Here is a 55,816-nt window from a genome sequence, read left to right as displayed (position 1 = left end):
CCTGCCCGAGGATTCGAGCTTTGATGAGCTGGAAATCGATCAAGTGTTTGCCGGCATGGGGCGCAAACGCATGTTGCTCAGCGGACGGCGGCTGATCCATGCCGCCGGCGAGAGCCCGTTGATCCTGCTGGCAATGGAGGATGTGACGGAACGCCCGTTAGCCTGATGGTTAAGAGAGCCGTCGTGACGGTACCCATCGACAAGAATCCAACCACCCCTGACACCGCCAATTCAAAACGGCGCGTGACACTCATTGGGGGCGTGATCAATCTGTTCCTGGGCCTGGGAAAGATCCTGGCGGGGGTGGTCGGACAATCCCAGGCGTTGATCGTCGACGGCATCCACTCGTTATCTGACTTGATCTCCGACGCGCTGGTGCTCGTGGCGTGTGCCTATGGCAGCCAGAGCGCGGATGGCGACCACCCTTACGGCCATGGCCGCATCGAGACCGTCGCGTCGGCGGGCATCGGCGCAATGCTGCTGCTGGTTGCGGGCGGTTTTATCTATGATGCGGTCCAGCGCCTGCTCATCCACCCGGAGGCGCTACTCGTCCCCGGGTGGCTCGCCCTGACCGCCGCTTGCGCGTCCATCGCCATCAAGGAAGGCTTGTATCACTACACCAAGGCGGTGGCACGCGAAGCCCGTTCGAACCTGCTTGAGGTCAACGCGTGGCATCACCGATCAGATGCCCTCTCCTCACTCGTGGTGGTCGGCGGCATCACCGGCGTGCTTGTCGGTCTGCCATGGCTCGATGCCGTCGCCGCCATCATTGTGGCCGCCATGCTCGCCCACGTGGGACTGCAATTCGCCTGGCGATCATTGCGGGAGCTGGTCGACACTGCGCTGACCCCGGACGAAATCGCCGCCATCGAGCAAGTGGTGCGGGACATTGAAGGCGTGCGCAACGTGCACGGCCTGAGGACACGGCGCATGGGCCAGGACGCCCTGGCGGATCTGCACGTCATTGTCGATCCGCGGCTGAGCGTCTCCGAGGGCCACCGCATCAGCGAAGAAGTCCACGAGCGGCTCATGCGGGACATCCAGGACATCAACGATGTTCTGGTCCACATCGAGCACGAAGACCCGGAATGGGACGCGGACACCGTTCAACTGCCTTTGCGGCGAGAGGTGGAGCGCGATTTGAGAAGGCAGTGGGGCGGACTGGCAGCGGCCGAGCGCATCGAGCGACTCGATCTCCACTACATGGAGGGCGCACTCGAGGTGGAGATCCATCTGCCGTGGCAACCCGCGAGAGACCTGGATGCCGTTCACAACGAACTCGAGCAGCTTGCTGAACGCGCCCAACGTCTCGATTACGTGACGGCCTGCCGGGTGCACTTCGTCGGGCGTTAGCCGGCGCGGACATGCACCGTGGCGCAATGAGCCGAAAAAGCACCCGGATGGGCTTGTTGCCTCCTGTCAGGGCACAAAAAACCGCCAGGCCCGGGGACCAGCGGTTTTTTGACAGCGCCACCCCGGCGGATTGCGTCCCACCGGGGTGTGCCACGTGCGCTTACTCAGCCTTGGGGGTCGCCTTGGCTGCAGCCTTCGTGCTCTCCTGCGTGAGCTGCTGGGCCTGCTCAGAGACCGCCTTCACGTTCTCCTGCGTGAGCTGCTGAGCTTCCTCGGAAGCAGCCTTAACCTTCTGCTGCGTCAACTTCTGGGCGTCCTCGGCAAACCGGCGGTTAAGAGCAACGACCTTCTCGGAGTCGCTCCTGACGCGCTCGGTCAACTCTTTCACGACTTCCTGCTGGCTCTGGAGGTAGCTCTGCAGGTCCTGCGGGGCCTTGACGTCAAGGGCCTTACGGATCTGCTTGATGCCCAGATCGGTGTAGACCTTGGAGGCCTCGACCTGGTTGTTCACCAGAGATTCCATGTGATCGATAGAGAGCTCGGCAAACGCACGCGCCGGGCCACCAAAGAACTTCTCAAACTGCTCGTTGACCTGATTGATACTTGGGTTTTTCATCAAAACACCTCGGTAATTGCGAGTTTTCGCAGGGCTTGGAGGCCTTCTCCAACCCTGATGGAACACATGCTAACAAAGAAATTGCTGCGCCGCAACATCTTCTTCAGGACAATCACAACCGCGGCTCGCCACTGCCGCGGCAGTCATCACGAGTACTCACCAACGCAGGATCGGTGCCAACACGCTGGCCTGCCTAAAATCCCGGACTTATGTTACATTTGCATGCGTTCGTCGTGTGTCGTTACGGCACATGTGCCACCGGGGAAACCTGCGTGCCTGCCTGGTAGGCTCGCAGGCGACGTCGCTTGCAGCCACTGGCACCGACCGACCTGAGGGGCCGATGCTCATTTGGCCGAGGGTGTTGCGAGCGCTGATTTGAGCCCAGACGGCAAGGCGCATCCTTGCAGCAAGCCCTAGCTCCCCGGCCCCCGTTACCAGGAGCATGGCCAGGCAACGCCGCCCGCACTAGCCTGTCCGCAGGCTACTCACTGCACCATCCTGAACCCAAGAAGAAGGACTTATGCCGAAGACACCACATAAACTCATCGACCTCGCGCTGCAGGGAGGCGGGTCGCACGGCGCACTCACCTGGGGGGTCCTGGATCGCATTCTCGAAGACGAGCGCCTGGAGATAGACGGCATCAGTGGCACCAGCGCGGGCGCCATGAACGCCGTTGTCGTTGCAGACGGCCTGCAGCGCGGCGGCCGCGGGGCGGCGCGCGAGGCGCTGCACACGTTCTGGCGCGCAGTGAGTGATGCGGCACGTTTTTCACCCATTCAGCGCAGCCCCTGGGACCAGTTGATCGGCAACTACAGCCTGGATTACTCGCCGAGCTATCTCTTCTACGAAAGCCTCACGCAGCTGATCCCGCCGGCCAAGCTCAATCCCTTGGGCCACAATCCGCTGCGCGATCTGGTGGCGAAGCAGGTGGACTTCGAGTGTGTCAACGCCTGCCGTAAAGTTAACGTCTTTGTCACGGCCACCAATGTTCGTACGGGGCGGCCGCACATCTTCACTCAGCCCCACCTGTCGGTGGACACGGTCATGGCGTCGGCTTGCCTGCCGTTTATGTTCGAAGCCGTGGAGATTGACGGCGAGGCCTACTGGGACGGTGGCTACAGTGGCAACCCGGCGCTCTACCCGCTGGTGGATAATCAGGGATGTCGCGACCTGGTGGTGGTGCAGATCAACCCGCTGCTGCGCCAGCAACTGCCGCGTACGTCCAGGGAGATTCTGAACCGGATCAACGAAATTACCTTTAACTCCAGCCTTATCAAGGAACTGCGCTCGATCCAGCTGCTGCATCAACTCATCGACGCCGAAGGCCTCGAGCTGGAGAGCTATCGCGCTATGCGGCTGCACTTGATCCATGCAGAGCGTGATGTCGAGGAACTCAGCGCCTCCAGCAAACTGAACGCCGATTGGGACTTTCTCACCTACCTACACGCCCGCGGGCGCGCATGGGCCAATGACTGGCTGGACAAACACTTCGACGCGATCGGAAAGCACGCCACCTTTGACCTAAACGAGCTGTTCCAAGATGCGATCCGTCCGGTCTTACCTCACGGTGAAGCGACGGCAGAGACAACGGAACGACAGAATCGGTGATCGCCATTGCCGCAGTCCGTGCCGCCGCGCTCCCGGCACCCCTATTTGGTCGTCCTGATCGACCACCGTGGCCAAGCTCATTAACCCGGGTTACAGGGCACTAGCCGTAGTTCGCCACCGTCGCGTTGTGCTCGCGAATGGCACGGTGGTAATCGCCCATAGTCGCGAGTCGGGTATCCCGGTGAAGCTCGTCCTCACCAAATCGACGGGCGTCGGCGCATGGCTTGCACACCAGCACCGTCACCTCCGGATCCGCGGCGAGCTCATCGAAGATCGGGCCAAGCGCGGGCGGGCCACAGGCGACAATCTCGTGGGCCAAATCCTGCTTGGCCAGGAGAACGGCATCGTGGAGCAGCATCAGGGTGACGCTATCACCCTGCTCCCGTGCCGCCCGGGCATGAAGAAAAGGCAGCGTGGCCCGGGTGGTATCCGTAGGGCCCCAGGTCGAGGCAATCGCGATATGCATGGCCGCACCTCCTAGTTCTCAATGGGTCAGTCCACGCGCCCTGGCAACGTTGACGCGCGCCGTGCCGGGGTCCGAACACTAAATCCTGGCTCGTAGTGTACAGGGCGTGTGCGCCACCTTGCGCAATTTCTCTATTTCCCCGGCATTTCAAACGGCTGAAAGTCTTCCTCATCCAGCATGTCCAGCGGCGTAATACTCTGCCGCGCGGCGAGAAACTCAGGGCGCGGCTCGTTGGCGGAGTAAGGGGCGCCCAGCGGATTATCAATGCTGTTGTAGACGAAAAAGAGGTTCGCACGGGGCCAGGGCGACATGTTTCTGTTGGAGGCGTGAAGCGTGTTGCACTCGAACAGCAGAAGAGAGCCCGCGGGGCCTTTGGGTGCCTGAATGCCGCCCCGATTGGCCAGCCATTCCAGGTCCTCCCGTTCGGGCACACCCAGCCGCTGGCTCTTCAGGGAGTCCTTCCAGTTCTGATCTGGCGTTTCTTTCACGGCTGGCACGAAGTACTGGTGCGAGCCTGGGATCAACATCACCGGGCCATTGAACTCGTTGTTGTCGCTGAGCATTAGCGAGGCGGAGACCGCACGCATCGCCGGCATCCCGTCTTCGGCATGCCAGGTCTCGAAGTCGGAATGCCACTCGAACCCGGCACCCTGGAACTGGAACTTGTCATTGATCCGCGACTGGTGGACGTATACATCACCGCCAAGCAGCTGGTGCACCATGCCGAGGATGCGCGGGTCACGTGTCAGCCTGGAAAAACGCTCGGAAAGCTCGTGCATGGCAAACACCGAACGCAATTCCCCGGACACAGGGTCCTGGATGACCTGCTCGGATTGCGTCAGTTCGGTGTCCTTGGCCATCTCTTTGAGTTCATCCTGGAACGGGTCGAGGCGCTCCTGGGAGTAAAAACCCTCAAACCATAGGAAGCCGTCGCGCTCATAGCGTGACAAGGCCTCTTCGTCCAGCGGGCCATCCCACCGTGCCCGGTGGCGTGAGTGCACAACGGGATCCAAACGAGGAAACATTTCCTGCTTGTAGCCAAGCCGAGTCTGATAACGATCCGCCATTTCAATCTCCTGTCATTTCAGGCTCGGCGCGATCGACCAGTACGCCCGTGCGCTCCTGTAAGGAGGCGCAGCACGTCCCTTGCGCTTCCAGACCACCACGCCAACGCCGCTAACCATGCGTAGCGGAATTACGCCACCGCAGCCGAATGAGTTCCCGTAACGGGGAGATTTCTCGCAGATGTCGATGTGCGGACCGGACAACGCCAAGGTCTACCGGTTGGGGTGACAGTGAGTTCGACGGCTTGCTCCCATACGCCGGCAATGGCCCCTTCGGTGTGATCGACCTTGCCCCGCTGCGGGCGCTAGTGCCCCGATGCCACAGCGCGCGGATTCTTGGGGTAGTAGCGCTCCGGCAATCGCTCGATGTGGGGGAAGTACTTGGTGTCCTTGTAGGGCATCTTCATGTACCCGGAGACCCCGAGCCCCTCGATGAGCTCGACGGCTGCAAGGATATCGTCCAGCCGACGGCGAAACTCCTCCTCCCGGCTCGGATCCAGCAGGCGGTAGTAACTGTGGATCTTCAAGTGGTTCGGCAAGGCCTCGAAGATAATCATGCCGGTGTGGTGAATGGTATTGAGGACCTCCAGCGAGGTAATGATTTGCTCCGGCAGGACCAGAAATTCCTCCGGGTCAGGACCATCTTCGAAGTAGGAATGCTCCCGGGTGCGGTCTTCGAGCTCGGGGGCGGCACTGACCTCATAGGGCAGGCGCATTCCCGGTTCGGGTACGAAGGGCTCCTCCGGCCTGTCGCGATCAATATGCAGCGTATCGCGCGCGTTGAACAGGCAGCTCTTGAAGATACCCTGGCGATAGATCGCCCGTGCCAGATTGACCATATTGTTGACCGCAGTCACGAAGGCCGTCTTCAGCGTGGCATCGTGGAGATTCAGCGACGTGTCGATATACACGCCATCCGCCTCCCAACGCACCGCCAGACCACCAACCACCGGGTAGCGGCCCAGCCGGCTGACCGCGGCGAGAAAGGCCTTCTCCGTCTCGCCCATGCCCTGCATGAAGTTCTTGTAGTAGCGATCGAGCTGGACATCGTTAACCTCGCTGAGTGTCTCCGGGGCACCCTCCTCGCGCAGGAAGGCCTTCCGCGAACTGTAGACCACGGTGTCCATCTCGCGGTCTGTGCGGCGTATCCATACCGGCGCCAGCGGTGACGGCGGCGGCTCGGGCAGGTCGATCATCACCGTGCGCCCGATCCGGGGCATCTCGCGCACGAAAAAATTCCCCGCGCGACAGCGCACCGCCGGGTCCGGGTCAAGCATGCCCGCGAGCATGCGCGCGAACTCCCTGGGCAGCCCCAGGGATGTGGGGGGAATTGCCCGATAGCCAAAGCGACACGACTGCCCCGAGGCGAGCGCATACAGGGTGCCCGCCGTACCCTGCTCGTCAAAGCGCGGCGACGAGAGACCGCCGTTTAACTGCTCCTCGCCGATGAAGTAGACATCCCCAAGGCGCGCATTCGTCTGCTGCAGGTTGTCCGACATCAGCTCCATGACATTGGGTGCGACGAACTGATGGTTCTCGTCGAGCTGCGCGAACACGGATGAGCCCCAGTCGATGAGCGCAATATTCTCGTGCTCGGCATCGAAGACCAGGTTTGACGGCTTGATGTCGCCATGCACGATGGGTCGCCCTGCCGGACCTGACTCGCTGCGCAGGGTCCGCAGGATGTCCGCCAGTTGCGTGGCGATACGCACCACAAGCCGCGGCGCCAGCCGCCCCTCGCGCAGCGAGACCTCTTCCAGGTTGTACCCGGGTGCCCGATCCATCATCAGCAGCGACTGATTGCGTACCCGCTGGTAGGCGATGAGCCGCGGGACACGGGGGTGATGAATCTGCTGGAGCATGAAGGCCTCTTCCTCAAGGCGATCCTGCAGGTGCTGCGGCAAGGTGATGCGGGTGAACTTGAAGACATACTCGACCTGCTGCCCTGCTTCGCGCACCAGAACCCCGGAGAACACAAAGCCGTAAGCACCCTTGCCGATCAACGCGATATCGCGGTAGCCAAGCTGCTCGAGCTGCTGGGTGCACAGCGCCACCCAGTCCTTGAGCTTCTTGGCATCATCATGACTGAGCAGATAGATCGACTGCTCTTCGGGAATATAGAACTGCTGCAGTGGTGCCTGGACCATGCTTTCACCGCTTGCGCGCCGTTACCCCAGGTGCAATAGCATCGACTGCGGCGACTCCAGAAGGCCCTTCCAGCGATTACAAAAGCGCGCGATCGTGCCGCCGTCGATGATCCGGTGGTCCCCTGCCCAGCTTACGGTCATGATCGCTCGCTCCACCACTTGCCCCTGGGCGTCAAAACGCGGCAAGCGCTGCGTCTTGCCCAGGGCCACAATGGCCACTTCCGGGGCATTAATGATCGGCGACGTGTACGTCCCTCCGAGCGCGCCGATGTTCGAGATGCTGATGGTACCGTCTTTAAGGTCCGCTTGTCCCACCCGGCCGTCCCGCGCTGCCGTGGTCAGGCGCGCCACTTCCGCAGCGATGTCGAGCAGGGTTCGGCGCTCCACCTGCTTGATATTGGGCACAATCAAGCCCACGCGGCTATCGACCGCCATGCCGATATTGCAGTGCGGCTGATAGTGGATCTCGGTCACCGCGTCGTTGACCCGGCTGTTGAGGATGGGGTATTCGGCCACAGCCAGTGCCATGGCCTTCATGATAAACGGCATCAGCGTCACGCGCGTGCCACGGGCTTCAGCCTCGGGCTTGAGGCGCTCGCGCAGGGCCAGCAGGTCGGTGACATCGATTTCATCGCCATAGGTAAAGTGCGGAATCGTGGAGGCCGCTTGCGCCATGCGTTTGGCCATGACCGCCTGCATGCCCTTGATCGGCTCGACGCGCACCTCCCCGGCGCCCTCGCGCGCGGGCGCCGGTGCCGGTTGCGGTGCCGCCTTCGGCTGAGCGGCCGCGGAGGCTCCCTCGACGTGCGCGAGCACATCGGCCTTGAGAACCCGACCGTTCTTTCCGGAACCGCGGATATCGGCAAGCCTTAGGCCATGTTCGCGCGCCAGGCGGCGGACGGCCGGTGTGGCGGGAACCCGCCGTTGGAACTCTTCCCCGGAGGCTTTCGCCACCGGCGCCACTGCGGGCTCGGAGGCCCGGGGTTGCGGGGTTGACGGCCCGGATGAGGCCGGCTTCGCCTCCTGCTCCCTGGGGATGAAAGCAAACAGCGGCGAATGTACCCGGGCGTTCTCCCCCTGCTGGTAGTAACGCTGCGTGACGCGACCGGCCTTTGGCGCGGTGATCTCGACCAGTGCCTTATCGGTCATTACATCGACCACGGGCTGGTCTTCCTCGATCTCGTCGCCTTCGGCGACGCGCCATTCCACCACTTCGCACTCGACAATCCCCTCGCCGATATCCGGCAGGATAAAGTCTTCGCTGGCCTCGTCCGCCGATGAAGCCGCCACCTCGGCGCGACTGGTGGCGTCGGTGGTCGCACTTGCCGCCGCAGCGGCGGGTGTGGCTGCCGGTTCACGGGATCGCGTCTCGTCGTCGCCTCCGGCATGCGCTTTGGCCCCTACCTCATCTTCCGCATTGTCCGCCACCAGGGCGAACAGCGGTTCGTGTACGCGGGCGATCTCGCCCTCGCGATAATAGAGCCGGGTGATGCGCCCCTTGTACGGCGCCGGGATCTCCACCAGTGCCTTGTCGGTCATTACCTCGGCCACCGGCTGGTCTTCCTCGATCTCGTCCCCTTCGCTGACCAGCCACTTGACCAGCTCGCATTCCACGATTCCTTCGCCAATATCGGGCAACATAAAATCGCTCATGGCTGCTCTCCTGCCCCTAGAATTCGACGCTGGCTTTGATGGCCTCGTAGACCTTCAGGTGATCGGGCATGTACTCCTTCTCAAGCGCAAGGGGAAAGGGCGTATCCAGCCCGGTCACCCGTGCGATGGGCGACTCAAGGTAGAGGAAGCAACGGGCCTGGATGGTGGCGGCAACCTCAGCGCCGAATCCCCCGGTCAGGGGCGCTTCATGGGAGACCAGCAGCCGGCCAGTCTTCAATACCGAGTTGGCGACGGTCTCCACATCCCAGGGAAGAATGGTCCGCAAGTCGATGACCTCGCAAGATACGCGTTCCTTCTCGGCCATCTCCACGGCCTGCTCCACCACTTCGATCTGCGCCCCCCAGGCCACCAGCGTGATGTCACTGCCTTCCTTGACGACCTCGGCCTCGCCCAGCGGGAGCTGGTAATCGCTCTCCGGCACATCGCCCACCGAGGCGCGATACAGACGCTTGGGCTCGAAGAACACCACCGGATTGTCGTCCCGAATCGCCCCGAGCAGCAGACCCTTGGCCTGGTGGGCATTGCGTGGTACCACGACCTTCAGCCCCGGGGTATGGGCGAAATAAGCCTCCGGCGACTGCGAGTGGTAATGCCCTCCGGCAATGCCGCCGCCATAGGGGGCGCGGATGGTCAGCCCACCGACATTGAAGAGGTTACCCGAGCGATAGCGGTACTTGGCCGACTCGTTAACGATCTGGTCGAAGGCGGGGAAGATGTAGTCAGCGAACTGGATCTCTGCCACCGGGATCGAGCCCTGCGCCGCGAGTCCATTGGCAAACCCGATAATGCCCTGCTCAACCAATGGGGTATTAAAACAGCGGGCCTTGCCGTATTTTTGCTGGAGATTGCTGGTCGCCCGGAATACCCCCCCGAAGACGCCAACATCCTCACCGAAGCACAGCACCCGCTCGTCCGCGGCCATTGCGGTATCGAGGGCGTGATTGATGGCCTGTAACATGTTCATTCTGGCCATATCAGTCCCCTCCTGTGACCTGGGAGGCGCTCTTGGGATAGGCATCCGGATACTTGCGGATATGGGCCTTGAGCTGGTCTAGCTGCTCGGCGAGCGCCGGGGTGACCTCATCGTAGACATCGGTGACCAAGCTCTCCAGCGGCGGCGGCGGCCGCTTCTCCGCGCGCTTCATGGTGTCCAGGACCTCGCGGCGCATGCTTTCCTGGAGACGCTTCTCGTCGTCCTCGCTCCACCACCCCTTGTCAGTTAGCCAGCGCTGCATGCGCAGGAGAGGGTCCTTCTCTCGCCAGGCCTCTTCTTCCTTCTTGCTGCGGTAGCTGGACGGATCGTCCGAGGACGAATGCCCCGCAAGACGGTAGGTCATCGCCTCGATCAGTACCGGGCGGTTGTCCTCCACCGCCATCCGACGGGCTACCCTCGTCGCCTCATAGACGGCCAGGATGTCATTGCCGTCGACGCGAATGACGTGCATGCGGTAGCCAAAGGCACGCGGCGCCACACCCTCCGCGGCAAACTGCTCAATGGTCGGCGTGGAAATGGCGTAGCCATTGTTGCGGCACAGAAAGATCACTGGAACCTTGTGCACGGCTGCCATATTGAGTGCAGCATGGAAATCCCCCTCTGACGCCGCCCCCTCACCGAAGTAGGTGATGGTGCAATGGCCGTCGCCTGCGAGCTTCTGGCCATAGGCATAGCCAACGGCCTGGGGAATCTGGGTTGCCAATGGCGAGGAAATGGTGACGTAGTTTAATCGGGTCGAGCCGTAATGGACTGGCATCTGGCGGCCCTTGCCGTAATCCAGTTCGTTGCCGAAGAGTTGGTTCATGAACTCGTCGGTGGTGAACCCTCGATACGCCAACGCCCCCTGCTCCCGGTACTGCGCCATGATCACGTCGGCATCATCCAGCGCGGCGGCGCTGCCAATGACCGCGGCCTCCTCGCCGGTGCACTGCATGTAGAAGCTCAGGCGGCCCTGGCGCTGTGCCGCGAGCATGCGCTCATCGAGCACCCGGGTGAACACCATCGCCTGGTACATACGCAGCGCCTTGTCCCGCTCCAGGTGTGGTGCTTCCGCCCCTTCGTACAGCGTGCCGTCCTGCTGCAGGAGCTTGTACGTGGGGATGCGGAACTCGTCCCCATCGGTGAGCATCGGCGTATGAACGTCTTCGGGTGATGGTGTTGTCATGGTCGCCTTCCTGGATATCGCGGTCTGCGGGAGATACACACTCCGGTTAGACAAAGACGGAGGCTACACCAAATGTAGGTCAGTTCCCGGGGGTTTTCGACGCGCGTCGCGCCAATCGTTAGTGTTGGTTCATGCTGCCTTAAACCATAAAAGCATCGAAACGCCGGCCCATGCCAACCTGCGTCAAGCAGCTGGAGATACGCGTGAAAACCGGGTGATCCGTAAGTTCTACGCCCGGTTCCATGGCGAACTCCGACGGCTGTGCTACGCTTTTGCGCGCCGGGGTAAAAACCAGCGGGCAACAGCGGCCCGGCGTGCTGGGGGCCCCGGTGGAGCTGTCACACCGCGAGCGCACGAGGACGGATAGCATGAGCGTGCTGAAATCGCGCGTCGACCCTCGCTCCGAGGAGTTTCAGGCCAATCGCGAGGCCATGGGGGCGCTGGTCACCGATTTGCGCGCCCGCGTCGAGCGGGCCAAGCGTGGTGGAGGTGAGACCGCGCAGCGGCGCCATACCGAGCGCGGCAAGCTGCTGCCGCGGGACCGCATCCGCGTGCTCCTGGACGTGGGCTCGCCGTTTCTCGAGCTCTCGCAACTCGCCGCCACCGGCATGTACGACGACGAGGTGCCCTCGGCGGGGATTATCACCGGTATCGGCCGGGTGAGCGGGCGCGAGTGCATGATCGTCGCCAACGACGCCACGGTCAAAGGCGGCACCTACTACCCCGAGACGGTGAAAAAGCATCTGCGCGCCCAGGAAATCGCCGCGGAGAACCACCTGGCATGCATTTATCTGGTGGACTCCGGCGGCGCCAACCTGCCCAACCAGGACAAGGTCTTTCCAGACAAGGAGCATTTTGGGCGCATTTTCTACAACCAGGCGCACATGTCGGCTGCCGGCATTCCGCAGATTGCCGTGGTCATGGGTTCGTGCACCGCGGGCGGGGCTTACGTGCCGGCGATGGCCGAGGAGAGCATCATCGTCAAGGAGCAGGGGACGATCTTCCTGGCCGGCCCGCCGCTGGTAAAAGCAGCCACCGGTGAGGTGGTCACCGCAGAGGACCTGGGTGGCGCCGACGTGCACTCGCGGGTCTCCGGGGTGACCGACCACTACGCCCTCAACGACGCCCACGCCCTGGGGCTGGTGCGCCGGAGCGTCGAGCACCTCAACACCACCAAACACGTGGCGCTGGAGCTCCGCGAGCCGCGGGAGCCGCTGTACGACCCCGATGAACTCCACGGCGCCGTGCCCGCCGATCTGCGCAAACCCTTTGACGTGCGCGAGGTCATCGCCCGCATTGTCGACGCCTCGGAGTTCGAGGAGTTCAAGGCGCTCTACGGCACCACGCTGATCTGCGGCTTCGCACACATCTTCGGCTACCCCGTGGGTATCATCGCCAACAATGGGGTGCTGTTCTCCGAGTCCGCGCTCAAGGGCGCCCACTTCGTGGAACTGTGCAGCCAACGCGGCATTCCGCTGGTGTTTTTGCAGAACATCACCGGCTTTATGGTCGGCAGCAAGTACGAGTCCGGTGGCATCGCCAAGGACGGCGCCAAGATGGTCACCTCCGTGGCCTGCGCGGCGGTGCCCAAGTTCACGGTGATCATCGGCGGCAGCTTCGGCGCTGGCAACTACGGCATGTGCGGCCGGGCCTACTCGCCGCGGTTGCTGTGGATGTGGCCCAACGCGCGCATCTCCGTGATGGGTGGCGAGCAGGCGGCGAACGTCATGGCGCAGGTCCGCCGGGACGGGTTTGAGCGCAAGGGCGAGCGCTGGAGCACGGAGGATGAAGAGGCGTTCAAGGCGCCCATCCGCGCGCAGTACGAGCATCAGGGCCACCCCTACTACGCCACCGCGCGGCTGTGGGACGACGGCGTCATCGATCCGGCGGACACCCGCATGGTGCTGGGGTTGGGGATTTCCGCGAGCCAGAACGCACCGGCGCAACCCACGCGCTTTGGCGTTTTCCGCATGTAACCCGGGAGACCCGCGCCCATGAACGACGAAGCGGCGATTGTCACCCAACGCGACGGCGGCGTGGCCACCGTGACCCTCAATCGCCCGGAGCGCCACAATGCCTTTGACGATGTCTTTATCGGCGAGCTGACACGTGTCCTGCGCGCGCTGGAAGGCGACGAGGCGGTCCACGTGGTGATCCTCGCCGGGCGCGGCAAGAGCTTCTCCGCCGGGGCCGACCTGACCTGGATGCAGCGCATGGCGGGGTATACCCGCGCGCAGAACGAGGCCGATGCCCTGGCCCTGGCCGAGCTCATGGAAACCCTCGACGGCCTGGCCAAGCCGACCGTCGCCCGGGTCCACGGCGCTGCCTTCGGCGGCGGCGTGGGCCTGGTCGCGTGCTGCGACATCGCCATCGCGGCGGACACGGCCACCTTCTGTCTGTCGGAGGTGAAGCTGGGCCTGATCCCGGCGGCCATCTCCCCGTATGTGGTCAAGGCCATGGGCGAGCAACAGGCACGGCGGTACTTCGTCACCGCGGAGCGCTTCGACGCCAGCGAAGCTGTGCGCATCGGCCTGGTGCATGAACAGGTGCCGGCCGAAGGGCTGGACGCGCGCATCGCGACGCTGCTCAAGCAGATGCGGGGCAACGGCCCCGAGGCGATGGCGGCCTCCAAGGATCTCGCCCGGCGGGTCGGCCGCGGCCCGATAGACCGAGCCATGATTCAAGACACCGCGCAGCGGATTGCCGCGGTGCGGGTTGGCGCCGAGGGCCAGGAGGGTCTTAGCGCCTTTTTGGAAAAGCGCAAACCGGCCTGGTTGGAGGAATGACAGCGGATGCTCGGGACTGTACTGATCGCCAATCGCGGTGAGATTGCCTGTCGCATCGCGCGCACTTGCCGCGCCATGGGCGTTCGTAGCGTGGCCGTGTACTCCGAGGCGGATGCCGACGCGGCCCATGTCCACGCCTGTGATCAGGCTTGGCCCATCGGTGCGGCCCCGGCGCGGGAAAGCTATCTGAACACCGAACGGATTCTCGACGTCGCCCGGCGCAGCGGCGCCGAGGCAATCCACCCGGGCTACGGATTTCTCTCCGAGAATGCCGACTTCGCCGAGGCGTGCGAGCAGGCCGGGATTCGTTTCATTGGACCGCCGGCGGCCGCAATCCGCGCCATGGGCTCCAAGAGCGCGGCAAAGACCATCATGGCCGAGGCCGGGGTGCCGCTGGTGCCCGGTTACCACGGCGAGGATCAAAGCCTCGAGCACCTCGCCGGAGTCGCCGAGGAGATCGGCTACCCGGTGCTCATCAAGGCCTCCGCCGGCGGCGGCGGCAAGGGCATGCGGCGCGTGGATGCACCGCAGGACTTCGAGGAGGCGCTGCGCAGCGCCCGCCGCGAGTCCCAGGCGAGCTTTGGCGATGACACCATGCTGCTGGAGAAATACCTGCTGCAGCCGCGCCACGTGGAGATGCAAGTCTTTGCCGATCGCCACGGCAACGTGGTGCATTTGTTCGAGCGCGACTGCTCGGTGCAGCGCCGGCACCAGAAGGTGATCGAGGAAGCCCCCGCCCCGGGGTTGGGCGAGGCGCAGCGCCAGGCCATGGGCGAAGCGGCGGTGGCGGCGGCGCGGGCGATCGGCTACGTCGGTGCGGGGACAGTGGAGTTCATCATGGACGCCCAGGGGGAGTTCTTCTTCATGGAGATGAACACCCGGCTGCAGGTCGAGCACCCCGTCACCGAGATGATCACTGGCGAAGACCTGGTGGCCTGGCAGCTCGACATCGCCGCGGGCACCCCGCTGCCTCGCTCCCAGGAGGCGTTGACGTTCACCGGGCACGCCTTCGAGGCGCGCATCTATGCCGAGGACCCGGACCGGGACTTTCTGCCGGCGATTGGCACCGTGAGCCGGCTGCGCATGCCCGCCGAGAGCCGCCACGTTCGCATCGACACGGGCATTCGGGAAGGCGATACCATCTCGATGCACTACGATCCCATGATCGCCAAGCTGGTGGTCTGGGACAGGGACCGCGCGGCGGCGCTGCAGCGGCTGCGTCGTGCCCTGCAGGCCTGGACCGTGGCCGGGACCACCACCAACACGCGCTTTCTCGAGCGTATCGCCGCGCATCCGGCCTTCATGGCAGGCGGTGTGGATACGAGCTTTATCGACAGCCACCGGGAGGCCCTGTTCCCCGCGCCTACGCCGGTCTCCGACCGGCTTCTGGCCGCCGCGGCACTCTTCGAGCTGCTCAGCGTCGATCAGGACGCCGCCGCGCGAGCGCAGGGCTCTGCCGACCCCTGGTCACCGTGGCACAGCACCGACGGCTGGCAGCCCAACAGCGACAACCACCACGTGCTGCATTTTCTCGATGGTGAGCAGGACCTCACCGTGGTCGCCCATTACCGCAAGGACTGCTTCCTGCTCGAGCTCCCCGGGGGCACCGTGCGCGCCAACGGCACGCTTTACGCCGATGGCCGCCTGCGCGGGGTACTCGACGGTGTGCACATGGACGCCCTGGCGCTGCAGGCCGGCGACCGCCTGAGCGTCTCGGTGGGCGACGACGCGCGCGAGCTGGTCATCCACGACCCCCTGACCGTCGGCATGGCCGACGAGATCCGCGAAGGCAGCCTCACCGCCCCCATGCCGGGCACCGTGCTCGCCGTCCTGGTCGCAGAAGGCGACCATGTCGACGAAGGGGCCCCGCTAATGGTCCTCGAGGCCATGAAGATGGAACACACCATCCGCGCTTTCGCCCCCGGGCGTGTGGAAAACGTCAACTACCGCACAGGCGATCAGGTCTCCGAAGGCTCAGTGCTGCTCGCCATTGCCGCGGAGGATTAGCCCATGTCAATGCCCATCCGCGAGCTGCTTGCCTATGGTTGTCAGATAAGGTCCGCCTGGGGGTATTCATGAGCAAGGCCTTCGACGTCGTGGTCATTGGCGGTGGTCCCGGTGGATATGTGGCAGCAATCCGCGCGGCGCAGAACGGTCTCAAAACAGCCTGCGTGGATAACTGGAGCAATCGCGATGGGTCCCATGCCTTCGGGGGCACGTGTCTGAACGCCGGATGTATCCCCTCGAAAGCGATGCTCGAGTCTTCCGAACTCTATTACCGGGCCGGGCACGAGTTTGATCACCATGGCATCAAGGTCGGCAAGCCAGGGCTCGATTTGGCGACAATGCTCGAGCGCAAGGCCGGTATCACCAAGCAGTTCACCGGTGGCATCACCCAGCTATTCAAGGCGAATAAGATCGAGGGAATTCCGGGTACCGGTCGTCTTCTCAAGGACGGCAAGGTCGAGGTTACGCCTGCGGGCGGTGGCACAGCTGAGCAGCTCGAGGCTCGGCACGTGATCCTCGCCACCGGCTCCACGCCCGTGGAACTGCCGTTTGCAAGGTTCGATGGCAAGCGCATTGTGGATTCCTGGGATGCCCTGGAGTTCGATGAGGTACCCAAGCGCCTTGGCGTGATTGGCGCCGGGGTGATCGGCCTGGAAATGGGGAGTGTCTGGAGCCGCCTGGGCTCGGAGGTCACCATGATCGAAGCCCAGGACCAGTTCCTGTTCATGGCAGACCAGCAGATTGCCAAGGACGCCCTGCGGCAGTTCAAGAATCAAGGCCTTGATATCAAGCTGGGTGCGAAGCTGGTGGATGCCAAGGCCGGCGGGAATGACGTCAGCATTGTCTACGAAGACAAGCAAGGCAAGCACGAGGCGACTTTCGACAAGCTGTTGGTCTCCGTGGGCCGTCGGCCCTACACCGAGGGTCTGCTGGAAGATGGCTGCGGCGTGGAAATCGACGCGAGAGGCTTCATCACGGTGGACGATGAGAATCGCACCGGGCGCCGGAATGTCTGGGCGGTCGGTGATTGCGTGCGCGGGTTGATGCTTGCACACAAGGCGTCGGAAGAGGGGGTTGTGGTTGCGGACCTCATCGCCGGCAAAACCGCCGAGATGAACCATGATGCCATCCCGTCGATCATCTATACGGCACCGGAAGTCGCCTGGGTTGGCAAGACCGAAGAACAGCTCAAGGACGCGGACGTGCCTTATAAGACAGGCAGTTTCGGCTTTGCAGCCAATGGCCGCGCCCAGGCAATGAATCAGGCCTCAGGGATGGTGAAGATGCTCGCCCACCAGGAGAGCGACGAAATACTGGGCGTCCATATCGTTGGACCGATGGCCTCGGAGCTCATCGCGGAGGCAGTGATGGCGCTGGAATTCCGTGCCAGTGCGGAGGATGTTCAGCTGACTATTCATGCCCACCCGGCTCTGGCCGAGGTGACCCACGAGGCCGCCCTGGCCGTGGACAAGAAGGCAATCCACGGCGTCAATCGATAGCTCCGGTCAGGTTGCGGTGCGCTGGTGTCGATGCCATCAGACTCTGCAAGCATTGCCGAGGAGAAGACTCATGACCGTGTTTACCACTCGGGATTTCGACGATCACGAACAGGTGGTGTTTTGCTGCGACCCTTCAGTGGGCCTCAAGGCCATCATCGCCATCCACAACACCAATCGGGGCCCCTCCCTGGGCGGTTGCCGCATGTGGCCCTACCCCACGGAGGAGGAGGCTTTGCAGGACGTCCTGCGCCTGTCCCGGGGCATGACCTACAAATCCGCGATCTCCAACCTACCCCTGGGCGGAGGCAAGTCGGTGATCATCGGCAACCCCCGTGCCGACAAGAATGAAGCCTTGCTGCGGGCCATGGGGCGCTTTATCGACACCCTGAACGGCCGTTATATCGGCGCCGAGGATTCGGGCACCTCGGTCGAAGACATTAAGGTCATGAATCAGGAAACCTCCTATGTGGCCGGGATTCTCGAAAAACCAACCGACGAGGACCAGGTGCGCAGCGGCGACCCTTCACCCGCCACGGCCTATGGCACCTTCATCGGCTTGCGCGCGGCCGTCAAGTACCGCCTCGGGCGCGATGATCTGACGGGGCTGAAAGTCGCCGTTCAGGGTATGGGAAACGTCGGCTACCGTCTCGCCAAACTCTTGCACGAAGCCGGCGCCAAGCTTTGGGTGACGGACATCTATGACGACCAGGTCCAGCGTGCCGTTGAAAACCTGGGCGCCAACGCAGTGGACAGGGATGCGATATACGGCCAGGATGTTGATGTCTTTGCCCCCTGCGCCCTGGGCTCGGCCATCAATGACAGCACGCTCGCCCAGCTACGGGCGAAGGTCGTCGCTGGGTCTGCCAACAACCAGCTTGCCGAGATGCGCCACGGGGAGGAGCTGATGAAACGGGGCATCCTCTACGCCCCCGATTACGTCATCAATGCCGGCGGCATTATCGATGTTTCCTATGAGCGCATCGGTTATGACCGGGACAAGATGATCAAGCACGTCGAGGGTATTTACGACACCCTGATGGAAATCTTCGAGCGCTCCGAGGCCGCACAGTTACCGACCAACATTGTCGCCGATGGCGTCGCGGAAGAACGCTTTCGCAAATAGAAATGACCGGTGTGGCGGCGGCCCTGCCCAAGGCGCCTGCCGCCACACCCTCGGGCGCGTTACAAGAAAGCGCTAACAAACACGATCACCACGCCGATTGGCGCAACAAAGCGCGCCACAACATTCCACAGCATAGTGCCTGTAGTGCCCATCGCCAGTTCCTGGCGGACACTCTCGCGATCCAGGAACCAGGCAGCGAAGACGACCGCACCAAGACCGGTCAGCGGCAGCAAGAACCTGCTGGTGAAGGTGTCAAGCAGATCAAAGACATTGAGCCCGAACAGGATCGGGAAATCCCAGACATTGAACGACATCAGGGCCGCGATACCCAGCGCCCAAATACAGATGGCGGCCGCCACCGTCGACCACACCCTGGAAAACGGGCTGCGTTCCTGGACGAACTCCACGACCGGCTCCAGCAGGGAAATGGCCGAGGTTAAGGCGGCAAAGGTCAAAAGCAGGAAGAAAATCAGCCCCAGGATCACGCCGCCGGTGATGTTGCCGAACGCAATCGGCAGCGTTACGAAGATCAACCCCGGCCCTTCACCAGGGCTGAGCCCATGCAAGAAGACAATGGGGAAGATCGCCATACCAGCCAGCAGGGCAACAACCGTGTCCAGGACGATCACGGTGCCCGCCGTACTCACCAACTTCACATCCCTACCGAGATAGGAGCCGTAGGCCATCATGATGCCCATGCCCAGGGAGAGGGTGAAGAAGGCCTGCCCCATGGCGGCGATCACCACCTCGCCCGTGACCGCACCCCAGTCAGGACTGAACATGAAGCGCAAGGCTTCGCCGAAATGGCCAGTCGTCATGCCATAGACCACTAACAGCGCCAAAAGGATGACCAAGGCGGGCATCAGGGTGCGGACCGCGGCCTCGAGGCCCTTGGTGACGCCTCGAGCGACGATCCCGACCACGAGCACCATAAAGGCCGTATGCCACAACAGCAGCACACCGGGGCTGCCCAGGAGCGAATTGAAGTGCTCACCGACCGCCTCGGCGTCCTGGTCGGTGAAGGTTCCGGTTACCGTACTCAAGATATAGGCGAGCGACCAGCCACCGATTACGCTGTAGAAGGAGAGGATGAGAAAGGCCGCCAAGATCCCACTCAGCCCGATCAGTATCCAGGCCTGCGTGCGGCCGCCTTCGCGGGCCAGCTTGGCCATGGTATTGATCGGATTGCTCTGGCCACGCCTGCCGAGTATCCACTCGGCGAGCAGTACCGGCATGCCGATCAGCAGCACACAGCCGAGATAAAGGAGCACAAACGCGGCGCCCCCACTTTCGCCGACCATGTAGGAAAAACGCCAGATGTTCCCCAGGCCGACTGCGGACCCTGTCGCGGCCAGAATGAAGACCATCTGGGATGACCATTGTTCGTGGATTAGCTTTGTCATGCATCACCCGTTTTGCGCGGCCGTCGGTCCCATGGAAGGGCGGCTTGTTTTAGTAAAGCGCCTTGTTTATCGGTTCATCGCCAAACGAATCAATCAGCGCTTCCCTAAACCTAGTTCACATCCCTGGTGATGACCATATATCGTGCGGAGACGACCGCGGTGACTACACCGACGATCTGCCCCAGGGCGACGAAAATCGCGCTCACCACGACTGGGGCGGTGATTTCGAAACCGATGCGCCCGAACGCCGCACCGACGATGGCGAGTGCCGTGGCCACAAGCCAGATCAGTGCGGCCGCAACGACGCGGTGGCGCAGGCCGCCGGTGAACCCCACACCCAGGCCGATCAATACCAGCCCCGTCATGCCGAGCCACAGGAAGCCGGCTCCGAGCGCCACCATCCCAGACATGACACCGACGAGGACCATGCCCGCGGCGATCTCGGGCCGAAGCGTGGGGACCGGACCAGGCGCAGCAAACCGGCCGATCACGAGCGGTCCCTGCGCTGAGCTGACAAGTCGATGTTAAAACAACTCGCAAGGGCTGGGCGCCCCGGGACGCGCATAACCCAAGCCACGCGGGACAGATTCTCCGCCGCTCCCGCGTCGATGATCTCGGCCTGATGAAACCCGGGCATGCCTGCCGCACCGTGGTGAACCGCACCCGCGGCGCCCAATTGCTCCAGCACCGCCGGAGTGCCAGTGCCCGGAGCAAACGCAACGAGCAGCCTATCCCCGGGGGACGTTGCGAAGGCGGCCTGATGGAGCACAAGCGCCAGCGTGGCCCCGTAGCCAAGCAGGAAGACCGTCAGGACCAGGCCGGCAAGCCCCCAGCACCTGAGCTTGAGACTCAATAAACCACCCGGGCCGCCCGGGCGAGGCTCTGCGTGCGGCTTAGGCGGCGAGGAGCTTGCGGAGGTCATGGACGATCGCCTCGATGCTGTCCTGGGAGCGGATTAGCAGACGCGCCCGACCCTCACGATCGAACGCCAGCACGGTGCTGCCGTGGACGACAGGATACTCAGCGCCGCCCTGCTCGCGGCCATGCTCGAAACTTGAGCCGTAACGGTTGGCGAGTTTCGTCACGCGCTCCAGATCATGGGTGGCGCCGATGAACTGGGGCCCGTAATGGCGCGTGTACGCCGCCAGGCGCTCTGGATCATCCCGCGCCGGATCGACGCTGACAAAGAGGACCTTGAGCTCGTCCTGCTTGGACTCCGGCAGCTCCCCGATCACCGCACGCAGCCTGGCCATGGTGGTAGGGCATGCATCCGGGCAGGAGGTGAAGCCGAAAAACAGCAGTGTCACAGTACCCTCCAACTGGGTCTCGGTGAAGTCGCCGCCTGTGTCCGCGATCAGCTCGAAGGCAAGTTCGGGGAAATCGGCCTCCAGGCCCTTGGTCCGCCACTCGGCGCCATCGGAACAGGCCGTCAGCAACAACGCGACGGTGAGCGCCATAACCACTGCCAGCGGTTTGCCTGCACCCCCGGGACCGTCTGCTTTGAAAACAGGCGCGCAGCGACGCAACCCGATCAAGCCTCGCTGTGTCACATGCATTCCCCCCGGTCTTCAGGCCAACCCAAGTGCCGAATCACTAACATAGCTCACCCGCGCCCCACGGCAAACAGTCTGCCTCTAGTGTCCTGTAACCGAAATTCGGTTACAGGACACTAACCCGCCGGGCGCCGGCGCGTTCGACGAATGCCTGCCGCAATCGGCTGCACGCCAAGAACCGCGAGTGCGGCACCAAGGACAATCCAGTCCGGGGGCCAATCCAGGGCAAGCGCCGAATAGGCGGCCGCGACGCCAGCGCCAGCCGGTATGATGGCAAGCACCGGGGTCGACCACCCGAAGCGGCGCGTGAGCAACCAACCGCACGTAAGGACGACCGTAGGCTCCGACGCGAGCCCAATCACCCGGAACGCCGGCCACCCAGGGCCCAGCATCAGGTCCACCGCCGGCATGCCGAGCAGAGCATAAAGCATCAACAGCCGACCGAACCACAAGGCGAGACCCGCTGTCTCGCGCGACGCCTGAGGGAGCGCCACAGCAGCCAGAATCAGCAGTGCCCCCTGCCCCATGAACCCCCATTGAAACCAGACCGCGCCGAAAAACAGTGGCTCCAGGTAGTGGCCGTAGAAGATCATTGCCGCCGCAATCCAGCCCGCCGCCAGGACCAGCGCACCAAAACGGGCAACAGCCGCTTCGCCAGGGCGGCCTGCGGCCACGGGACTCCAGGTGGCGACCAGCAGCGCACCACCCGCGGCACCCGCGAGTATCAGCGCGGGCCACAACTCAGCGTTCATCTGCGCGATAACGCTAAACAGCACTTCAAGGGAATACGGAAGCATTTAGTGCCCTGTAACGGAAATTCGTTGTCTTTTGAGCTGCCTGTCCGGCCGTGGAGGGTTACAGGACACTAGAGCCTCTCGAGGTAGGCAATCATTTCGCGGCGGGCGTTGGCATCCGGCAAGGGCCCGCGCATGGCACCCATATTCTCGTGCATGTGCTCGACACGGGAGGTCGCGGGGATTGCGCAGGTTACCGCCTCATGCGAGATAATGAATTTGAGAAAGAACTGCGCCCAGTTGTCGATGGCGTAGTCACCAGCCCAGTCAGGCAGCGGTGCACCATTGACGCGATCGAAGAGGTTACCGCGCCGAAACGGGCGGTTGGCGATGACGGCGATGCCGCGCTCCCGGGCCAGTGGCAACAACCGGCCCTCCACTTCGCGATCGAGCACGTTGTAGGTCAGCTGCACGAAGTCCACGGGCTCGTTACGCAGGATCTGTTCGAGCTCACCATGTCGACGGCCATGGGATGTCGTGACGCCGGCGTAGCGGATCTCCCCCGCCTGCTTGCGATCACGGATGGTCTCCAGGTGCGCCTGCCAATTCACGAGGTTGTGCACCTGCATCAGGTCGAAGCGGGAGATACCCCAAAGCGCCAGCGAGTCGTCAATCTGAGTCTCGCCATCAGCCGTGCGCCGCGTCCAGATCTTGGTGGCAGAGAATTTGTCATCGGTATCGTCGAGACGGTCCAGACAGTCACCGAGCACTTCTTCCGCTGTGCCGTACATGGGTGAGGAATCGATCATTCCGCCGCCCATGTCGAAGAAGGTCCGCAGGACCTCGGTCAGCTGGTCCCGCATCGCCTGATTGGCTCCGACATTGAACGTCACGTACGTGCCCATGCCAATGGCCGGAATGTGCTCGCCGGATCCGGGAATCGCCTTGACGTGCAGCGCGTCGCTCGCCGTGGTGACTGGCGCCGTCAGAGCAGCCCCTCCGGCAACAAGCCCCGGGCGCGCAGCCCAGAACGCCCCCGCACCGAGCGCGCCGGTCATGTGCCGAAGGAAACGCCGCCGTCCTGGAACAAACCGATTCATGGTCAGCAATCGCCCCCTGCCGCTCATCCGAAGAAGCCGCCCCACATGGGCGGATGACGTCAGTTCAGACGCAGATCACCCAGCATCGGTTCGAGGAACAACCCGAACAAGAAGGCAACGACAGCCGCACCACCGCCCATGAGCAAGGTCTCCAAGCCGGCGCGCAGGCGCGACATATCGAGGACAACACCCTTGACCCAGCCGATCGCAAACAAGGCGATGGCAGCGATACCGCCGCTCGCGACAAAGTACTCGTTGCCGCTAAACAGCGGCACCAGGAAAGGCAGCAGCGGCAGCACACCAACCGCGAGAAAAACGGTAAAGGTCGCAAGGCCCGCCCTGGTCGGTGAGGGACCTTGCAGCGCCAAGCCATGTTCCTCCCGGATCATCGTATCCACCCACAGGCGCGGACTGGCGGTGATCGTCTCGACAACCTGCTCCAGCGTGTCACCGTCAAACCCCTTCTGACGAAAGATTTGACGGATCTCCTCCCGCTCACCCTCAGGGACGAGATCGATATGCCGTCGTTCCTGTTTGCGCACACGCCGTCGTGCGTCATCGTCGCTTTTGACTGCCTGGTAGTTGCTAACCCCCATACTAAACGCATCGGCAACCAGACTGGCAACCCCGAGGACGAACGCCACCATGCCTGGCAAACCGGCGCCCGCCACACTGGCAACCACCGCAATAGTCGTGACGCAGCCATCGATTCCACCGAGAATCGAATCACGCAGGTAACTTGGCCTTGGATCAGCCGCCAAACGCCGTCGGATCGCCTCTGGATCGTGACTATGCTCGAGTTCTTCAGACATCGTGACCCCTGCTATCGCTCGGAACACAACGAATCGTCAGGTTGGCCGTTCCCTGTCACTCCTGATCGAGGTCAATATACGCAGCACTGGGTAATGGTAGTGTCCTGATTCTTTAGCGCTCTCCAGTGCGGCGCGCCGCCGCGTCGCAATCGCGCTCAGCGTTGAGAAGATCCGCCGGCAGATGACGCGAAGACAGTGTCGATTCCTCGGAACGCGCTGCAACACGTCGGGAAACGGCTTTTTTGATGAATGTGCCTTCGGCAACAGGAGAGAACCAATGGACGACACCACCCTTAAACATGAATTGGCGAAATTGCCTTTCTTCTCGGACGTCGATACTGCCTTCCTTGACATCCTGAGCAACTTTGCCTCGCAGCGCCACCTCGCCAAGGATGAGGTGCTGTTTCGCCAGGGTGACTGGGCGGAGGCCTTTTACGTCGTCCGCAGCGGCAAAATCCTCATCGAGGTTCCCGCGATCTCAGGCCCCTCGCTGGTCATCCAGCGCCTAGGCGATGGCAAGGTCCTCGGGTGGTCCTGGTTGATTCCACCGTTCCAGTGGACCTTCCAGGCTCGGGCTGAACAGGCCACCGAACTGTTTGAGTTCGACGGCGCGGGCATTCTCGCCCAATGCGAGGAAGACCCGGCGTTTGGTTACGCGATACTAAAGCGATTCTCCGGCCTCATGTCCGAGCGGCTGGAAGCAGCGCGCCGCAGAATGATGGACGAGTGGAACCCACCCGGCTTCGCCTGACCGGCGTCTGCCTGAGGGGCTGCCTGACACCAGTCATGGATGCTCGTCGATGACCAGGACAGCCGCGCCCGCGAACGCGCCGCGGCGCAGGTCCTCGAGTGCCTGGTTGGCCTCGGCAAGGCGATAACGCGTAATCTCCGTGTGCACCGGGACTCTCGGGGCCAAAGCGAGGAAGTCTTCCCCGTCCGCCCGAGTGAGGTTGGCGACCGATGTGAGGGTGCGCTCCTCCCACAGCAGTCGGTACGGAAAACTCGGTATATCGCTCATGTGGATGCCGCCGCTGACCACGGTGCCACCGCGGTCCACATGCTCCAGTGCCGTGGGCATCAAGTCGCCCACGGGCGCGAAAATCAACGCGCCGTCCAAGGGTCTCGGCGGCGCTTCATCACTGCCCCCCGCCCAAGCCACACCGAGCCGGCGTGCCAGCGCCTGGGCAGCGTCATCGCCTGGACGCGTGAACGCATACACCGACTGACCGTGATGGACAGCGATCTGCGTGATGATGTGGGCCGCCGCGCCGAAGCCGTAGATGCCCAGATGCTCCATGCCCGTGCCACCCGCCAGGCGCCACGTGCGAAAACCGATCAGCCCCGCGCATAACAGGGGTGCGACATCCACCGCCTTGGCCTTGGGCGGCAGTGGAAAGCAAAAGCGGCAGTCGGCCACGGCGTACTCGGCAAACCCGCCGTCCAGGTCGTAGCCCGTGAAACGGGCGTCGGCGCACAGGTTCTCCTGGCCGCGCCGACAATATCGGCAGGTGTCGTCGGTGTATCCCAGCCATGGGACCCCAACCCGATCGCCGATACCGAAATGGCTAACTCCGCTACCCTGTGCGACCACTTCACCCACGATCTGGTGCCCTGGAATCAGCGGCAGCTTCGGTTGCGTCAGCTCGCCGTCGAGTATGTGCAGGTCCGTTCGGCAAATGCCGCACGCCTGCACCCGCAACAGGACCTGCTCCGGTTTCGTGACCTCTGGCACCGGCACCCGGCGCAACGCCAAAGCACTCCCCGGCGCCTCCAGCACCATTGCCTGCATCGTGTCCGGTGCGTGTCGAATGGCCATAGTCCGGTTTCCCACGCCACACCACGGTATTGGTCTAATGAAGACCTACCTGTCAACACCTGACATGGCGAAGCCCCGCGGTCGTCTCCGCCAATGGGGCGAGCAATGAGGCCAGGCGCAAGGAGGGTAGTGTAGCAAAGCCTGCGCAAGCAACGAGCAACGCAACCCGCAGTGGCTGGCCCGCGCCGCTTGCGAGTCGTGTTTTTCGAGTCTCCCAGACATAATCGCAAACGAAAGGCCACCGAGACGCCAACTCGTTCTCACTCCCCGCGGCTCCCATCCGTTACTCTGAAGCCCGATTCAATCCGGATACGTTGAACCATTCCTTTGATTCCTTGGCTGCGCGCGGGGACCAACGCAGGAGGCCTAACGTGTGGCATGCACGCCTGTCCCGAGCGCACGGCTCCGAATTTGATCCGCTGCTGCGTGCCGCAGGCGGTGTCATACTCGGCAAGGAGCGCCCCATACGGCTCGCTGTTGCGTGCATGCTTGCGGGTGGTCATCTGCTGATCGAGGACCTGCCCGGTGTCGGCAAGACCACGCTTGCCCATGTTCTGGCCCGGTTGTTCGGCCTCGACTTCCGGCGCATCCAGTTCACGAGCGACATGCTACCGGCGGACGTGATCGGTGCCAGCATCTACCATCGTCAGGGCGGCGAGTTCATTTTCCATCCCGGCCCTGTGTTCAGCCAACTGGTGCTCGCCGACGAGGTCAATCGCGCCACGCCGAAGACACAGAGCGCCCTGCTCGAAGCCATGGAGGAGCAGCAAGTCACCGTGGAAGGCGAGACGCGCCCACTCCCGCGCCCGTTTTTCGTCATTGCCACCCAGAACCCGGATAGCCAGTTGGGCACGTTTCCTCTGCCGGAGTCGCAACTGGACCGCTTTCTGATGCGCATCAGCGTCGGCTATCCGGATCGGGATGCCGAGCGCGAACTGCTCTCGGGACGGGATCGGCGCGAACTCATTGCGGAAACGCAACCCATGCTCGGGCAGGAGGAACTGCTCGCGCTCCAGCAAAAGGTCCAGTCAGTGCACGCCTCGGAGGCGCTGATTGCCTATGTGCAGAACATCCTCGCCCACACCAGAAGCACGCCGGAGATCACCCACGGGCTATCGCCCCGAGCCGGTCAGGCGCTCCTTCGTGCCGCCCGCGCCTGGGCATTGCTCGACGGGCGCGATGCCGTCCTGCCCGAGGATGTGCAGGCCGTCTTCCCGGGCGTCGCCGGTCACCGCCTGCAAGGCAGCGACTCTCCGGACGGCCGTACCTCACCGGAGGCCCTGCTGCGTGATGTAGCCATCCCGTGACGCGAGATTTGAGAAGGTTCCTATGCTGGCGACGCCAGGGAAGCTGATTCGGGGCTGGATGGAGCGCCGCGCCCACCAGGGGCACAGCGTCGCCCTGGGCTACCGACAGATCCTTATCCTGCCGACCCGCGGTGGCCTCGTGTTCACCGCCATGGTGCTTGCCATCTGGGTCGGCGCGGTGAACTACAGCAATAACATGGCCTTTGTGCTGTGTTTTCTGCTCCTGGGCCTCGCTCTGGTGGCCATGATCCATACCTTTCGCAACCTGCTGGGCCTGCAGATCACCGCCGCTTACCCGGAACCTGTGTTTGCCGGCGGTCACGCGCATGTTCCTGTGCGAATCGACAACAATGCCCTGCGCCCTCGTTACGGAATTGTTCTGCGAGCCGCAGCCAACCGGCCAGCCGTCACCAAAATCCCGCAGTTGGACAGCCGCTCCGCGATGCTGCCGGTGGCGACCCGGCACCGGGGGCTGCACCCGCTCCCCGTGGTGGTCGTGGAAAGCGTATTCCCGGGCGGACTCTTCCGCGCGTGGAGCCGCGTCGCCCTGGAGGCCACGTGCGCGGTCTATCCCAAGCCCGAGACCGGCCGGGTTCCCGAACCGAAAAGTCACGCCAGTACGGGCTCCGAACGCCCCACAGGCCAGGGTGACGACGAGTTTACGGGCCTGCGCCCCTATCAGCCGGCCGACCCGCTGAAACGCATCGCCTGGCGCACCCTCGCGCAGGGCCAAGAGATACAGACGAAACAGTTCGCCGGCGAGACCCCCGACAGGGTCTGGCTGGACTACGACACGATCCAGGGGCTGGCCCCTGAAGCCCGGCTATCGCGCCTGTGCCGTTGGATTCTCGATGCGGAACAGGCCGGTAGGCCTTACGGCCTGGCGCTCCCTGGCCGCCGACTTGCTCCGGCCACCGGACCGGCACACAAGGAACGCTGCCTTGAGGCCCTGGCGAGGTTCCCGGATTGACGATACGTCGACATCGCGAGTGCGTTTCCAACCAGACGCTGGCCTGGCTCCTGGGCGGGCTGGGGCTGGTCATGGCGCCCCATGCCCTCCACGTGCCGCTGTGGCTCACGGCGACTGTCATCGCCTGCGGCTGCCTGCGATATGTGCTCAGTCGGCGCGGCGAACGCCTGCCGGGCCGAACAATCCGTTTGCTGGGTGTTATCGCCGGCACCAGCGCGATCTACCTCTCCTACGGCACCATCCTCGGCCTCGACGCCGGAGTCGCGCTGCTGTGCCTCATGGCGAGCTTCAAGCTCCTGGAGATGCGAACACGGCGTGACGTGCTGGTCGCGCTGCTGCTGGGGTACTTCCTCATCGCCACGCATTTGATCTACGCACAGACCCTGCTCACGGTGGTCTACCTGCTGGTCACGGTCTGGGCCCTGACCACGCTGCTTATCACTACCCAGAAGGCGGATGACGGTAGCCGCCCGCTCGCCCACACACGGCTCGCCGCCACCATGCTTGCCCAGGCACTGCCGATCATGGTGATCCTGTTCGTGCTCTTCCCACGGGTACCGGGCCCGCTTTGGAGCATGCCCGATGACGCTTACGTTGCCATGACTGGTCTGAGCGACGAGATGTCACCGGGCAGCATCAGCGAGATCAGCCAGTCGGACGAAGTGGCGTTGCGCGCCGAATTCGCCGGCGATCCGCCGCCGCGCCCACAGCGCTACTGGAGGGGGCCGGTATTGAGCGACTACGACGGACGGACCTGGGCGCAGGCTGGCAGCTCCGCTGCCGGGCCGCCTGAGGTGCTAGCGCTCACCAATGCGACGGATTACACCATCACCCTGGAGCCCCACAACAAGCCCTGGCTGCTGACACTGGATATTGCAACCGGCGTCGACCGGGCGGCGCGGTTCGACGCCGCGCACCAGCTCGAACAGGAGAACCCGGTGCGGGAGCGAATTCGCTACCAGGCGCGTTCCGTGCTCCAGTACCAGCTTGGGGAGACCCTCTCCGGCGCCGCACGCAACCACTACACCCAGCTCCCGGATGACGCCCACCCGCGCTCGCGCGAACTCGCCCGAACATGGCGGCAGGAGCAAACGGACGATGCAGAGCTCATCGAGCACGGGCTTGGGCACTTCCGGCGTGAACCGTTCACGTACACCCTGCAGCCGCCCCGCCTGGATGGCGACAGCATCGATGAGTTCCTCTTCGGCACGCGGTCGGGCTTCTGCGAACACTTCGCCGCCGCATTCACCGTGCTCATGCGCGCGGCAGGCATCCCGGCTCGGGTCGTGACAGGATATCTGGGGGGTCGCATGAACCCAGCCGGGGATTACATGATCGTGCGGCAATCCGACGCCCACGCCTGGGTGGAGGTATGGCTCGAGGGCGACGGCTGGCGTCGTGTCGATCCCACCGGCTATGTGGCCCCCGATCGCATTGAACAGGGGCTGGCCGGCGCCCTCCCGCAGGAAGCGCTGGTGCCACGCGGTGCCTTTGAGGGCAACGGTCTGCGGCAGCATCTTTCCCTGCGCTGGGATGCGATCAACGCCTACTGGAATCGTTGGGTGCTGGCCTACAGCCCGGCCCTGCAGCAACACCTGATGGACCGGCTCAATTTGGGCTCATGGCAACGCGTTGCGCTGGCGATCGCCGCCTCCATGGCGCTCGCGCTGGCCGGCCTGGCGACCCTGATCCTGCGCCGCAGCCGCCAACGCCCCATGGACCCGGCGGCCGCCGCATGGCAACGTTTCTGCTCTCGCCTGGCCCGTCACGGGCTGCACCGCCGCCCGGATGAGGGGCCGCGGGATTTCGCGCGGCGCGCCGCCGCCCGATGGCCCACGCAGGCCGACGCCATTGACGCCATCGCCCAGCGCTACGGAGCGCTCAGGTACGGCCGCCGCGGCGGCAAGCAGGAGCTGCGGGCGTTGCACCTCGCCATTCGTCGGCTGCGCCTGAACTCCTGACACCGGCACGGCTCGCGTCAAGTGGCCCGTGGCGCTACCCTGGCGCTCGTGCACGCATTCCAGCTTCAGGGAGACGACGATGGCCGATTCTCCAGGCATCATTGCCCATCGCGGCGTCGCCCGACATTATCCGGAGAATACGCGCCGGGCCTTCGATGCGGCGGTTGAAGCAGGCGCCGACGCCGTCGAAATGGATATACAGCTGACCGCTGATGCAGTGCCAGTGGTGTTGCATGATCCATTCCTGGACCGAACGACGGATTACCGCGGGGATATCAGCGCCCTGACGGCGGCGGAGCTTGGCGGGGTGAGCGCCCACGAACCCCGCCGCTTCGGCGAGCGCTTCCGCGGAGAACAAGTTCCCGAGCTGGCGTCGTTGGCAGAGCATCTGGCGAACCTGCCCTTCAGCAAGGTCTTTATCGAGATCAAGACCGAGCTTCTCTGGCACCACTCGATACCCCTGGCGGTCCAGGTCGTGCTGGCCGCCAGCCAGCCCCTGGGAGAGCGACGCGTGATTATCAGCTTCAGCGACACCGTACTGCAGGTCGCACGGTCCCAGGCCGACGTGGCGGTGGGCTGGGTTCTGCCTGGTTACGGCGTGGCCATGATCGAGCGCGCGGAGACGCTCGCGCCGGAGTTTCTCTTCTGTAACCACCACCGGTTACCGCCGGAGCCGTCAGCCCTGCCCCGGGGTTCATGGCAATGGGCAGCGTACGAGGTGGATACACCCACCCTCGGCAGGCGTCTTGCCCGACGGGGAATCGACTGGCTCGAGAGCATGTGCCCCGAGGAACTGCGGCGAGGGTTGCTGCAGGGACGCTAGTTGGCCTGCTAGCCGGTGTGCGCACCCACCGGCGTAAACCCGTGCCCTTCACTGAGGCAGTACTGCAGCCAGCGATTCAGAAACCGGTTCAGCCCCCAGCGCCACTCCAGGCTTTTTGGCTCGGGCCGCCGACCGCCCCACAGGTCGAAATGCTCGACCTCGCTATCGGGCATCACCTCGCCGGCACGGGCGTCATGGTAGATGCGCACGCGGAGGTCCGGCTGCGACGGCCAGGGCTCCGGACGGGAGAAATAGTGGGTCAGGGCGACGGACGTGGTGTAAGGCGTCTGTTCGATAATCTGCAGGTGCAGATCTGCGCCGTCGGCAACCCGCGAGACGAAGGATCCTTCCATCCGATGCAGCTCCGGTGCAAGGCGCCGCAATTGGATGTAATTGCTCTCGTAGAGCTCCATCAGCGTTGCGAACGAACGCGCCGGGAGCGTCTGCAGAAGGCTGTGCTGGCCGATATCCTGGAACATTGCGGGAGCATAACACAGGGCCGGGCGGCTCCAAGTAGTGTCCTGGCCCGGCAGGGCGTGCCTAGTACAGGCGACGCTTCAGCCTACCTTCGTGGATGATCGTGGTCGCGATTTCCTCGATGGAAATGGATGTTGAGTTGACGTAGGGAATCGACTCGCGCTTGAACAGACCCTCTGCGCGGGCGACCTCCATCTGGCACTGCTGAAATGACGCGTAGGTGCTGTTCGGGCGGCGTTCCTGGCGAATCTCCGTGAGGCGCTCGGGGTGAATACTCAGCCCATAGAGTTTGCGCCGGTGCTTGCGCAGGCACTGGGGCAGGCGACCGTCAAGCAGGTCCTCGTCGGTCAGCGGATAATTGCCAGCATAAATGCCATACTGTAGCGCGAGATAGATGGACACCGGGGTTTTTCCAGTACGAGAAACACCGACGATGACCACATCGGCGTCCTTGTAGTGATGCGTACTGACGCCATCGTCGTTGTTGAGCGCGAAATTCATGGCATCGATTCGTACATCGTAGAGGCGATCGTCCCCGCGCCCATGCGCCTGGCCGATGGCGTGTGAAGACGGCACGCCCAGCTCCCGCTCCAGCGGTGAAATAAACGTGTCGAAGAAATCGAAGAAGGTGGCGTGACCCTGGCGCAAATGATCGCGAACGTCTGCCTTGACCACCGTGCTGAACACCAGGGGCTTCGCACCGGTTGCAGTGGCCACCTGGTTGATCTGCTCAACCGCCTTCTGAGCCCTCACAACGTCGTCCACGAACGGAAGCGTGACCTGCTCAAGTTCCAGATCGAACTGAGTCAGCAGGCTGTGGCCAAGCGTCTCAGCGGTAATCCCGGTGCGATCGGAAATGAAGAACACCGTGCGTTTCTGGGTCATGGCGTGCTCACTGCGTCGGTATGCCGCGCTGGTTAACAGGACACTACACGGCGATTGTGAGCAATCAAAGGCTGGAGGAAACCATTTCAAGGGGTTACGCTGTTGCGCCGGTTTTCATAGGATACGCGGCGTCCCGCGATGGGCGCCGCCGGCAGTGACGCGGGGCACGCTCCTTGGCCGTGTGCTGCGAGCAACAGGGAGAAACGACCTTGCAGGACTATGTACTCTGGTTTGAAGCACTGGGCATGAACGACGTCGACCGGGTCGGGGGCAAGAACGCCTCGCTCGGCGAGATGATCAGCAACCTGGCCGCAGCCGGGGTGCAGGTCCCTGGCGGTTTCGCGACAACGGCGGCTGCGTACTGGGACTTTCTCGACCACAGCGGCCTGCGCCAGCGCATCGGCAAGGCCCTCGAGGGGCTGGACGTTGACGACACCGACGCGCTTGCCCGCGCCGGGGCGCAAATCCGCCAGATGGTGCTCGACACGCCGTTCACCGAACGGCTGCACGACGAGATCGTGACGGCTTACCGGAAGCTCGAAGACGAGACGCCCGTTGAGGCGTCGTTTGCCATCCGCTCCTCCGCCACGGCCGAGGATCTGCCCGATGCCTCCTTTGCCGGTCAGCAGGAGACATTCCTGAATGTGCGCGGGCTCGACAGCGTGCTGCTGGCGATCAAGCACGTGTTCGCCTCGCTGTTCAACGACCGCGCCATCTCTTACCGCGTCCACCAGGGCTTCGAGCATGGTCAGGTGGCCCTGTCAGCGGGCATCCAGCGCATGGTTCGCTCGGACATTGGCGCCGCCGGTGTCATGTTCACCATGGATACGGAGTCCGGCTTCCGCGATGTGGTTTTCATTACCGCCTCGTATGGCCTGGGCGAGACGGTGGTCCAGGGGTCGGTGAATCCGGACGAGTTCTACGTCCACAAGCCCACCCTGGAGGCTGGCCGCCCCGCGGTACTCCGCCGCACGCTGGGGAGCAAGGCCATCAAGATGGTTTACGCCGACGCGCAAGGCCACGGGAATTCCGTGCGCACCGTGGATGTTGATCGCACCGACAGCCTGCGCTTTTCGCTCACCGATGAAGAAGTCCAGGATCTGGCGCGCCAGGCGCTGATCATCGAGAAACACTACGGCCGACCCATGGACATCGAATGGGGCAAAGACGGCACGGACGGCAGGCTCTACATTCTCCAGGCCCGGCCGGAGACGGTGAAGAGCCGGGATAGCACGCAGACGCTGCAACGCTACCACCTCAAGGACAAGGGCGCTGTCCTCGTCACCGGCCGCGCCATCGGCCAGCGCATCGGCGCCGGCAAGGCCCGGGTCGTCGATGAGATCAGCGACATGAACCGCATCGAGCCCGGCGACGTGCTGGTCACGGATATGACAGACCCGGACTGGGAACCGATCATGAAGCGCGCGTCGGCCATCGTCACCAATCGCGGTGGGCGAACCTGCCATGCGGCGATTATCGCGCGCGAGTTGGGCATCCCGGCCGTGGTGGGCTGCGGCAATGCCACCGCGCTGGTCAATGACGGCGTCGAGGTCACCGTTTCCTGCGCCGAGGGCGATACCGGCTACATCTACGGCGGCAAGCAGGACTTCGAAGTCCGCGAGATCAGCCTGGAGAATATGCCGGAGCTGCCCTTCAAGATCATGATGAATGTGGGCAATCCGGACCGGGCCTTCGACTTCGCGAACCTGCCCAACGCCGGGGTTGGGTTGGCGCGCCTGGAGTTCATCATCAATCGCATGATCGGCATCCACCCCAAGGCGCTGCTCAGCTTCGATGCGCAACCGCAAGATGTGCAGACGATTATCCGCACCCAGACCGCGGGCTACGACGACCCGGTACGCTTCTACATCGACCGCCTGGCAGAGGGGATATCCACCCTGGCGGCGGCGTTCTCGCCGAAGCCTGTGATCGTGCGCACGTCGGATTTCAAGTCCAACGAATACGCCAACCTGATCGGTGGCGCCGACTATGAGCCCGATGAAGAGAACCCGATGCTGGGGTATCGCGGCGCCGCGCGTTACATCTCGGAGAATTTCCAGGACTGTTTCGAGCTCGAGATCAAGGCACTGAAGCAGGTACGCAACGACATGGGGCTGAGCAATGTCTGGGTCATGATCCCGTTCGTGCGCACCCCTGCCGAGGCCAAGCAGGTGGTCGATTTGCTTGCCAAAAACGGCCTCAAACGCGGGCAGGATGGCCTCAGGCTCATCATGATGTGCGAGCTGCCGTCCAACGCGCTGATCGCGGATCAGTTCCTGGAATATTTTGACGGCTACTCCATCGGCTCCAACGACCTCACCCAGCTCACCCTCGGGCTGGATCGTGACTCCGGGCTCATCGCGCACCTGTTCGACGAGCGCGACGACGCGGTCAAGGCGCTGCTGCACATGGCCATACAGGCCTGCCGCCGCCAGGGCAAGTACGTGGGCATCTGCGGCCAGGGGCCGTCCGACCATCCGGAACTCGCCCGCTGGCTCATGGACGAAGGGATAGAGAGTGTTTCGCTAAACCCGGATACGGTGGTGGAAACCTGGCTGTACCTGGCCGGCAAGGAGGTGGGCGAGAACTGACCCAGGCAAGACACCCTGTCCACGCTGAGCGGACGCGCAGGAGACGCTCTGATAAGCTAGAGTCTCCTGGTAACCCATCATGGAGTGCCAAGGCCCGCAGAGTGACACAGGCATTGCGTGCGTCTCGACGCAAGCCGGGAGGAGTGATTATGGCGTCAGTCTACCGTACGGAAGACTGCCAATTTACCGTGGACAGGGACGCCCTTATTCGCCGCCTGGGCGAAGCACTGCAAGGGGATAGCCTGCTCGTCGAGGACGAGGCCATGCGCCCTTACGAGTGCGACGGGCTATCGGGCTATCGGCAAATGCCGCAAGTGGTGGCCATCCCCGAGACGGTGGAGCAGGCCCGCCATGTGGTGCAGGTCTGCGCGCAGATGAAGGTCCCGGTGGTCGCCCGCGGCTCCGGCACCAGCCTTTCCGCCGGCGCGTTGCCCCATCCGCAGGGTGTGCTCCTGAGCCTGGCGCGGTTTAATCGCATCCTCGACCTCGATGACGAGCGTCGCATTGCCACAGTCCAGCCGGGGGTCCGAAACCTGGCGATCTCCGAAGCGGCAGCGCCTTACGGGCTTTACTACGCCCCTGACCCCTCCTCTCAGATCGCCTGCTCCATCGGCGGCAATGTGGCCGAGAATGCAGGGGGGGTGCACTGCCTGAAATACGGGCTGACCGTGCATAACGTCCTCGAGGTGACCATGATCACCATGGACGGCGAGGTGGTGACCGTCGGCTCCAAGGCGCTTGACAGCCCGGGCTATGATCTGCTCGCTGTAGTGAACGGCTCCGAGGGGATGCTTGGGATCATCGTCGAGATCAAGGTCAAGCTGTTACCCGAGCCCCCCACCAAGGATGTGCTGCTGGCCTCGTTCAAGGATGTCGAGACCGCCGGAAACGCCGTCGCCGGCATTATCGCCGACGGCATCATTCCGGGCGGTCTGGAAATGATGGACGGCCCCGCGATTAGGGCGGCGGAGGACTTCGTGCATGCCGGTTACCCCACCGATGTCGCGGCGATTCTCATCTGCGAACTCGACGGCAGCGCCGACGACGTCCAGGCGCAACGCGAACGTGTCCGCGCGCTGCTGGAAGAATCCGGCGCCGATGAAATCCGTGTCGCCCGGGATGACGAGGAAAGAGCGCGCTTCTGGGCGGGACGCAAGGCCGCCTTCCCCGCCGTGGGCCGCATCTCTCCGGACTACTACTGCATTGACGGCACGATTCCCCGGCGCCAGCTCGCCTACGTGCTCCAGGAAATGCAGAAACTCAGCGACGAGTATGGGCTGCGGGTGGTTAATGTCTTCCACGCCGGGGACGGCAATCTGCATCCACTCGTGCTCTACGACGGCAACGTTGAGGGCGAGTTCGAACGCACCGAGGAACTCGGCGGCAAGATCCTTGAGCTGTGCATCGCGGTCGGGGGCACCGTCACCGGCGAGCACGGCGTGGGTATGGAGAAGATCAACCAGATGTGCGTGCAGTTCCCGACGCCGGATCTCGAGCAGTTCCACGCATTGAAACGTGCCTTCGACCCCAAGGGGTTGCTCAACCCGGGCAAGGCGATCCCGACCCTCAACCGATGCGCCGAGTTCGGGGCCATGCACGTGCATCACGGGCAGCTCCCGCACCCGGATATCCCACGATTCTGAGCACAACGGGATGCGTCACTCATGACCAATAACGACCTGGGGGACACCCTTGCGCAACAGGTGGCCGCGGCCGCGGAGGCGGGAACGCCGCTGCGCATCCGCGGCGGCGGCAGCAAGGACTTCCTCGCACGCACCATCGCCGGCGAGCCATTGGAGGTCTCCGGCCATCGCGGCATCATCAACTACGAACCGACCGAACTGGTGCTGACCGCTCGGGCCGGAACGCCGCTGAACGAGCTGGATATCGCGCTCCGGGAAAGCGGGCAGATGATGCCCTTCGAGCCACCCCGGTTCAGCGACGCCACCACGCTGGGCGGGGCCATCGCCGCGGGGCTGTCCGGCCCACGGCGCCCCTGGGCGGGTTCGGCGCGGGACCTGGTACTGGGCGTGCGGCTCATCAACGGTCGCGGCGAGAGCATGCGCTTCGGCGGCGAGGTCATGAAAAACGTCGCCGGCTACGATATCTCCCGCCTGGTGACGGGCAGCTTCGGCACTCTGGGGGTCCTGCTCGATGTCTCCATGAAGGTCCTGCCGTTGCCCGAGGCGGAAGAGGCCATCCAACTCGAGACCAACGAAGCGCAAGGCTTCTACATCGTCGACGAGGCTTACCGCGCCGGTGTGCCCATCTCGGGCGCCGCCCACGACGGCCGCCATTTGTATGCCCGCCTGTCCGGTACCAAACTCGCCGTGGACGCCGGCCTGAAGCGGCTGGGTGGTGAGCAGCAATCCGACCCTGCCACGTTCTGGCATGCCCTGCGGGATCACCAGCTGCCGTTCTTCACCCAGGACGGCCCTCCCCTGTGGCGACTCTCGCTCCCCCCGCTCAGTGGCATCCCCGAGCTATCGGGCCACCGATTGGCCGACTGGGGCGGGCAACAACACTGGCTGCGCACCGATGCGAAGGCGGATGCCGTATTCCGGGAGGCGGTGAGGCTGCACGGCCATGCCACCCTGTTTCGGGGTGGAGAGCAGGGCGGCGAGGTGTTTCACCCCCTCGCGACACCAGTGCGCCGCCTGCACGTACGCGTGAAGGCCGCGTTTGACCCCAAAGGCATTTTTAATCCGGGCCGGCTTTACGCCGGGCTCTAACCGCGCACAGACAGCAAGCGATTCGGGATCATCCATGCAGACTTGGCTCACCGACGCGATCAGGAACACCCCCGAAGGCGAGGAGGCAGAACGTATACTGCGCAAGTGCACGCACTGCGGCTTCTGCCTCGCCACCTGCCCCACCTACCAGCTGGTGGGCAACGAACTCGACAGTCCCCGGGGCCGGATCTACCTCATGAAGAAGGTCCTGGAGGGGCAGCCGGCGACGGAGACGACCCAGGTGCATCTGGACCGCTGCCTCACCTGCCGCAACTGCGAGTCCACCTGCCCTTCCGGTGTGGAGTACGGCCGCCTGGTGGATATCGGCCGCTCACTGGTGGAACAACAGGTTCCGCGGACCGGGCGCGGCGCGCTGATGCGCACGGCGCTGCGCACGGTGCTCCCCCGCCGGCGGCTGTTCACCGCGCTGGTGCGTACTGGGCAGCTCGTCCGACCGCTGGTGCCCGGAGCGCTGCGTGCCAAAATCCCGCCACGGCGCCGGGCGCCGAGGTGGCCGGCCGAGCGCAACCATGCCCGCAAGGTGCTCCTGCTGGAAGGCTGTGTGCAGCCAGCGCTGGATCCCGGCATTAACCCGGTCACCGCCCGGCTACTGGACCGTCTCCGCATCAAGACCGTCCGCACCCCGGCCAGTGTCTGCTGCGGTGCCATCGACCAGCACCTGGGACACCCGCAGGCCGCCGAGGAACATGTGCGCGCCAACATCGACGCCTGGTGGCCGCACCTGGAAGCCGGCGCCGAAGCCATCGTCGTCAATGCCAGCGGCTGCGGCCTGCAGGTCAAGGACTACGGGCACATCCTGCGCGACGACCCCGACTATGCCGATAAAGCCCAGCGCGTGGCCGAACACACCGTGGACCCGGTAGAGCTGCTGCTGCGTGAGGAGGAGCGCCTCACCCCGGCCCGCGAGGCGCCGCGCAAGATTGCATTCCACCCACCGTGCACGCTCCAGCACGGGCAAAAACTCGGTGGTCGAGTCGAATCGCTGCTGCGCCGGCTGGGCTTCGAGCTAACGCCCGTGCCCGACGCGCACCTGTGCTGTGGCTCCGCCGGCACCTACTCGGTACTTCAGCCCGAGATGGCGAAGCAGCTGCGCACGAACAAACTCAACAATCTCCAGACCGGCAAGCCAGAACTCATCGCCACCGCCAACATCGGCTGCCTCTGCCACCTCAATGAAGGCGCCGCAGTGCCCGTGCGACACTGGCTGGAGTTATTGGATGCACGCTGAAGGAGGCTGTGACCATGAGCGGACCCCTACTGCCCCTTCTAGTCGAGCCGCAGACCCTGCAGGAGAACCTGCACCAGCCCAAGCTGCTGATCGTGGACCTGAGCGACCAGGCGACCTACGCTCAGCGCCATGTGCCCGGTGCCGTTCACCTGACCTACGCATGGCTTGTCCGCAAGACACCGCCGGCCCTCGGGCTGCTACCGGATGCAGACGCCCTCTCCGCAGTGCTCTCCGAAATCGGATTGCACCATAACGATCACGTAGTCGCCTACGATAACGAGGGCAACGGCCGCGCCAGCCGCTTATTGTGGACGCTGGACGTGTGCGGCCATCCGCACTGGTCATTGCTCAATGGCGGCCACTATGCCTGGTTCAACGAAGGCCATCCCGGCGAGTCCGGAGTGAATACCCCGCAGCCAAGCGACTACCGCGTGAGCTTGCCGCCGGATCCGCCCGCGCTGGCGGAGCGGGACTGGATTCTGAAACATTTGGATGACAGCAACGTCGCAATTCTTGATGCCCGTTCACCGGCTGAGTTTGCGGGCAAGGACGTGCGCGCCGCCCGTGGCGGCCACATTCCCGGCGCGGTCAACCTGGAGTGGACGCGCGCCATGGATCGCGAGCGCAACCTCCGCCTATTGCCCCCGGAGCAACTGCTGGCCATGCTGGCCGAGCGCGGGATCCACCCTGATCTCGAGGTGGTGACACACTGTCAGACGCACCACCGCTCGGCGCTGAGTTACGTGATGCTGCGCAGCCTCGGCTTCGAGAAGGTCCGCGGCTACGACGGCTCATGGTCGGAATGGGGCAACGACCCGGAAACCCCGGTCGAGAGTGGCGGCCCGTAACCTCCAGGAGGTGACAGCAAAGGCGCACGATCGACATCACCCTGCCGCCTGATTAAACAGCCGCTCCCGGTAAAACCGCAACTCCCGGATCGATTCCTTAACGTCATCCATGGCCAGATGGCTGCCCTCCTTGCGGAACTCTTTCACCAAATCGGGATTCCAGCGCTTCGCCAATTCCTTCAGGGTGCTGACGTCCACGTGCCGGTAATGGAAATAGGTCTCCAATTGCGGCATGCAACGATGCAGAAAGCGCCGATCCTGGCAGATGCTATTGCCGCACATGGGTGACTGACCCGCGGGAACCCAGCGCTCCAGGAAAGTCAATGTCTCCCGCTCCGCCGTCGCTTCGTCGTAGCCGCTCCGCCGGACGCGATCGATCAGTCCGCTCTGGCCATGCTGGCGGGTATTCCAGTCATCCATCGCCTGAATCACGTGATCCGGCTGATGGATAGCGATTGTGGGCCCTTCGGCGAGTATGGTGAGCTGGCTGTCAGTGACAACCGTCGCGATCTCAATAATGCGGTCCGCATCGGTATTCAGCCCAGTCATCTCGAGATCGATCCAAATCAGGTTATCAGGACTTGCGGACATCGTGCGGGATTCCTTGCATTGCAACATCTTGCCGACGATTCTATCAGAGGCTATGCTCTGCAACCGCTATCATGTGTGACTACCACCGCCACGGGAGCACCCCAACTGGCATGAACCACGGCCAGGTCATCATCAGCTTCGGCGCCGAGAGCATCGTGGAAACCCCCGCCGGAGAGCTGCTCCGGTGCCTGACCCGGCGGCGCACCGGGCGCACCATCTGCGGTGATATGGTCGAGTGGTCCGGTCCGCTGCCGGACCAGCTGGCCATCGATCGCATCCAGCCCCGGCGCAACACGCTGGTGCGCACAAACTACCGCGGCCAGGAGCGACCGCTGGCCGCCAATCTGGATCAGCTCGTGGTCGTTTGCGCGCCGGAGCCTACGCCGGATCCACGCCTGCTGGACCGCTACCTGGTGCTGGCCAGAAGTCTGGACGTGCCACCGCTCGTGGTCATCAACAAGGGCGATCTCCTGACCGGAACCCTGCCGACACGCATGGAAACCGCGCTGCTTGGTGCCCGGGCGCAAGACTGCCCGATTCACATCGTCAGCACCGTCAATGGCGCGGGATTGGATGCTCTTACCCAAAGCCTGGGGCATCGAACCAGCCTGCTGGCAGGGCAGTCCGGTGTCGGGAAGTCATCGCTGATCAACCGCCTGATTCCGGACCGGCAGGCACGCACCCAGGCGATCTCCGAGGCCAGCGGCCAGGGGCGCCATACCACCACGGAAACCACCTTGTACCGTCTGCCCGCGGGCGGGGGCCTGGTGGATTCGCCCGGTGTGCGCATGCTACGCCTGGCGCATCTGTCCCACGCTGACATCGAGGCCGGATTTCCGGATATTGCCCCGCACGCGGATCGATGCGAATTCCGGGACTGCGGGCACGGCGTCGAACCGGGCTGTGCGGTTCGAGCCGCCATCGCAAAAGGCACGATCACCGCCGAGAGGCTCGCGAGCCTTCGCGAGTTGCTGGCGGAGCGCAACGCGTAGGCAGGCGGGTGCGAAACGGGGCTTAATCGTAGGCGCGCCGCCCGGCAAAGGCGTGGGAAAGCGTGCCGCTGTCGACGGTCTCCAGCTCGCCCCCCATGGGAACTCCGTGGGCGATGCGGCTGCAGCTGGCGTTGTTGTCTCTCGCCATCTCGGCCACGTACTGGGCCGTGGCCTCGCCCTCCACTGTCGGGCTTGTGGCCAGGATCACTTCCCTGATTTCCCCCGACTGCAGCCGCGCTTCCAGTCGGTCAAGACCAAGCTCCGCGGGGCCAACACCGTCAAGCGGTGATAGCCGCCCGCCGAGGACGAAGTAGCGACCGCGGTAGTCCGTAGCCTGTTCCAAGGCAAACACGTCGGCCGGGCTTTCCACCAGGCACAAGACCGCCGCGTCGCGTTGCTCGTTGCAGCAGATCGGGCAGCGCGCCTCTTCGGTGGGCAGCCGGCAATCCCGGCAGTCACCGACGCGCTCCATGGCCGCACCGAGGACTTCCGCCAGGACAGCACCGCCCCGGCGATTCCGTTGCAACAGATAAAATGCCATGCGCTGAGCGCTTTTGGGTCCAACGCCCGGCAGCGTGCGCAGACTGGCAATGAGCTGCTCGATGAGTGGCGAATAGGCCATCAGGCGTGGATCGCCTCCATCAGAACGGCAGCTTCATGCCCGGCGGCAGGCCAAGGCCTTCGGTCATGCCCTGCATACGCTCCTGGGTTGCCTCCTGTACCTTGCGAACCGCATCATTAAAGGCGGCCGCCACCAGATCGGCAATCATCTCCCGGTCGTCATCGTCACCGAAGAGGCTCGGGTCAATCTCGACGCGCTTGCATTCGTGCTTGCCGTTCATGACCACAGCAACCATGCCGCCGCCTGCCTGGCCGGTGACTTCCATGCGCGCGATCTCTTCCTGCGCTCTCTGCATATCCTCCTGCATCTTCTGGGCCTGCTTCATCAGGTTACCCATGCCACCTTTCATCGTCCTGTCCTCGCTGGTTGCTTTGCCGCGGCGCTCAGTCCGCGGGCTGAATGGAACCCGGAATGACCTCAGCCCCGAAGCGGCGCTGAAGGTCCACCACCGTGGGGTCCTCGTGAATCGCCAGCTCTGCGGCTTCCTGGCGTCTTCGCCGAGCCTCCTCGGCCCGTTCGGCGGGTGTTGCGTTTTGCTCTTGGGTACGGCCGCCCGCCTGAATGCGCAGCTTCACAGGCGCACCCAGGCGATCAGCCAATGCCGCTTCGATGCGCTGCTCAAGCTGTTTGTTCCGCAATGACTGGTGTTGCTCACCCAGCCGCAGCGTCACCACACCGTCGGCGTAAGCCTGCCAGCTGCACTGCATGGCCAGGGCCTGCGCCATGCCGGTGAGCCCGAGCCCGGCAAGCAACTCATGCCACGGGGGCACGTCGCCGGTGGGTGCAGCATTCACCTCGGCTGCGACCGGGGCGGGATCGGGGCTCTCATCGGTGCTCGCACTGGCCGTTTGATGCCCGGAGGCGGCGGAGGCCTCGGCGTCACGCTGCGGCGTCACCGTCGCCGCACTGCTGGCACTGGCACGGGCGCCCCCCGCATGTGCGTGTGAGGACACGAGCTGCGAAGTCCGGCCGTCTTCCGGGCGAAAGGCCAGCATGCGGAGCAGGACCATCTCGAAGCCCATACGCGGCTCCGGCGCCAAAGGGAGATCGCGCCGCCCGATGAGTGCGATCTGGTAGAACAGCTGCACATCCTCGGGAAGCAGCGCCTCGGCCAAGCCCTGCAAGCGCTCACGCTCCGGATGCTCCGAATCCACGGCCTCGGGCACTGTCTGCAACAGACTCAACGCGTGCAGGTTCGTCAGTATCGCGGCAAGGACGTCGCCGAAATCCGGGCTGCGCTCGGCCAAGCGTTCGACGACCTCCATAACCCCCACACCGTCCCGGGCGGTCAGGGCGTCAAGAATATCCAGCACGCTGTGGTCCTCGATGCTCCCGAGCATACCGCGGACGTCTTCGTCGATCACGCGGCCGCCGCCAAATGCCAGCGCCTGGTCGGTCAGGCTCAGTGCATCACGCATGCTGCCGTCGGCCGCGCGCGCCAGGCGCGCCAAACCTTGCTGCTCGGCGTCGATTCCTTCGCGCCCCAGAACACCACCGAGGTAATCCGCAATCAGGCTGGCTGGCAGACGCTTGAGATTGAATTGCAGGCAGCGCGAGAGGATCGTCACCGGCACCTTCTGCGGATCGGTGGTAGCGAGCAGGAACTTCACATGCGGCGGGGGTTCCTCGAGCGTCTTCAGCAGCGCGTTGAAGCTGTGCATAGAGAGCATGTGGACTTCGTCCACCAGATAAATCTTGTACCGGCCCTGGGTGGGCGCATATTGGACATTATCCAGGAGCTCACGGGTATCCTCGACCCGCGTTCGCGACGCCGCGTCGACCTCAATCAGATCGACAAACCGGCCACCGTCGATAGCCGCACAGGCGCTGCAGAGACCACACGGCTCACTGCCGACACCCACTTCGCAGTTCAGGCATTTGGCGAGCACTCGTGCGATGGTCGTCTTGCCGACACCACGGGTTCCCGTAAACAGATACGCATGATGCAGCCGGTCGTTCTCCAGCCCATTCACCAACGCCCGCAGCACGTGCTCCTGCCCGGCCATGTCGGCGAATGTGCGCGGCCTGTATTTGCGCGCGAGTACCTGATAGCTCATGCCAGTGCGTCCAACCCCGGAACCCCTCCCCTACGCCGGGATTGTAACACCTCCACTGACGCCGTTGCCGCCCCGGCGCCCATCGCCCTCGCTCATTGCACGAAGGCCCATTCTGGTTTACGCTTCCGGCCCTCGATGACGTCGGTCATCACGGATTCGGGAGAGGTGTCCGAGCGGTCGAAGGAGCGCGCCTGGAAAGCGCGTGTACCCAATGCGGTACCGAGGGTTCGAATCCCTCCCTCTCCGCCATCTGTCGATTCAATGGCGGCCGTGCCGGTCCCCCCGCGACGATAAACTGTGAACCCGGTCAGGCCCGGAAGGGAGCAGCCGAAGCAGTGGACTCGGGCGCCGGGGTGTGGCTGGTACGCGTCGCCTCCAGCTTTGCCGTACCTGATTGGGCGCGCCTTGGGCGCCGCTCAACTACCGGCCTGTTTTGGGCCCGTACCCCGGGGTGGCGGGAAACAGCGCGACATTACCGCTGCTCGCCTCGGTGACCTTGCACGCACCGACGCGCTCCACTTCGTCAATACGCACCACTGCATGCATCGGAATATAGGTGCGCTTGACACCCTCGAACTCCGACTGCAAGCGCTCCTCGGCGGGATCCACCACCACCTTCGTGCGCTCGCCGAAACTCAGGGCCTCCACTTCGACGAACCCCATCATCTCGCCCTGATGCACATGGCGCGCGTAGATCTCGTAGACTTGCCCCTGATTGAAGAATATGACCCGGTACATGCGCTGCTCCGCCATGGATCAACCTCATTGACGCGTTACCAATAGCTAGTTGAGGATACCACAGTTACCAACCTCCCGGGCTCCGCGGCCAAGCGCCGTGCGCCCCGCCATCAATGTGCAGCACCCGGTGCACACAAGGAGACGATCAATGTTTGCCTGGGAAGGCCAGGCGGTGCCGGCAATTGACGCGATGATGCGCGAGCGGGATCCGCGCCGCTACCGCCTCGGGCTGATGACCACGACGGGTGACGGAGATTCAGCCGTGATGATCTGGTTCGCGGGCCGCAGCGAGTTGGGGCAGTACCTCGCCCGCGTCGAGCCCCGCCGGCGCGGTCTCGAGGGACTGGAGTACACACGCCTGCGCGATGCGCTGCAGGACAGAGTGGCAGACCTGGAGATGCGCGGAACGACAGCGGAGCTGCGCGAGGCGCTAAACCAGCACACGCTACCTGTATTCAGGATTCATTGGTGGGGCACCCTCGAGAGCCTTCGACAGGGTGGCGACCCATGGAGCCGCTCCATGCTCCGGGCGCTGACACCCCCTGCTGACCCGCCACTACCGGCGCGCCGGACCGTCGAACTGCTCGATGCGCTGGCGGAATTGGCCCCGAGGTCTGGGAGCTGACGCCATCCGCTGTGACTCTCGACGACGGCAGTCCCGAGACGCTAATCTAAGATCAATGGGCGTGTCGTCAACATTGCCTTCGGTCTGTGTCCCATGGTGGACCAACCGCATTGCAAACATTCTCTGGAGGATATCCCATGGCACTGTGGCGGTGCCGCGTTCCGACGGGCCCTCAGGAACGCGACTTGGAAGGGGACGGGGTTGTGGTTGAGGCTGACACCATCGCCACCGCAAGAACCCTGGCAAAACGGGAGATTGAGTTCGAAGAAGTCTCGGTGGACGAAAACGGACGCACAATCGCCGTAGAAATCAACGATATCGTCTGCGAGCGCATAGAAATCGAAGATTGACGGTTGTCAATCGGCCCCATCCGCGCAACTCCCGTGGGGTGGAAGATGGGCAGGGGTGAGTGAAGCACGGAGAAGCCTCGGGCCGTAGCGGCGTTCGTCCCCGCAAAGGCGTGAAGTGGGTCGTGCCGCTGTTGTGGATGTTCGCAGTCGCGGGCATGACGCCGACAGCAAGTGCTTGAAGGCCAAAAGAAGGGCGGCTGGCGCTACCCGCCGCCGCGCTGGAATCGCCGATTGAAGTGCGATAGAAAGGAGTTGCGTTGCTCGGGCGAGAACCCGTGGAAGACCAGCCTCACCGGAAGGCTGGGCAGCTCGATTGCTGCAATGCGCCGGCGGCGTTCCGGCCCAAACTCCAGACGCACCAACGACTCACCCTGACTGGCGAGCACAACGTTGCCCTGTTGCTCCCATTCATAGCCGACGAACAGCGCAGGCAGTGCCTGCACGAGTTCGCGCTCCTGCAGACCCATGTCCTTGACAACAACATTGTCCGCCTCTGCAGGCACCGGCAAAACACTCACCCCCCCGCCACAGGGGGCCAGACAGCAAAGGCGTCGCCCTCACGGAGTATGGCACGATCGCGCTCGCCGGGCTTCACGTAGAGGCCATTGCGCAACACCAGGTGAGCCATTTCCCGCGGCACGCGAAGCCGCTCCAGCAACGCATTGGGCGTCGTGTCCGCGGGGACCTCCAGCGTTACCTCATTGCGTTGCGCTCCCTCCGGGAGATACACATGCAGGCTGGCGAAGAGTTTCACCCGAAGCCGGATGGTCCCAGCCTCGGCGCCCGCCCCCGGCGATCGCGGTGAGGCCTCAGAGCACATGGGCGTTATAGCCAATTGGTCGGGTAGACGCTAAATAGGCCTCCATCAGCCGGGTGGGATCCTGCTTCAGCCGCTCCTTCCACCGCCCCAGTTTCACCCGGGTCTGAATCAGGCCACGCAGCACGCCGACGTGGTCGGTCAGGCCCAGCGCGCTGGCGCCCACGATGCGATCGTCCTCGAATTGGAGGTTCAGGTAGCGAAAACGGTCACGATCCTCCACCCAGGCGCTGTCACCGCCATCCTTGCCCATCCACAGCCCAAACGAGCTGGAGATCAGCCCCAGAGTGTCCAGAACGTTCATATTAACGCTGCCCTGGAAGGCCTGGGACCGCCCGGCCATGTTACTGGCCGCAACCCGGGCATGATCCGCCGCTGTCGGTTGTACGGCATGGACGGCGTACTCTCCTGTCGAGAAATCCACGCCCTGAGCGACATCTCCGGCCGCAAACACCCCTTCGACGCTTGTCTGGAGTTGGCGGTTCACCAGGATGCCGGTATCCGTATCAATCCCCGAACCCTGAAGAAACTCGACGTTGGGCTGCACACCGACGGCGGTAATGACCAGATCGGCATCCAGCACCTGACCGTCGCCAAGACGCACGGCGGCACCGTGGCCGGCACGGCCGTCCTCTATGGCCTCCACACGGGCCTGAAGTCGAACGCTGACCCCTTTGCTCTCGCACCATCGGCGTAACATGCCGCCGGCCGTGTCATCCATCATGCGCGGAACCATGCGGTTTTCCGCTTCGACCACAGTGAGTTCGGTCTTCCGGGAGGCCAACGCCTCAAGGATGATACAGCCAATAAACCCCGCGCCTATAAGCACGACCTTCGCGCCGGGCTGCGCAAGGCGGATGATTTCCCGGGCATCTGCCAGCGTCCAGCACGGGTGGACCTCAGGGCGGTCAACTCCGGGGATGGGGGGTTTGACAGGGCGACCGCCGGTGGCGATCAGCAGCTGATCATAACCCATGCTGCCGGCATCCCGCAGGGCAACGCTCCGCGCGCCGGGGTCGATGGACTCCACATGGTCGTGCACGACCCGGGTACTGTGCCCGGAAAAGTGCTCCGGGTTCTTGCGCAGATGCGTCCCCTCCTCGCCTATCTGCTCGACGAGATAGTACGGAATGGCCATACGCGAATAGGGCGGCTCAGCCTCACCACTGATCAGGGTGATCTCCGCATCGCGATCGAGCTTGTGAAGCTGGTCCGCGGCAACCACTCCGGCAGGGCCGGCACCGACGATGACATGTCGCATGAGCGAGTCTCCTTATAAGATCACGCGCCGACGAGTGCCTAAAGCCCGAGACGCTGCCGCGTCTGCTCAGTCAGCTCGCCCTCGGGGGTCCAGCCGCGAATCGCGTAGTACTTCGGCATCATGGCATGGACATCGTTGACCATTCCCTTGGCGGGCCCGACATTGGCGGCGTCCTTGCGCAACCGCTTGGGCAGCGTGTCGTCCTTGCCGGTCAACCCGGCGCGCAGGTTGAAATCACGCTCCAGGTTCCAGATCCGCTCGCCGACCTCCAGCAGATACTCCGTGGTCCACTCGCCGTCACACGCCGCGTCAATCTGCGGGGCGATGTCATCCAGTGTCCAAGCAAAGGTCGTGAAGACACACAGGCCGCTGGAATCGACAACCGCTGTGGCGTCCTGGAAGGCCTTGACCAGTTCGGGCTTGCCTTCGGTCGCCAACGGATCCGTTTTCTCCGGGATGCCCAACACTTCCGACGAGACGGTGTAACCGCGGAGATGGCAGGCGCCTCGATTGGAGGTGGCATAGGCCAGTCCCATGCCCTGGATACCGCGGGGGTCATAGGCCGGGAACTCCTGCCCCTTGACCGTCATGGACAGATCCGGGTGGCCGTACTTCTCGCACAGCCGCTTCGACCCCAGGCCCAGCTCCTTGCCAAAACCCTCGCCATGCGCCGTTAGCTCAGCGCACTGAGTCAGCGCCTCAGCCGAGCCGAATTTCAACTCGATGCCACCGGTCTCCTCTTTCGTCAGTGCCCCCATCTCGTAGAGCTCCATGGCCGCGGCCACGGTGGCGCCAAAGGAAATGGGGTCCATGCCATCTTCATTGCACAGAAAGTTGGCGTAGGTCAGCGCGTTGATGTCATCAACGCCGGTATCCGAGCCGAGCGCCCAGGCCGCTTCGTACTCCAAGCCGCCGGAGGCCTGCCAATACTCCGGTTTGTTCTGAACCGTGTAGTGCCCCTTGTCGATGGTGGCGATCCGACCGCAGGCAATGGTGCAGGCGAAGCACGCGGCGTTGGTTGTGAGATTGGGTTTGCCGTCGCTCTGCCGGGGCTCATGCATGGCCTCGCCGGAGATGCGATGCGCCCCCTCGAACTGGACCTCTCTCATGTTGCGGGTCGGCATGGCGGCCATTTCGTTGATGACATTCATGAGCACCTGCGTGCCGTACTGGGGCAATCCACCCCCGGTGACGGCATTATCCGACAACACCTTCTTGCCGGCCTCAGTCGCCTGCATGAAGCGCAGCGGATCCTTGATATTGCCGACACCGCGGGTGCCGCGCACCACCACCGCCTTCAAGTGCTTGGACGCCATGACCGTGCCCACCCCGGAACGCCCCGCGGCCCGGTGGAGGTCGTTGACGATGGCTGCGTAGAGATTGCCTGCTTCCGCAGCGCGGCCGACGCAACAGATGCGGATATCCGGATCCTGGTGGAGTTTGTGCAGGATGCCATCGGCCTCCCAAATCGAACGCCCCCAAATCTGGTCAGCCGGCAGGAGCTCGGCCTTCTCGTTCTGGATGCTCAGATAAACCGGCTGCGGCGACTTGCCCTCAAAAATAATCATGTCCCAGCCGGCCATTTTAAGCTCCGCACCAATGAAGCCCCCGGAATTGGAACAAGCGACGGCGCCGGTCAGCGGGCTTTTCGTCACCACGGAATAGCGGCCACCGGTGGAGGCCATGGTGCCGGTTAATGGCCCGGTGACCATGATCAGCTTGTTGTCAGGGCCGAGTGCGTCGACGGTGGGATCCACCTCTTCGGCCAGGTATTTAGTCGCCAGACCGCGCTGCCCGAGGTAGTCGCGCGCCCATTGTTTGTTCAGCGGCTCACTCGCCACCGTGCCGGCAGTGAGGTTTACCCGCAATACGTTTCCTGTCCAGGCCATGGTGTCACCCTCCCCTCACGACTCGCGGTCGAATATCTGCACGCTCTTTGGCTGCGGCGGATTGAACCGGGCCGGGGCCGAAGGCGCCTGTTGTGCCCACGCACGCATACGCTCGTACGTGGTGTCGGAGTCGTCCACGTAGGTGATGGCGCCCGTCGGACAGGCCTTGGCACACCAGGGGTCGCCGCCACACAGATCGCACTTGATGACCTTGCCGGAGTCGGGCTCGTAATTAACCGTGCCGAACGGACAGGCGATCGTGCACACCTTGCACCCCACGCAGACATCTTCCAGCACGTTTTTTGCGCCGGTGGCCATGTCCACGACAATGGCTTCCACCGGACAGGCGTGCATGCACCATGCTTCTTCGCATTGCGTGCAGGTATAGGGCGCGAACTTGCCCTCTTCGTGGAACGTAAAGACCTTGATGCGGGACTTCGCCGGGTTGAAGACGCCCTCGTTTTCATAGGAACAGGCCATCTCGCACTGCAGACAGCCCGTACATTTCTCGGCTTCCAGTTGCAGAGCCATTGCCATGGCTTTTCTCCTCCGCTTTGACACCGGTTGCGTAGTAGCCCCACTGAATAACCGACGTCTTCGTGAATCGAATGGGGTTTGCTCTATTCATTCTCCCTGAGCCGCGACCCTACAAACCAGTATAAGCGCAGTCGCTTACTTTTTCTTTCCACGGGGCGAGGGCAATTGAACAATCGTCCGGGGCGCTTGCTACCGGGCGCCGCGGCCCCGGCGCACGCGCTGCAGGCCGACATGGTGGAACCAGTCTCCGGACGGGACTTCGGGCCATCGCTGCCCGCGGGGGCGATACAGGTACATCCAGCTCGGGCCCCAGGGCGTGGCGATGCGCTCGCGCGTGTAGGAGCGCGGGTAATCCTCGAGTGCGTCGAGACGCCGGAACTCCACCGGCGTCACCGCGTAGACCTCGCCGTGAATCGGAGTTTCTCCGCCGGGGACCACGCCAGGGTAAGGCCCCAGGTCCAGCATGCGATACAACGGCTCCGTGACAAGCGTGCCAAGCTGCCGAGCGTCCTCAAGCAGCAGGTGATTACTTCCCCCACGGCGCAGCGTCCCGTAAACCAATACCCGCTCGCGCAACATGCTTACTCCATCCCAGGGCAGCCACCTCCAAGCTCGAAGTCCATTCTGACGGGTACCGTTCGGCGGAACCAAATGTCGCCATCAGGGGACGGAGATCCCGCAGACCATCAACCCGAGACGCCCCGTCAGACGGTCTTCTGAGTGAAACGCAATTCGCGACGCTCACTCCCATACCGACCTTCAACCCCCCGGCACTTACGCGCACGATGGGAAGCCAACCTGCATGAACTTGACCGGCGTCAACACCCCGCTATGCGGCGGTGGGGTAGTATTCTTGCCTAGTTACCTGGGCGGGGCATAAATGAAATCAACGTGGGTAGTCGTTGCCAATCGGGCTCGTGCACGGTTCTTCTCGCTGTCCAGCCCGAAAGGGCCGCTTACGGAAGTCCAAGACCTTGTCCACCCGGAAGGACGGCTTCACGATCAGGACATCAACGCGGACCGTCCCGGACGCTCCTTCGATACCAGTGGCAAGGGCCGGCATGCCATGGGCAAGCGCCACTCCCCCTCCGAACAGGAGGCGATTCGGTTCGCGCACACCGTCGGCGACCAACTCGCAAAACAACACTATGAAGGCGCTTTCGAGCGTCTGGTTCTCACCGCCCCACCGCACTTTCTCGGCCTGCTCCGGGATGCACTACCGGCGGCGGTCACGGAGAGCATCGTGATGGAGATCGACAAGGACCTCGCGGCGGTGGAACGCACCGATGAGATTCGCGAGCTCCTCCCCGAGCGGCTGTGATCAGGCACCCCACGGCGCCCGGAGAGCCAACCATTGAGCAGTGCCACCACAGCGTCGTCGCTGACCTGACTGAAATCCTCGTAGAACTGCCCCACTGCACCGAAGTGGGGCGTCATCTACAGGCAGGCCACCTCATCGGCCAAGTTTTCCAGGCGCCCCAAGACGTTCGGCGGTGCAGCCCTCAGGGCTGCGATGAGACGACCGGGACGCTTGCGGCGCAGCCGCTCTACAGAGAGATGGACCCTTCGGACCAGGCCTGATCATCGGTACGCTCACCAGGCGCCATCCCTGTAAGCAGCGCCATTGCATCGTCGACGTGGTTCAGCGCATACACTTTGAAACGCCCTTGGGTAACAGGATCCCGCACATACTGGCACAGCACAGATGTGAGACGTTTGCCGCCGGGAGAGCGACCCCCCAGTGCCATCAAGGCCGGCCATCACGACACGTCTCGGAGAAGCCCTTGATCTTCCCGTTCACACCACCCACACCACCGGCCGCCTGCCCCTCGCCTTGCTGGTTCATGGCGCCCGTCACGGCGATGGTCCGGTTCAACGGAAATGGGAGATGGCGGACCACAGCACACCACGTTCTGCCATCGAGGCGCTGTCGCCGTCGACATGGAGATACGATTGTTCGAACGCAAGGCTGGCAGATAGTGACGGCTCGCTATCGGGCGCGTCGCGGCTCGCCAGGTAACGCGCCAGGATTATCACGCCCTTGAAATGGACGTTGCCAACAAGCTTTGCCTCACGCTCTATGTCCACCAACTGCCCCCGGCCGGGGCGGGCCGTGGCGGTAATGCGCGCGGGCAGACCAAAGGCGAACTCACCCGGCTGCAGGACCGACAACCCGTTGACCGAGTCCACGGACCGCCCCGTAGCATGAACGACCTCAATGCCACGGCGCACCATCTCGCGACTGCGCTCTCTTAGCCGCGACCCCGGAATTCCTGAGCATCCAGGCCCTGCTCGATCCGAGCACGGGAGATGTGCGCCCCGTGCTTGTCCCTGGCGTAGTAATCCGCTTCCACCAAGAGGTCGGTGACCGCTCGTCCTCCGGGCTGACCGTTGTCCAGACCCCGTAGTTCCTCTTCAGGGGCTCCGCGCGGACTTCGGCGGCAAACGGGAAGCGTTTCAGGGTTTCCCAAGCAAACGGCTGAGTCAGTACGTTGTGCGCATCCACCAGGAGATAGCCTCCGTTTGCCCAATGAAAGGCCCCGGGTCGAATCAGCGAGAAGTCAGTTACCCCTGCACCCTCGTGAACCTAGTGCTCGATGAGATCACCGCGGATGGCATCGAGATAGGCCACATCCATAGGCAACTCGCCGTAACGCTGCCGTGGCTGTTGAATGCGACCGCTAACTGCGAGCAGGAGCATTTGCTAATTTCCAGCCATGCATGCAACGCTCGCGGGTGCGCAAACACCCGGCAGGCCGGCGCGGCAGGTTCCAGGAAAAACTCCTGCGGCTCCTCGGTCGATCGGCCGAGAAAACAGGCACTCGCAACGGGACGATTCGGCGACGCAGGCATCCCCACACCGGCGGATCTCACCAAATTCCTGACCCAAGTCAATCCGCTCAACCATGGCAACTGCTAGTGTCCTGTCCCGGCAAACACGCGGCCCGAGTGGGTTTCAAGTGACCCCAGCAGCGATGGCCATCGACGGAAACGAAAGACTGATGTCATGGGACGCATTGCACTGGATTATCGCGGTAACGCGGAGTCAACGCGGTGCCCTTCAGGGCAGACCTGGCCAGAACGTTACCCCCGTTCCGGCGGACCGAGGCGGGCCAGCGGACAACATTGCTCAGGCCGTGCGCAATCCACTTGGCGACGAGGCCCCTTATCACCGCCGGCTCCACCGTCACGGCCAACGGCGCTTAGCCCAGGACATAGTCCGCGGACCGACCTCCGGGTTCAGATCCTTTGGAATATCGCAAACCAATCTTCGGCCCGGGCCGCCCTGGCTGGGCCCTCGACACAAGGAAAGGAACGATGAACCGAACCCAGATACAGCAAGAGCTGGCGAAACTGCCGTTGCTCTCCGGCCTCGACAATGAATTCCTGCTGTTCCTCGGTGAATGCGCTCAGGAACGCAAACTCAACAAGGGCGATGTTCTGTTTCGTCAGGGTGAGCGGGCCACCGCGTTTTATGTCGTACGCAGCGGCGAGTTGCTCATCGAGATCCCAGCCATTTCAGGCCCTTCACTGGAAGTACAGCGTCTTTGCGACGGAAAAGTCCTTGGTTGGTCCTGGCTCGTTTCACCGTATAAGTGGACATTCCAAGCGCGCGCCGAACGGGAAACCACCCTTCTCGAATTCGATGCCGCCGCCATTCTGGCCCGCTGCGAGGAAGATCCTGCATTCGGCTACGCAATGATGAAGCGGTTCTCGAGCCTGATGTCGGAGCGCCTGGAAGCGGCACGTCGGCGCATGATGGACGAGTGGAACCCGCCCGGTTTCGCCTGAAGGTCGGCGAGAGACCCCTGTACCGATAGGACGGCACCGCACCACTGACCCCGGGTGCGGTGACCCCGGAACTCGGGGAATGTCCCGGTTGGCCACATGTCCGCCAAGCTCCACAGGAAAATGCTTGTGCGCAAGCTCGGGAAAGCGACGCGTTTTGCAGCATTCGTAGTTGGCGCCATCAGGGAACGGAGATCCCGCAGGCCACCAACCCGAGCCCCCTTGTGATAGGTTAGAAGCTAAGGAGGCGAGTTGATTGGCAATATCTTGACACTGGGGGAAGTAAGTCCAAGCATGACGGTGTACGATCAGGGACGACTATAGACGACGATTTCCGACCATTTGCCAGGTGGGTTTGCTGAGTATGAGCCGCCATACCGCAAGAATTGAAGCCATCTGGGACCCTGAGGCATCCGTTTGGGTTGCCGAGAGCGACGATGTGCCTGGATTGGCCACGGAAACCGAGACGGTAGAGGCGCTGATCGAGAAGCTGCGCGTTCTTGTGCCCGCGTTGCTGGAAGCCAATGGCATCTCGTTGCCTATCGAGGACCATGAACTCCCGTTCCACGTGATAGCTTCGCGTCACGATTCGACGCACGTCGCCGTACTGGAGCAGGCTGGGCTCGACAAGGCTTTCTGACACGTTCCACGAGACAACCCGCCGGCCGGACCGAGCGGGGCTGAGTCGGTGGCTTTGACGCTCAGCGGTCCATGCCGCGCCTCACTCCAGACCCTCCCATGAGAACGGCTGCGAGCCCTCAATATCCCAGCCCTCGCCTGTAAGGGCGATACCGGGGCTGTCGTCAAACACGTACCGGGAGGCGTGCCAGCGATCGTGGTGGCGCATGGCTTAGGGGAGTTCATCCAGGGATGCAAAAGCGGCAAGGCTGCGCCCGGCGGCGTGCGCTCGACGCGTGACACCTTCACCGACACGCTCGCCGGGCGCCGGCAGGGCCAGCCGCTCGACGGCGTGTTGGAGCGCCAGGCTCTTTAGCAGCGACGCGCCGGCACCCTCGGGGCGCTCGACCAGTCGGACAGCCGACGGACGCGTGGAAGCGACTCGGGAAGGCGCCGTGCGATGAGCACGCCCGGGTCGTGCCCGAATGTTGCCCGAATTCTGCCCGGGTATGCCGCGTGTTCGACCAAAAAAGGGGGTGTGGCACCCTGTGGATAAGCGGAAAAAGGCTTTGCGGGAGAGTGACTTGCGAAGTGGCGTCCCCTAGGGGATTCGAACCCCTGTCGCCGCCGTGAAAGGGCGGTGTCCTAGGCCTCTAGACGAAGGGGACGCAGCCCTTGGCCCAGCCAAGTTGGAGCGAATCATACGGAGGCCCCCAAGGGGTGTCAACTGACGGTGGCGCGCTCGAGCGCGTCTGGATGCCTGATCTGTTACAGCCCCGTTGCCACCCTGCTCCAATACAACCCGAAAGGTGTGCGCGCGATGCTATTCGGCGGCCGTTTGGGTGCTCTCTCGCAAGGCTTCGACAATGAGGACACGGCCTTCGCTGCCGTGGACACGAATGCGGGTGCCCACAGGAATCGGGTTTGACGTGGCGCGGGCTCGCCAGAACTCGCCGCGGACCAGCACCAAGCCCCGGTCGGCGATCTCGGTGCGGGCATAGCCAGTAGAGCCCTCCAGGCTAGCCACGGCGTCTACCTGTTGATTTGTCATCAGTGCCGGACGGTAGAGCGGATACAAGACGACATCTTTGGCGAGCCACAGGGCCATGATCCACACGACCCCCTCCGCCCCGAGCCAGCCGCGACTCATGAGGATAGAAAGGATT

Annotated in this window: 57 protein-coding genes, 2 tRNA genes, 1 other RNA gene and 1 pseudogene (1 of these 61 cut by a window edge); 28 read left to right on the top strand and 33 right to left on the bottom strand. The window is 63.6% G+C overall.

Going from position 1 to position 55,816, the window contains the following annotated elements:
* Together QZT63_RS01620 and QZT63_RS01615 are read left to right on the top strand one after the other, a co-directional pair.
* Positions 1-166: the end of a chemotaxis protein CheB gene (locus QZT63_RS01620; RefSeq protein ID WP_290647991.1), read on the top strand. 2,759 nt of this gene lie to the left of the window's left edge; only the last 166 of its 2,925 coding nucleotides appear in the window; its start codon lies beyond the left edge, outside the window; it ends in the stop codon at positions 164-166.
* 17 nt (positions 167-183) lie between these two features.
* Positions 184-1,353 (top strand): cation diffusion facilitator family transporter, encoded by a 1,170-nt coding sequence (locus tag QZT63_RS01615; RefSeq protein ID WP_290647989.1) that lies wholly within the window; start codon positions 184-186, stop codon positions 1,351-1,353.
* A gap of 160 nt (positions 1,354-1,513) precedes the next feature.
* On the opposite strand, the gene QZT63_RS01610 is transcribed toward QZT63_RS01615, so the two are convergent.
* Positions 1,514-1,969, bottom strand: a complete 456-nt coding sequence (locus tag QZT63_RS01610; RefSeq protein ID WP_290647986.1) for a phasin family protein — start codon at positions 1,967-1,969, stop codon at positions 1,514-1,516.
* A 520-nt stretch (positions 1,970-2,489) separates the two neighbouring features.
* Here QZT63_RS01610 and QZT63_RS01605 point away from each other — a divergent pair.
* Positions 2,490-3,578 (top strand): patatin-like phospholipase family protein, encoded by a 1,089-nt coding sequence (locus tag QZT63_RS01605; protein ID WP_290647984.1) that lies wholly within the window; start codon positions 2,490-2,492, stop codon positions 3,576-3,578.
* Between the two features lie 100 nt (positions 3,579-3,678).
* Here QZT63_RS01605 and QZT63_RS01600 read toward each other — a convergent pair whose 3' ends face one another.
* From QZT63_RS01600 to QZT63_RS01575, 6 genes are all read right to left on the bottom strand, one after another.
* Positions 3,679-4,044: a DsrE family protein gene (locus QZT63_RS01600; RefSeq protein WP_290647982.1), complete on the bottom strand. Its 366-nt coding sequence runs from the start codon at positions 4,042-4,044 to the stop codon at positions 3,679-3,681.
* A gap of 131 nt (positions 4,045-4,175) precedes the next feature.
* Entirely contained in the window at positions 4,176-5,111 is a 936-nt protein-coding gene (gene thpD, locus QZT63_RS01595) for an ectoine hydroxylase (RefSeq protein WP_290647980.1), read from the bottom strand.
* Positions 5,112-5,413: 302 nt separating this feature from the next.
* Positions 5,414-7,255 (bottom strand): protein kinase, encoded by a 1,842-nt coding sequence (locus QZT63_RS01590; RefSeq protein ID WP_290647979.1) that lies wholly within the window; start codon positions 7,253-7,255, stop codon positions 5,414-5,416.
* 21 nt (positions 7,256-7,276) lie between these two features.
* The gene (locus QZT63_RS01585; RefSeq protein ID WP_290647977.1) at positions 7,277-8,908 is read right to left on the bottom strand and encodes a dihydrolipoyllysine-residue acetyltransferase; all 1,632 of its coding nucleotides are present in this window, start codon (positions 8,906-8,908) and stop codon (positions 7,277-7,279) included.
* 16 nt (positions 8,909-8,924) lie between these two features.
* Positions 8,925-9,902 (bottom strand): transketolase C-terminal domain-containing protein, encoded by a 978-nt coding sequence (locus QZT63_RS01580; protein ID WP_290647974.1) that lies wholly within the window; start codon positions 9,900-9,902, stop codon positions 8,925-8,927.
* A 1-nt stretch (position 9,903) separates the two neighbouring features.
* Positions 9,904-11,088 carry a thiamine pyrophosphate-dependent dehydrogenase E1 component subunit alpha gene (locus QZT63_RS01575; RefSeq protein WP_290647973.1) on the bottom strand — a complete coding sequence of 395 codons (1,185 nt, stop codon included), beginning with the start codon at positions 11,086-11,088 and terminating at the stop codon, positions 9,904-9,906.
* A 368-nt stretch (positions 11,089-11,456) separates the two neighbouring features.
* Here QZT63_RS01575 and QZT63_RS01570 point away from each other — a divergent pair, with 368 nt between their 5' ends.
* The 5 genes from QZT63_RS01570 (at position 11,457) to QZT63_RS01550 (ending at position 18,503) form a co-directional block, all read left to right on the top strand.
* The gene (locus tag QZT63_RS01570) at positions 11,457-13,064 is read left to right on the top strand and encodes a carboxyl transferase domain-containing protein (RefSeq protein ID WP_290647972.1); all 1,608 of its coding nucleotides are present in this window, start codon (positions 11,457-11,459) and stop codon (positions 13,062-13,064) included.
* Between the two features lie 18 nt (positions 13,065-13,082).
* Positions 13,083-13,874 (top strand): enoyl-CoA hydratase/isomerase family protein, encoded by a 792-nt coding sequence (locus QZT63_RS01565; protein WP_290647970.1) that lies wholly within the window; start codon positions 13,083-13,085, stop codon positions 13,872-13,874.
* 6 nt (positions 13,875-13,880) lie between these two features.
* On the top strand, positions 13,881-15,881 hold the full coding sequence (locus QZT63_RS01560; RefSeq protein ID WP_290647969.1) for an acetyl/propionyl/methylcrotonyl-CoA carboxylase subunit alpha: 2,001 nt from the start codon (positions 13,881-13,883) through the stop codon (positions 15,879-15,881).
* Between the two features lie 68 nt (positions 15,882-15,949).
* On the top strand, positions 15,950-17,380 hold the full coding sequence (gene lpdA / locus QZT63_RS01555; RefSeq protein ID WP_290647967.1) for a dihydrolipoyl dehydrogenase: 1,431 nt from the start codon (positions 15,950-15,952) through the stop codon (positions 17,378-17,380).
* Positions 17,381-17,450: 70 nt separating this feature from the next.
* Positions 17,451-18,503: a Glu/Leu/Phe/Val dehydrogenase dimerization domain-containing protein gene (locus QZT63_RS01550; RefSeq protein ID WP_290647966.1), complete on the top strand. Its 1,053-nt coding sequence runs from the start codon at positions 17,451-17,453 to the stop codon at positions 18,501-18,503.
* Positions 18,504-18,562: 59 nt separating this feature from the next.
* On the opposite strand, the gene QZT63_RS01545 is transcribed toward QZT63_RS01550, so the two are convergent.
* The 7 genes from QZT63_RS01545 to QZT63_RS01515 all read right to left on the bottom strand — a co-directional run bounded on the left by QZT63_RS01545 (position 18,563) and on the right by QZT63_RS01515 (position 24,105).
* Positions 18,563-19,906, bottom strand: coding sequence for a sodium-dependent transporter (locus tag QZT63_RS01545; protein ID WP_290647964.1), 1,344 nt, complete (start codon positions 19,904-19,906; stop codon positions 18,563-18,565).
* 110 nt (positions 19,907-20,016) lie between these two features.
* Entirely contained in the window at positions 20,017-20,397 is a 381-nt protein-coding gene (locus QZT63_RS01540; RefSeq protein WP_290647963.1) for a hypothetical protein, read from the bottom strand.
* Positions 20,394-20,759, bottom strand: coding sequence for a hypothetical protein (locus QZT63_RS01535; protein ID WP_290647961.1), 366 nt, complete (start codon positions 20,757-20,759; stop codon positions 20,394-20,396). The genes QZT63_RS01540 and QZT63_RS01535 overlap by 4 nt, the downstream gene beginning before the upstream one ends.
* A gap of 40 nt (positions 20,760-20,799) precedes the next feature.
* Positions 20,800-21,363 (bottom strand): SCO family protein, encoded by a 564-nt coding sequence (locus tag QZT63_RS01530; RefSeq protein WP_290647959.1) that lies wholly within the window; start codon positions 21,361-21,363, stop codon positions 20,800-20,802.
* Positions 21,364-21,575: 212 nt separating this feature from the next.
* Complete coding sequence (locus QZT63_RS01525) at positions 21,576-22,256, bottom strand: DUF6064 family protein (protein WP_290647957.1); 681 nt, start codon at positions 22,254-22,256, stop codon at positions 21,576-21,578.
* A 68-nt stretch (positions 22,257-22,324) separates the two neighbouring features.
* Positions 22,325-23,293 carry an aldo/keto reductase gene (locus QZT63_RS01520; RefSeq protein WP_290647955.1) on the bottom strand — a complete coding sequence of 323 codons (969 nt, stop codon included), beginning with the start codon at positions 23,291-23,293 and terminating at the stop codon, positions 22,325-22,327.
* Between the two features lie 59 nt (positions 23,294-23,352).
* Positions 23,353-24,105 (bottom strand): VIT1/CCC1 transporter family protein, encoded by a 753-nt coding sequence (locus tag QZT63_RS01515; RefSeq protein WP_290647953.1) that lies wholly within the window; start codon positions 24,103-24,105, stop codon positions 23,353-23,355.
* A 277-nt stretch (positions 24,106-24,382) separates the two neighbouring features.
* Between QZT63_RS01515 and QZT63_RS01510 the strand changes: the two genes are divergently transcribed.
* Positions 24,383-24,856, top strand: coding sequence for a Crp/Fnr family transcriptional regulator (locus QZT63_RS01510; protein ID WP_290647951.1), 474 nt, complete (start codon positions 24,383-24,385; stop codon positions 24,854-24,856).
* A 33-nt stretch (positions 24,857-24,889) separates the two neighbouring features.
* On the opposite strand, the gene QZT63_RS01505 is transcribed toward QZT63_RS01510, so the two are convergent.
* Positions 24,890-25,921, bottom strand: a complete 1,032-nt coding sequence (locus QZT63_RS01505) for a zinc-dependent alcohol dehydrogenase family protein (RefSeq protein ID WP_290647947.1) — start codon at positions 25,919-25,921, stop codon at positions 24,890-24,892.
* A gap of 386 nt (positions 25,922-26,307) precedes the next feature.
* On the opposite strand from QZT63_RS01505, the gene QZT63_RS01500 reads away from it, so the two are divergent.
* The 4 genes from QZT63_RS01500 (at position 26,308) to QZT63_RS01485 (ending at position 30,982) form a co-directional block, all read left to right on the top strand.
* Positions 26,308-27,228: an AAA family ATPase gene (locus tag QZT63_RS01500; RefSeq protein WP_290647999.1), complete on the top strand. Its 921-nt coding sequence runs from the start codon at positions 26,308-26,310 to the stop codon at positions 27,226-27,228.
* Positions 27,229-27,250: 22 nt separating this feature from the next.
* The gene (locus tag QZT63_RS01495; protein ID WP_290647945.1) at positions 27,251-28,198 is read left to right on the top strand and encodes a DUF58 domain-containing protein; all 948 of its coding nucleotides are present in this window, start codon (positions 27,251-27,253) and stop codon (positions 28,196-28,198) included.
* On the top strand, positions 28,195-30,159 hold the full coding sequence (locus tag QZT63_RS01490) for a DUF3488 and transglutaminase-like domain-containing protein (protein WP_290647943.1): 1,965 nt from the start codon (positions 28,195-28,197) through the stop codon (positions 30,157-30,159). The genes QZT63_RS01495 and QZT63_RS01490 overlap by 4 nt, the downstream gene beginning before the upstream one ends.
* A gap of 79 nt (positions 30,160-30,238) precedes the next feature.
* Positions 30,239-30,982: a glycerophosphodiester phosphodiesterase family protein gene (locus QZT63_RS01485; protein WP_290647942.1), complete on the top strand. Its 744-nt coding sequence runs from the start codon at positions 30,239-30,241 to the stop codon at positions 30,980-30,982.
* 8 nt (positions 30,983-30,990) lie between these two features.
* Here QZT63_RS01485 and QZT63_RS01480 read toward each other — a convergent pair whose 3' ends face one another.
* Both QZT63_RS01480 and QZT63_RS01475 read right to left on the bottom strand, forming a co-directional pair.
* On the bottom strand, positions 30,991-31,461 hold the full coding sequence (locus tag QZT63_RS01480; protein WP_290647940.1) for a DUF1249 domain-containing protein: 471 nt from the start codon (positions 31,459-31,461) through the stop codon (positions 30,991-30,993).
* 61 nt (positions 31,462-31,522) lie between these two features.
* The gene (locus QZT63_RS01475; protein WP_290647938.1) at positions 31,523-32,344 is read right to left on the bottom strand and encodes a pyruvate, water dikinase regulatory protein; all 822 of its coding nucleotides are present in this window, start codon (positions 32,342-32,344) and stop codon (positions 31,523-31,525) included.
* Between the two features lie 209 nt (positions 32,345-32,553).
* Here QZT63_RS01475 and ppsA point away from each other — a divergent pair, with 209 nt between their 5' ends.
* From ppsA to QZT63_RS01450, 5 genes are all read left to right on the top strand, one after another.
* On the top strand, positions 32,554-34,935 hold the full coding sequence (gene ppsA / locus QZT63_RS01470; RefSeq protein WP_290647937.1) for a phosphoenolpyruvate synthase: 2,382 nt from the start codon (positions 32,554-32,556) through the stop codon (positions 34,933-34,935).
* Between the two features lie 149 nt (positions 34,936-35,084).
* Entirely contained in the window at positions 35,085-36,578 is a 1,494-nt protein-coding gene (locus QZT63_RS01465) for an FAD-linked oxidase C-terminal domain-containing protein (RefSeq protein ID WP_290647936.1), read from the top strand.
* Positions 36,579-36,599: 21 nt separating this feature from the next.
* Positions 36,600-37,667: a glycolate oxidase subunit GlcE gene (gene glcE, locus QZT63_RS01460; RefSeq protein WP_290647935.1), complete on the top strand. Its 1,068-nt coding sequence runs from the start codon at positions 36,600-36,602 to the stop codon at positions 37,665-37,667.
* A gap of 34 nt (positions 37,668-37,701) precedes the next feature.
* On the top strand, positions 37,702-38,916 hold the full coding sequence (gene glcF, locus QZT63_RS01455; protein ID WP_290647933.1) for a glycolate oxidase subunit GlcF: 1,215 nt from the start codon (positions 37,702-37,704) through the stop codon (positions 38,914-38,916).
* Between the two features lie 14 nt (positions 38,917-38,930).
* The gene (locus QZT63_RS01450) at positions 38,931-39,764 is read left to right on the top strand and encodes a sulfurtransferase (protein ID WP_290647931.1); all 834 of its coding nucleotides are present in this window, start codon (positions 38,931-38,933) and stop codon (positions 39,762-39,764) included.
* A 36-nt stretch (positions 39,765-39,800) separates the two neighbouring features.
* Here the strand turns inward: QZT63_RS01450 and orn are convergent, their stop codons facing one another.
* Positions 39,801-40,355: an oligoribonuclease gene (gene orn, locus QZT63_RS01445; RefSeq protein WP_290647929.1), complete on the bottom strand. Its 555-nt coding sequence runs from the start codon at positions 40,353-40,355 to the stop codon at positions 39,801-39,803.
* A gap of 110 nt (positions 40,356-40,465) precedes the next feature.
* Here orn and rsgA point away from each other — a divergent pair, with 110 nt between their 5' ends.
* Positions 40,466-41,347 (top strand): ribosome small subunit-dependent GTPase A, encoded by an 882-nt coding sequence (gene rsgA, locus QZT63_RS01440; RefSeq protein ID WP_290647927.1) that lies wholly within the window; start codon positions 40,466-40,468, stop codon positions 41,345-41,347.
* Positions 41,348-41,369: 22 nt separating this feature from the next.
* Here rsgA and recR read toward each other — a convergent pair whose 3' ends face one another.
* The 3 genes from recR to dnaX are packed head-to-tail and all read right to left on the bottom strand — an operon-like array spanning position 41,370 to position 44,026.
* Positions 41,370-41,969, bottom strand: coding sequence for a recombination mediator RecR (recR, locus tag QZT63_RS01435; protein WP_290647925.1), 600 nt, complete (start codon positions 41,967-41,969; stop codon positions 41,370-41,372).
* A gap of 19 nt (positions 41,970-41,988) precedes the next feature.
* Positions 41,989-42,318: a YbaB/EbfC family nucleoid-associated protein gene (locus tag QZT63_RS01430; RefSeq protein ID WP_290647923.1), complete on the bottom strand. Its 330-nt coding sequence runs from the start codon at positions 42,316-42,318 to the stop codon at positions 41,989-41,991.
* 34 nt (positions 42,319-42,352) lie between these two features.
* Positions 42,353-44,026 (bottom strand): DNA polymerase III subunit gamma/tau, encoded by a 1,674-nt coding sequence (dnaX, locus tag QZT63_RS01425; protein ID WP_290647921.1) that lies wholly within the window; start codon positions 44,024-44,026, stop codon positions 42,353-42,355.
* Between the two features lie 159 nt (positions 44,027-44,185).
* Here dnaX and QZT63_RS01420 point away from each other — a divergent pair.
* Positions 44,186-44,275 (top strand) — tRNA-Ser (locus QZT63_RS01420).
* Between the two features lie 22 nt (positions 44,276-44,297).
* Positions 44,298-44,394: signal recognition particle sRNA small type (gene ffs / locus QZT63_RS01415), an RNA gene on the top strand.
* A gap of 52 nt (positions 44,395-44,446) precedes the next feature.
* On the opposite strand, the gene QZT63_RS01410 is transcribed toward ffs, so the two are convergent.
* Complete coding sequence (locus QZT63_RS01410) at positions 44,447-44,779, bottom strand: DUF1820 family protein (protein ID WP_290647920.1); 333 nt, start codon at positions 44,777-44,779, stop codon at positions 44,447-44,449.
* Between the two features lie 133 nt (positions 44,780-44,912).
* Here QZT63_RS01410 and QZT63_RS01405 point away from each other — a divergent pair, with 133 nt between their 5' ends.
* Both QZT63_RS01405 and QZT63_RS01400 read left to right on the top strand, forming a co-directional pair.
* Complete coding sequence (locus QZT63_RS01405; protein WP_290647919.1) at positions 44,913-45,389, top strand: hypothetical protein; 477 nt, start codon at positions 44,913-44,915, stop codon at positions 45,387-45,389.
* Between the two features lie 137 nt (positions 45,390-45,526).
* Positions 45,527-45,739, top strand: coding sequence for a hypothetical protein (locus QZT63_RS01400; RefSeq protein ID WP_290647918.1), 213 nt, complete (start codon positions 45,527-45,529; stop codon positions 45,737-45,739).
* A gap of 203 nt (positions 45,740-45,942) precedes the next feature.
* Here QZT63_RS01400 and QZT63_RS01395 read toward each other — a convergent pair whose 3' ends face one another.
* From QZT63_RS01395 to QZT63_RS01370, 6 genes are all read right to left on the bottom strand, one after another.
* Positions 45,943-46,257, bottom strand: coding sequence for a hypothetical protein (locus QZT63_RS01395; RefSeq protein WP_290647916.1), 315 nt, complete (start codon positions 46,255-46,257; stop codon positions 45,943-45,945).
* On the bottom strand, positions 46,254-46,559 hold the full coding sequence (locus tag QZT63_RS01390) for a MoaD/ThiS family protein (RefSeq protein ID WP_290647914.1): 306 nt from the start codon (positions 46,557-46,559) through the stop codon (positions 46,254-46,256). Before QZT63_RS01390 ends, QZT63_RS01395 begins: the two co-directional genes overlap by 4 nt.
* On the bottom strand, positions 46,549-47,817 hold the full coding sequence (locus tag QZT63_RS01385) for an FAD-dependent oxidoreductase (protein ID WP_290647912.1): 1,269 nt from the start codon (positions 47,815-47,817) through the stop codon (positions 46,549-46,551). The genes QZT63_RS01390 and QZT63_RS01385 overlap by 11 nt, the downstream gene beginning before the upstream one ends.
* 38 nt (positions 47,818-47,855) lie before the next feature.
* On the bottom strand, positions 47,856-49,706 hold the full coding sequence (locus QZT63_RS01380) for an aldehyde ferredoxin oxidoreductase family protein (RefSeq protein ID WP_290647911.1): 1,851 nt from the start codon (positions 49,704-49,706) through the stop codon (positions 47,856-47,858).
* A gap of 15 nt (positions 49,707-49,721) precedes the next feature.
* Positions 49,722-50,243, bottom strand: a complete 522-nt coding sequence (locus QZT63_RS01375) for a 4Fe-4S dicluster domain-containing protein (protein ID WP_290647910.1) — start codon at positions 50,241-50,243, stop codon at positions 49,722-49,724.
* A 189-nt stretch (positions 50,244-50,432) separates the two neighbouring features.
* Entirely contained in the window at positions 50,433-50,822 is a 390-nt protein-coding gene (locus tag QZT63_RS01370) for a gamma-glutamylcyclotransferase family protein (RefSeq protein ID WP_290647908.1), read from the bottom strand.
* Between the two features lie 301 nt (positions 50,823-51,123).
* On the opposite strand from QZT63_RS01370, the gene QZT63_RS01365 reads away from it, so the two are divergent.
* A complete protein-coding gene (locus QZT63_RS01365) occupies positions 51,124-51,564 on the top strand; it encodes a host attachment protein (RefSeq protein WP_290647907.1) in 441 nt (146 codons plus the stop codon).
* 551 nt (positions 51,565-52,115) lie between these two features.
* Here QZT63_RS01365 and QZT63_RS01360 read toward each other — a convergent pair.
* From QZT63_RS01360 to QZT63_RS19895, 3 genes and pseudogenes are all read right to left on the bottom strand, one after another.
* The gene (locus QZT63_RS01360) at positions 52,116-52,433 is read right to left on the bottom strand and encodes a hypothetical protein (protein WP_290647906.1); all 318 of its coding nucleotides are present in this window, start codon (positions 52,431-52,433) and stop codon (positions 52,116-52,118) included.
* 62 nt (positions 52,434-52,495) lie between these two features.
* Positions 52,496-52,597, bottom strand: coding sequence for a hypothetical protein (locus QZT63_RS19900; protein ID WP_366635552.1), 102 nt, complete (start codon positions 52,595-52,597; stop codon positions 52,496-52,498).
* Between the two features lie 77 nt (positions 52,598-52,674).
* Positions 52,675-52,794 (bottom strand): annotated as a pseudogene (locus tag QZT63_RS19895) (AAA family ATPase); the annotation flags it as partial.
* A 39-nt stretch (positions 52,795-52,833) separates the two neighbouring features.
* Between QZT63_RS19895 and QZT63_RS01350 the strand changes: the two are divergent.
* The 4 genes from QZT63_RS01350 (at position 52,834) to QZT63_RS01335 (ending at position 55,026) form a co-directional block, all read left to right on the top strand.
* Positions 52,834-53,163 carry a hypothetical protein gene (locus QZT63_RS01350; RefSeq protein ID WP_290647904.1) on the top strand — a complete coding sequence of 110 codons (330 nt, stop codon included), beginning with the start codon at positions 52,834-52,836 and terminating at the stop codon, positions 53,161-53,163.
* A 398-nt stretch (positions 53,164-53,561) separates the two neighbouring features.
* Positions 53,562-54,035, top strand: coding sequence for a cyclic nucleotide-binding domain-containing protein (locus QZT63_RS01345; protein ID WP_290647902.1), 474 nt, complete (start codon positions 53,562-53,564; stop codon positions 54,033-54,035).
* Positions 54,036-54,396: 361 nt separating this feature from the next.
* Positions 54,397-54,672 carry a DUF1902 domain-containing protein gene (locus QZT63_RS01340; RefSeq protein WP_290647900.1) on the top strand — a complete coding sequence of 92 codons (276 nt, stop codon included), beginning with the start codon at positions 54,397-54,399 and terminating at the stop codon, positions 54,670-54,672.
* A gap of 183 nt (positions 54,673-54,855) precedes the next feature.
* Entirely contained in the window at positions 54,856-55,026 is a 171-nt protein-coding gene (locus tag QZT63_RS01335; protein WP_290647898.1) for a hypothetical protein, read from the top strand.
* A 216-nt stretch (positions 55,027-55,242) separates the two neighbouring features.
* Here the strand turns inward: QZT63_RS01335 and QZT63_RS01330 are convergent.
* Together QZT63_RS01330 and QZT63_RS01325 are read right to left on the bottom strand one after the other, a co-directional pair.
* Positions 55,243-55,318 (bottom strand) — tRNA-Glu (locus QZT63_RS01330).
* 155 nt (positions 55,319-55,473) lie between these two features.
* A partial coding sequence (locus QZT63_RS01325; protein WP_290647897.1) for an NfeD family protein occupies positions 55,474-55,816 on the bottom strand: 343 nt, incomplete at its 5' end.

This window comes from Aquisalimonas sp. (assembly GCF_007120195.1).
Taxonomy (GTDB): domain Bacteria; phylum Pseudomonadota; class Gammaproteobacteria; order Nitrococcales; family Aquisalimonadaceae; genus Aquisalimonas.
Note: the sequence above shows the minus strand (reverse complement) of the source record. Positions and strands in the feature narration are given on the sequence as shown.

Bases quoted from the DNA above. Each gene is read 5' to 3' on its own strand.
- QZT63_RS01610 (WP_290647986.1), bottom strand. From the start codon at position 1,969: ATGAAAAACCCAAGTATCAATCAGGTCAACGAGCAGTTTGAGAAGTTC.
- QZT63_RS01605 (WP_290647984.1), top strand. From the start codon at position 2,490: ATGCCGAAGACACCACATAAACTCATCGACCTCGCGCTGCAGGGAGGC.
- QZT63_RS01600 (WP_290647982.1), bottom strand. From the start codon at position 4,044: ATGCATATCGCGATTGCCTCGACCTGGGGCCCTACGGATACCACCCGG.
- thpD (WP_290647980.1), bottom strand. From the start codon at position 5,111: ATGGCGGATCGTTATCAGACTCGGCTTGGCTACAAGCAGGAAATGTTT.
- QZT63_RS01590 (WP_290647979.1), bottom strand. From the start codon at position 7,255: ATGGTCCAGGCACCACTGCAGCAGTTCTATATTCCCGAAGAGCAGTCG.
- QZT63_RS01585 (WP_290647977.1), bottom strand. From the start codon at position 8,908: ATGAGCGATTTTATGTTGCCCGATATTGGCGAAGGAATCGTGGAATGC.
- QZT63_RS01580 (WP_290647974.1), bottom strand. From the start codon at position 9,902: ATGGCCAGAATGAACATGTTACAGGCCATCAATCACGCCCTCGATACC.
- QZT63_RS01575 (WP_290647973.1), bottom strand. From the start codon at position 11,088: ATGACAACACCATCACCCGAAGACGTTCATACGCCGATGCTCACCGAT.
- QZT63_RS01570 (WP_290647972.1), top strand. From the start codon at position 11,457: ATGAGCGTGCTGAAATCGCGCGTCGACCCTCGCTCCGAGGAGTTTCAG.
- QZT63_RS01565 (WP_290647970.1), top strand. From the start codon at position 13,083: ATGAACGACGAAGCGGCGATTGTCACCCAACGCGACGGCGGCGTGGCC.
- QZT63_RS01560 (WP_290647969.1), top strand. From the start codon at position 13,881: ATGCTCGGGACTGTACTGATCGCCAATCGCGGTGAGATTGCCTGTCGC.
- lpdA (WP_290647967.1), top strand. From the start codon at position 15,950: ATGAGCAAGGCCTTCGACGTCGTGGTCATTGGCGGTGGTCCCGGTGGA.
- QZT63_RS01550 (WP_290647966.1), top strand. From the start codon at position 17,451: ATGACCGTGTTTACCACTCGGGATTTCGACGATCACGAACAGGTGGTG.
- QZT63_RS01545 (WP_290647964.1), bottom strand. From the start codon at position 19,906: ATGACAAAGCTAATCCACGAACAATGGTCATCCCAGATGGTCTTCATT.
- QZT63_RS01530 (WP_290647959.1), bottom strand. From the start codon at position 21,363: ATGGCGCTCACCGTCGCGTTGTTGCTGACGGCCTGTTCCGATGGCGCC.
- QZT63_RS01525 (WP_290647957.1), bottom strand. From the start codon at position 22,256: ATGCTTCCGTATTCCCTTGAAGTGCTGTTTAGCGTTATCGCGCAGATG.
- QZT63_RS01520 (WP_290647955.1), bottom strand. From the start codon at position 23,293: ATGAATCGGTTTGTTCCAGGACGGCGGCGTTTCCTTCGGCACATGACC.
- QZT63_RS01515 (WP_290647953.1), bottom strand. From the start codon at position 24,105: ATGTCTGAAGAACTCGAGCATAGTCACGATCCAGAGGCGATCCGACGG.
- QZT63_RS01510 (WP_290647951.1), top strand. From the start codon at position 24,383: ATGGACGACACCACCCTTAAACATGAATTGGCGAAATTGCCTTTCTTC.
- QZT63_RS01505 (WP_290647947.1), bottom strand. From the start codon at position 25,921: ATGGCCATTCGACACGCACCGGACACGATGCAGGCAATGGTGCTGGAG.
- QZT63_RS01495 (WP_290647945.1), top strand. From the start codon at position 27,251: ATGCTGGCGACGCCAGGGAAGCTGATTCGGGGCTGGATGGAGCGCCGC.
- QZT63_RS01485 (WP_290647942.1), top strand. From the start codon at position 30,239: ATGGCCGATTCTCCAGGCATCATTGCCCATCGCGGCGTCGCCCGACAT.
- QZT63_RS01480 (WP_290647940.1), bottom strand. From the start codon at position 31,461: ATGTTCCAGGATATCGGCCAGCACAGCCTTCTGCAGACGCTCCCGGCG.
- QZT63_RS01475 (WP_290647938.1), bottom strand. From the start codon at position 32,344: ATGACCCAGAAACGCACGGTGTTCTTCATTTCCGATCGCACCGGGATT.
- QZT63_RS01465 (WP_290647936.1), top strand. From the start codon at position 35,085: ATGGCGTCAGTCTACCGTACGGAAGACTGCCAATTTACCGTGGACAGG.
- glcE (WP_290647935.1), top strand. From the start codon at position 36,600: ATGACCAATAACGACCTGGGGGACACCCTTGCGCAACAGGTGGCCGCG.
- glcF (WP_290647933.1), top strand. From the start codon at position 37,702: ATGCAGACTTGGCTCACCGACGCGATCAGGAACACCCCCGAAGGCGAG.
- QZT63_RS01450 (WP_290647931.1), top strand. From the start codon at position 38,931: ATGAGCGGACCCCTACTGCCCCTTCTAGTCGAGCCGCAGACCCTGCAG.
- orn (WP_290647929.1), bottom strand. From the start codon at position 40,355: ATGTCCGCAAGTCCTGATAACCTGATTTGGATCGATCTCGAGATGACT.
- rsgA (WP_290647927.1), top strand. From the start codon at position 40,466: ATGAACCACGGCCAGGTCATCATCAGCTTCGGCGCCGAGAGCATCGTG.
- recR (WP_290647925.1), bottom strand. From the start codon at position 41,969: ATGGCCTATTCGCCACTCATCGAGCAGCTCATTGCCAGTCTGCGCACG.
- QZT63_RS01430 (WP_290647923.1), bottom strand. From the start codon at position 42,318: ATGAAAGGTGGCATGGGTAACCTGATGAAGCAGGCCCAGAAGATGCAG.
- dnaX (WP_290647921.1), bottom strand. From the start codon at position 44,026: ATGAGCTATCAGGTACTCGCGCGCAAATACAGGCCGCGCACATTCGCC.
- QZT63_RS01410 (WP_290647920.1), bottom strand. From the start codon at position 44,779: ATGGCGGAGCAGCGCATGTACCGGGTCATATTCTTCAATCAGGGGCAA.
- QZT63_RS01405 (WP_290647919.1), top strand. From the start codon at position 44,913: ATGTTTGCCTGGGAAGGCCAGGCGGTGCCGGCAATTGACGCGATGATG.
- QZT63_RS01400 (WP_290647918.1), top strand. From the start codon at position 45,527: ATGGCACTGTGGCGGTGCCGCGTTCCGACGGGCCCTCAGGAACGCGAC.
- QZT63_RS01390 (WP_290647914.1), bottom strand. From the start codon at position 46,559: ATGTGCTCTGAGGCCTCACCGCGATCGCCGGGGGCGGGCGCCGAGGCT.
- QZT63_RS01385 (WP_290647912.1), bottom strand. From the start codon at position 47,817: ATGCGACATGTCATCGTCGGTGCCGGCCCTGCCGGAGTGGTTGCCGCG.
- QZT63_RS01380 (WP_290647911.1), bottom strand. From the start codon at position 49,706: ATGGCCTGGACAGGAAACGTATTGCGGGTAAACCTCACTGCCGGCACG.
- QZT63_RS01375 (WP_290647910.1), bottom strand. From the start codon at position 50,243: ATGGCAATGGCTCTGCAACTGGAAGCCGAGAAATGTACGGGCTGTCTG.
- QZT63_RS01370 (WP_290647908.1), bottom strand. From the start codon at position 50,822: ATGTTGCGCGAGCGGGTATTGGTTTACGGGACGCTGCGCCGTGGGGGA.
- QZT63_RS01365 (WP_290647907.1), top strand. From the start codon at position 51,124: ATGAAATCAACGTGGGTAGTCGTTGCCAATCGGGCTCGTGCACGGTTC.
- QZT63_RS01345 (WP_290647902.1), top strand. From the start codon at position 53,562: ATGAACCGAACCCAGATACAGCAAGAGCTGGCGAAACTGCCGTTGCTC.
- QZT63_RS01340 (WP_290647900.1), top strand. From the start codon at position 54,397: ATGAGCCGCCATACCGCAAGAATTGAAGCCATCTGGGACCCTGAGGCA.